Annotated in this window: 51 protein-coding genes, 1 tRNA gene, 2 rRNA genes and 2 pseudogenes (1 of these 56 only partly in view); 32 read left to right on the top strand and 24 right to left on the bottom strand. The window is 60.5% G+C overall.

Annotation, left to right across the window (positions count from 1 at the left end):
- The 5 genes from CFE47_RS27065 to CFE47_RS27085 all read left to right on the top strand — a co-directional run.
- A 23S ribosomal RNA gene (locus tag CFE47_RS27065) occupies window positions 1–297 on the top strand; the annotation flags it as partial.
- A 157-nt stretch (window positions 298–454) separates the two neighbouring features.
- Window positions 455–570: ribosomal RNA gene (gene rrf / locus CFE47_RS27070) — 5S ribosomal RNA — on the top strand.
- A gap of 152 nt (window positions 571–722) precedes the next feature.
- Window positions 723–1,382, top strand: coding sequence for a paraquat-inducible protein A (locus tag CFE47_RS27075; protein WP_185708217.1), 660 nt, complete (start codon window positions 723–725; stop codon window positions 1,380–1,382).
- Window positions 1,369–1,992 carry a paraquat-inducible protein A gene (locus CFE47_RS27080; protein ID WP_185708218.1) on the top strand — a complete coding sequence of 208 codons (624 nt, stop codon included), beginning with the start codon at window positions 1,369–1,371 and terminating at the stop codon, window positions 1,990–1,992. Before CFE47_RS27075 ends, CFE47_RS27080 begins: the two co-directional genes overlap by 14 nt.
- Window positions 1,985–4,288, top strand: coding sequence for a PqiB family protein (locus tag CFE47_RS27085; RefSeq protein ID WP_286841734.1), 2,304 nt, complete (start codon window positions 1,985–1,987; stop codon window positions 4,286–4,288). Before CFE47_RS27080 ends, CFE47_RS27085 begins: the two co-directional genes overlap by 8 nt.
- 168 nt (window positions 4,289–4,456) lie before the next feature.
- Here the strand turns inward: CFE47_RS27085 and mksF are convergent, their stop codons facing one another.
- Genes mksF through mksB form a run of 3 tightly spaced genes read right to left on the bottom strand, consistent with a single transcriptional unit; the run spans window position 4,457 to window position 9,268 of the window.
- Complete coding sequence (gene mksF / locus CFE47_RS27090) at window positions 4,457–7,297, bottom strand: Mks condensin complex protein MksF (protein ID WP_286841736.1); 2,841 nt, start codon at window positions 7,295–7,297, stop codon at window positions 4,457–4,459.
- Window positions 7,294–8,001 (bottom strand): Mks condensin complex protein MksE, encoded by a 708-nt coding sequence (mksE, locus tag CFE47_RS27095; protein WP_286841738.1) that lies wholly within the window; start codon window positions 7,999–8,001, stop codon window positions 7,294–7,296. Before mksE ends, mksF begins: the two co-directional genes overlap by 4 nt.
- Window positions 7,991–9,268, bottom strand: a complete 1,278-nt coding sequence (mksB, locus tag CFE47_RS27100) for an Mks condensin complex protein MksB (RefSeq protein WP_286841740.1) — start codon at window positions 9,266–9,268, stop codon at window positions 7,991–7,993. Before mksB ends, mksE begins: the two co-directional genes overlap by 11 nt.
- Before the next feature lie 187 nt (window positions 9,269–9,455).
- Here mksB and CFE47_RS27105 point away from each other — a divergent pair, with 187 nt between their 5' ends.
- Both CFE47_RS27105 and rimI read left to right on the top strand, forming a co-directional pair.
- Window positions 9,456–10,202: an energy transducer TonB gene (locus tag CFE47_RS27105; protein ID WP_286841831.1), complete on the top strand. Its 747-nt coding sequence runs from the start codon at window positions 9,456–9,458 to the stop codon at window positions 10,200–10,202.
- A complete protein-coding gene (rimI, locus tag CFE47_RS27110; protein WP_005784514.1) occupies window positions 10,195–10,647 on the top strand; it encodes a ribosomal protein S18-alanine N-acetyltransferase in 453 nt (150 codons plus the stop codon). Before CFE47_RS27105 ends, rimI begins: the two co-directional genes overlap by 8 nt.
- Before the next feature lie 133 nt (window positions 10,648–10,780).
- Here rimI and CFE47_RS27115 read toward each other — a convergent pair whose 3' ends face one another.
- On the bottom strand, window positions 10,781–11,185 hold the full coding sequence (locus CFE47_RS27115; protein WP_286841743.1) for a serine kinase/phosphatase: 405 nt from the start codon (window positions 11,183–11,185) through the stop codon (window positions 10,781–10,783).
- A gap of 155 nt (window positions 11,186–11,340) precedes the next feature.
- Here CFE47_RS27115 and can point away from each other — a divergent pair, with 155 nt between their 5' ends.
- Window positions 11,341–11,985 carry a carbonate dehydratase gene (can, locus tag CFE47_RS27120; RefSeq protein WP_025856499.1) on the top strand — a complete coding sequence of 215 codons (645 nt, stop codon included), beginning with the start codon at window positions 11,341–11,343 and terminating at the stop codon, window positions 11,983–11,985.
- Here can and CFE47_RS27125 read toward each other — a convergent pair.
- The 4 genes from CFE47_RS27125 to CFE47_RS27140 all read right to left on the bottom strand — a co-directional run bounded on the left by CFE47_RS27125 (window position 11,982) and on the right by CFE47_RS27140 (window position 16,052).
- Window positions 11,982–12,506, bottom strand: coding sequence for an SET domain-containing protein (locus tag CFE47_RS27125; RefSeq protein ID WP_286841745.1), 525 nt, complete (start codon window positions 12,504–12,506; stop codon window positions 11,982–11,984). The genes can and CFE47_RS27125 overlap by 4 nt on opposite strands.
- A gap of 147 nt (window positions 12,507–12,653) precedes the next feature.
- A complete protein-coding gene (locus CFE47_RS27130) occupies window positions 12,654–13,823 on the bottom strand; it encodes a hypothetical protein (RefSeq protein WP_286841747.1) in 1,170 nt (389 codons plus the stop codon).
- A gap of 122 nt (window positions 13,824–13,945) precedes the next feature.
- Window positions 13,946–15,646, bottom strand: a complete 1,701-nt coding sequence (locus tag CFE47_RS27135; protein ID WP_286841749.1) for an acid phosphatase — start codon at window positions 15,644–15,646, stop codon at window positions 13,946–13,948.
- A gap of 85 nt (window positions 15,647–15,731) precedes the next feature.
- On the bottom strand, window positions 15,732–16,052 hold the full coding sequence (locus CFE47_RS27140) for a hypothetical protein (RefSeq protein ID WP_286841750.1): 321 nt from the start codon (window positions 16,050–16,052) through the stop codon (window positions 15,732–15,734).
- Between the two features lie 257 nt (window positions 16,053–16,309).
- On the opposite strand from CFE47_RS27140, the gene CFE47_RS27145 reads away from it, so the two are divergent.
- Window positions 16,310–16,600, top strand: coding sequence for a nucleotidyltransferase family protein (locus CFE47_RS27145; RefSeq protein WP_286841752.1), 291 nt, complete (start codon window positions 16,310–16,312; stop codon window positions 16,598–16,600).
- A complete protein-coding gene (locus tag CFE47_RS27150; RefSeq protein ID WP_286841754.1) occupies window positions 16,597–16,941 on the top strand; it encodes a HepT-like ribonuclease domain-containing protein in 345 nt (114 codons plus the stop codon). The genes CFE47_RS27145 and CFE47_RS27150 overlap by 4 nt, the downstream gene beginning before the upstream one ends.
- A gap of 36 nt (window positions 16,942–16,977) precedes the next feature.
- Here CFE47_RS27150 and CFE47_RS27155 read toward each other — a convergent pair whose 3' ends face one another.
- Complete coding sequence (locus CFE47_RS27155) at window positions 16,978–18,396, bottom strand: short-chain fatty acid transporter (protein WP_286841756.1); 1,419 nt, start codon at window positions 18,394–18,396, stop codon at window positions 16,978–16,980.
- A gap of 185 nt (window positions 18,397–18,581) precedes the next feature.
- Here CFE47_RS27155 and CFE47_RS27160 point away from each other — a divergent pair, with 185 nt between their 5' ends.
- Window positions 18,582–19,871, top strand: coding sequence for an MFS transporter (locus CFE47_RS27160; RefSeq protein ID WP_286841758.1), 1,290 nt, complete (start codon window positions 18,582–18,584; stop codon window positions 19,869–19,871).
- A gap of 2 nt (window positions 19,872–19,873) precedes the next feature.
- Here the strand turns inward: CFE47_RS27160 and CFE47_RS27165 are convergent, their stop codons facing one another.
- A complete protein-coding gene (locus tag CFE47_RS27165) occupies window positions 19,874–21,244 on the bottom strand; it encodes a GntT/GntP/DsdX family permease (RefSeq protein ID WP_185708231.1) in 1,371 nt (456 codons plus the stop codon).
- Window positions 21,245–21,485: 241 nt separating this feature from the next.
- On the opposite strand from CFE47_RS27165, the gene CFE47_RS27170 reads away from it, so the two are divergent.
- The 3 genes from CFE47_RS27170 to CFE47_RS27180 are packed head-to-tail and all read left to right on the top strand — an operon-like array spanning window position 21,486 to window position 26,996.
- Window positions 21,486–22,706: a TolC family protein gene (locus CFE47_RS27170; RefSeq protein ID WP_286841760.1), complete on the top strand. Its 1,221-nt coding sequence runs from the start codon at window positions 21,486–21,488 to the stop codon at window positions 22,704–22,706.
- Between the two features lie 18 nt (window positions 22,707–22,724).
- Entirely contained in the window at window positions 22,725–23,831 is a 1,107-nt protein-coding gene (locus CFE47_RS27175) for an efflux RND transporter periplasmic adaptor subunit (protein WP_286841762.1), read from the top strand.
- Between the two features lie 18 nt (window positions 23,832–23,849).
- Window positions 23,850–26,996, top strand: coding sequence for a CusA/CzcA family heavy metal efflux RND transporter (locus CFE47_RS27180; protein ID WP_286841764.1), 3,147 nt, complete (start codon window positions 23,850–23,852; stop codon window positions 26,994–26,996).
- Here the strand turns inward: CFE47_RS27180 and CFE47_RS27185 are convergent.
- The 3 genes from CFE47_RS27185 to CFE47_RS27195 form a co-directional block, all read right to left on the bottom strand.
- The gene (locus CFE47_RS27185) at window positions 26,902–28,347 is read right to left on the bottom strand and encodes a heavy metal sensor histidine kinase (protein ID WP_286841766.1); all 1,446 of its coding nucleotides are present in this window, start codon (window positions 28,345–28,347) and stop codon (window positions 26,902–26,904) included. The two genes, CFE47_RS27180 and CFE47_RS27185, sit on opposite strands and share 95 nt — an antisense overlap.
- The gene (locus CFE47_RS27190; protein ID WP_286841768.1) at window positions 28,344–29,018 is read right to left on the bottom strand and encodes a heavy metal response regulator transcription factor; all 675 of its coding nucleotides are present in this window, start codon (window positions 29,016–29,018) and stop codon (window positions 28,344–28,346) included. The genes CFE47_RS27185 and CFE47_RS27190 overlap by 4 nt, the downstream gene beginning before the upstream one ends.
- A 341-nt stretch (window positions 29,019–29,359) precedes the next feature.
- Complete coding sequence (locus CFE47_RS27195; protein ID WP_286841770.1) at window positions 29,360–30,679, bottom strand: OprD family porin; 1,320 nt, start codon at window positions 30,677–30,679, stop codon at window positions 29,360–29,362.
- A gap of 224 nt (window positions 30,680–30,903) precedes the next feature.
- On the opposite strand from CFE47_RS27195, the gene CFE47_RS27200 reads away from it, so the two are divergent.
- From CFE47_RS27200 to CFE47_RS27210, 4 genes and pseudogenes are all read left to right on the top strand, one after another.
- Window positions 30,904–31,236, top strand: coding sequence for a DUF2790 domain-containing protein (locus CFE47_RS27200; RefSeq protein WP_185708238.1), 333 nt, complete (start codon window positions 30,904–30,906; stop codon window positions 31,234–31,236).
- A 195-nt stretch (window positions 31,237–31,431) separates the two neighbouring features.
- Window positions 31,432–32,118 (top strand): annotated as a pseudogene (locus CFE47_RS31905) (PAS domain-containing protein); the annotation flags it as partial.
- Window positions 32,119–32,226: 108 nt separating this feature from the next.
- Window positions 32,227–32,658 (top strand): annotated as a pseudogene (locus CFE47_RS31910) (methyl-accepting chemotaxis protein); the annotation flags it as partial.
- Window positions 32,659–32,710: 52 nt separating this feature from the next.
- Window positions 32,711–33,286: a flavin reductase family protein gene (locus CFE47_RS27210; protein ID WP_286841773.1), complete on the top strand. Its 576-nt coding sequence runs from the start codon at window positions 32,711–32,713 to the stop codon at window positions 33,284–33,286.
- A gap of 3 nt (window positions 33,287–33,289) precedes the next feature.
- On the opposite strand, the gene CFE47_RS27215 is transcribed toward CFE47_RS27210, so the two are convergent.
- Complete coding sequence (locus tag CFE47_RS27215; protein ID WP_286841775.1) at window positions 33,290–34,174, bottom strand: LysR family transcriptional regulator; 885 nt, start codon at window positions 34,172–34,174, stop codon at window positions 33,290–33,292.
- A gap of 121 nt (window positions 34,175–34,295) precedes the next feature.
- Here CFE47_RS27215 and CFE47_RS27220 point away from each other — a divergent pair, with 121 nt between their 5' ends.
- Window positions 34,296–35,639 (top strand): MFS transporter, encoded by a 1,344-nt coding sequence (locus CFE47_RS27220; RefSeq protein ID WP_286841833.1) that lies wholly within the window; start codon window positions 34,296–34,298, stop codon window positions 35,637–35,639.
- A gap of 60 nt (window positions 35,640–35,699) precedes the next feature.
- Here CFE47_RS27220 and CFE47_RS27225 read toward each other — a convergent pair whose 3' ends face one another.
- Window positions 35,700–36,509: an AraC family transcriptional regulator gene (locus tag CFE47_RS27225; protein WP_185708242.1), complete on the bottom strand. Its 810-nt coding sequence runs from the start codon at window positions 36,507–36,509 to the stop codon at window positions 35,700–35,702.
- Window positions 36,510–36,713: 204 nt separating this feature from the next.
- Here CFE47_RS27225 and CFE47_RS27230 point away from each other — a divergent pair, with 204 nt between their 5' ends.
- Together CFE47_RS27230 and ddlA are read left to right on the top strand one after the other, a co-directional pair.
- On the top strand, window positions 36,714–37,286 hold the full coding sequence (locus tag CFE47_RS27230) for a LysE family transporter (RefSeq protein WP_502695526.1): 573 nt from the start codon (window positions 36,714–36,716) through the stop codon (window positions 37,284–37,286).
- A gap of 44 nt (window positions 37,287–37,330) precedes the next feature.
- Window positions 37,331–38,425, top strand: coding sequence for a D-alanine--D-alanine ligase (gene ddlA, locus CFE47_RS27235; protein ID WP_286841780.1), 1,095 nt, complete (start codon window positions 37,331–37,333; stop codon window positions 38,423–38,425).
- Here ddlA and pgeF read toward each other — a convergent pair whose 3' ends face one another.
- From pgeF to CFE47_RS27260, 5 genes are all read right to left on the bottom strand, one after another.
- A complete protein-coding gene (pgeF, locus tag CFE47_RS27240; protein WP_286841781.1) occupies window positions 38,426–39,151 on the bottom strand; it encodes a peptidoglycan editing factor PgeF in 726 nt (241 codons plus the stop codon).
- 25 nt (window positions 39,152–39,176) lie between these two features.
- Window positions 39,177–41,006 (bottom strand): gamma-glutamyltransferase, encoded by a 1,830-nt coding sequence (ggt, locus tag CFE47_RS27245; protein ID WP_286841783.1) that lies wholly within the window; start codon window positions 41,004–41,006, stop codon window positions 39,177–39,179.
- Between the two features lie 35 nt (window positions 41,007–41,041).
- Complete coding sequence (locus CFE47_RS27250) at window positions 41,042–41,821, bottom strand: PhzF family phenazine biosynthesis protein (RefSeq protein ID WP_286841785.1); 780 nt, start codon at window positions 41,819–41,821, stop codon at window positions 41,042–41,044.
- Between the two features lie 342 nt (window positions 41,822–42,163).
- A tRNA-Met gene (locus CFE47_RS27255) sits at window positions 42,164–42,240 on the bottom strand.
- Between the two features lie 191 nt (window positions 42,241–42,431).
- Entirely contained in the window at window positions 42,432–42,983 is a 552-nt protein-coding gene (locus tag CFE47_RS27260; protein ID WP_185708249.1) for an RNA polymerase sigma factor, read from the bottom strand.
- A gap of 261 nt (window positions 42,984–43,244) precedes the next feature.
- Between CFE47_RS27260 and sctW the strand changes: the two genes are divergently transcribed.
- From sctW to sctU, 11 genes are read left to right on the top strand one after another with little or no spacing between them, the layout of a single operon-like run.
- Window positions 43,245–44,318, top strand: coding sequence for a type III secretion system gatekeeper subunit SctW (sctW, locus tag CFE47_RS27265; protein ID WP_286841788.1), 1,074 nt, complete (start codon window positions 43,245–43,247; stop codon window positions 44,316–44,318).
- Window positions 44,315–46,408, top strand: a complete 2,094-nt coding sequence (gene sctV, locus CFE47_RS27270; RefSeq protein WP_286841790.1) for a type III secretion system export apparatus subunit SctV — start codon at window positions 44,315–44,317, stop codon at window positions 46,406–46,408. The genes sctW and sctV overlap by 4 nt, the downstream gene beginning before the upstream one ends.
- 48 nt (window positions 46,409–46,456) lie before the next feature.
- On the top strand, window positions 46,457–47,350 hold the full coding sequence (locus tag CFE47_RS27275; protein WP_286841793.1) for an FHA domain-containing protein: 894 nt from the start codon (window positions 46,457–46,459) through the stop codon (window positions 47,348–47,350).
- Window positions 47,347–48,705 (top strand): FliI/YscN family ATPase, encoded by a 1,359-nt coding sequence (locus CFE47_RS27280; RefSeq protein ID WP_286841795.1) that lies wholly within the window; start codon window positions 47,347–47,349, stop codon window positions 48,703–48,705. The genes CFE47_RS27275 and CFE47_RS27280 overlap by 4 nt, the downstream gene beginning before the upstream one ends.
- Window positions 48,692–49,105 carry a type III secretion protein gene (locus CFE47_RS27285; protein ID WP_286841797.1) on the top strand — a complete coding sequence of 138 codons (414 nt, stop codon included), beginning with the start codon at window positions 48,692–48,694 and terminating at the stop codon, window positions 49,103–49,105. Before CFE47_RS27280 ends, CFE47_RS27285 begins: the two co-directional genes overlap by 14 nt.
- Entirely contained in the window at window positions 49,102–49,554 is a 453-nt protein-coding gene (locus tag CFE47_RS27290; protein ID WP_286841798.1) for a type III secretion system HrpP C-terminal domain-containing protein, read from the top strand. The genes CFE47_RS27285 and CFE47_RS27290 overlap by 4 nt, the downstream gene beginning before the upstream one ends.
- Window positions 49,551–50,582, top strand: coding sequence for a type III secretion system cytoplasmic ring protein SctQ (sctQ, locus tag CFE47_RS27295; protein WP_286841799.1), 1,032 nt, complete (start codon window positions 49,551–49,553; stop codon window positions 50,580–50,582). The genes CFE47_RS27290 and sctQ overlap by 4 nt, the downstream gene beginning before the upstream one ends.
- On the top strand, window positions 50,579–51,232 hold the full coding sequence (gene sctR / locus CFE47_RS27300; protein ID WP_286841801.1) for a type III secretion system export apparatus subunit SctR: 654 nt from the start codon (window positions 50,579–50,581) through the stop codon (window positions 51,230–51,232). Before sctQ ends, sctR begins: the two co-directional genes overlap by 4 nt.
- Window positions 51,233–51,239: 7 nt before the next feature.
- Window positions 51,240–51,503, top strand: coding sequence for a type III secretion system export apparatus subunit SctS (sctS, locus tag CFE47_RS27305; protein ID WP_286841803.1), 264 nt, complete (start codon window positions 51,240–51,242; stop codon window positions 51,501–51,503).
- A 10-nt stretch (window positions 51,504–51,513) separates the two neighbouring features.
- Window positions 51,514–52,302 carry a type III secretion system export apparatus subunit SctT gene (gene sctT / locus CFE47_RS27310; RefSeq protein WP_286841805.1) on the top strand — a complete coding sequence of 263 codons (789 nt, stop codon included), beginning with the start codon at window positions 51,514–51,516 and terminating at the stop codon, window positions 52,300–52,302.
- Window positions 52,299–53,396 (top strand): type III secretion system export apparatus subunit SctU, encoded by a 1,098-nt coding sequence (sctU, locus tag CFE47_RS27315; RefSeq protein WP_286841807.1) that lies wholly within the window; start codon window positions 52,299–52,301, stop codon window positions 53,394–53,396. The genes sctT and sctU overlap by 4 nt, the downstream gene beginning before the upstream one ends.
- 3 nt (window positions 53,397–53,399) lie before the next feature.
- Here the strand turns inward: sctU and CFE47_RS27320 are convergent, their stop codons facing one another.
- The 4 genes in view from CFE47_RS27320 to CFE47_RS27335 are tightly spaced (at most 15 nt apart) and all read right to left on the bottom strand, a layout consistent with a single transcriptional unit that may run on beyond the window.
- Window positions 53,400–53,726: a transcriptional regulator gene (locus tag CFE47_RS27320; RefSeq protein WP_286841809.1), complete on the bottom strand. Its 327-nt coding sequence runs from the start codon at window positions 53,724–53,726 to the stop codon at window positions 53,400–53,402.
- Window positions 53,723–53,926: an HrpT family type III secretion system protein gene (gene hrpT / locus CFE47_RS27325; protein ID WP_286841811.1), complete on the bottom strand. Its 204-nt coding sequence runs from the start codon at window positions 53,924–53,926 to the stop codon at window positions 53,723–53,725. Before hrpT ends, CFE47_RS27320 begins: the two co-directional genes overlap by 4 nt.
- Entirely contained in the window at window positions 53,923–56,070 is a 2,148-nt protein-coding gene (gene sctC, locus CFE47_RS27330) for a type III secretion system outer membrane ring subunit SctC (RefSeq protein ID WP_286841813.1), read from the bottom strand. The genes hrpT and sctC overlap by 4 nt, the downstream gene beginning before the upstream one ends.
- A 15-nt stretch (window positions 56,071–56,085) precedes the next feature.
- On the bottom strand, window positions 56,086–56,421 hold the 3' portion of the coding sequence (locus CFE47_RS27335) for a type III secretion system chaperone (protein ID WP_286841815.1). The gene runs 45 nt beyond the window's last position; only the last 336 of its 381 coding nucleotides appear in the window; the start codon falls outside the window, past its right edge; the stop codon is at window positions 56,086–56,088.

Raw genomic sequence — 56,421 nt, forward strand, 5'->3', positions numbered from 1 at the left:
GTCCCTATCTGCCGTGGACGTTTGAGATTTGAGAGGGGCTGCTCCTAGTACGAGAGGACCGGAGTGGACGAACCTCTGGTGTTCCGGTTGTCACGCCAGTGGCATTGCCGGGTAGCTATGTTCGGAATAGATAACCGCTGAAAGCATCTAAGCGGGAAACTAGCCTCAAGATGAGATCTCACTGGAACCTTGAGTTCCCTGAAGGGCCGTCGAAGACTACGACGTTGATAGGTTGGGTGTGTAAGCGCTGTGAGGCGTTGAGCTAACCAATACTAATTGCCCGTGAGGCTTGACCATATAACACCCAAGCAATTTGCTGACCTGAAAAGGCACCAGATTGCGGTGTGTGAAGACGAAATGAACCGAAAGTTCGACGTTCACAAAACACCGAAAGCTATCACATACCCAATTTGCTGAAGCGAGACCAACAGGTCACGACTCAGTACCCGAATTTCTTGACGACCATAGAGCATTGGAACCACCTGATCCCATCCCGAACTCAGCAGTGAAACGATGCATCGCCGATGGTAGTGTGGGGTTTCCCCATGTGAGAGTAGGTCATCGTCAAGATTAAATTCCAGAACCCCTGATTGCTAACGCAGTCAGGGGTTTTGTTTTGGGCGATCGGAAAGTGGGCTGAGCACCGACAAATTTGCACAGTTATTTCTGAACCAGACCACTAGAATAGGCACCTAATCATTTTTAGAGTCTGAGCCCTATCTATGCCCGATCCGGTTGATGCCATCGAGGTGTCGGATTTACCACTGGATGACCTGGTGGCATGCCATGAGTGCGACTTGCTGATGCGTAAACCAGTGCTCTCCCTAGGCGAAAAAGCCCAATGCCCGCGTTGCGGTTACGAGCTATACGCTCACCGCCACAACGTCGTTGAGCGAAGCCTCGCCTTGGTGCTGGCTGCGCTGCTGTTGTATATCCCTGCGAACTTTTTGCCCATCATGCAGCTCAATCTACTTGGGCAGTCCTCTGAAGACACCGTGTGGAGCGGCGTTGTCGGTCTATTCGATACGGGCATGCAAGGCGTCGCAGCGGTTGTCTTCCTATGCAGTATGGGCATCCCCTTGCTCAAGCTCATCTGCCAATTGGCAGTGCTCCTCAGCATCCGTTGGAACATCGGGCGCAGTTACGGACTGCTGCTGTACCGCATCTACCATCACATGAAGGATTGGGGGATGTTGGAGGTCTACTTGATGGGCGTCTTGGTGGCGATCGTGAAACTCGCTGACATGGCTTCCATCACCATAGGTCTGGGCCTAGTCTGTTTCATCAGCCTCTTAATGGTTCAAGTGTTACTTGAGGTAGTGATGTCACCTCACCAGATCTGGCAAGCGTTGTCAGGGGAGGATGACCATGCGGGCGATTGATGCAGGCATTTTGATTTGTACCGAATGCCATGAGTTGAACAAACAAGATCCCGACAGCGATGAGCAAGTCTGCACGCGTTGCGGCGCATTGATTCATGCCCGCCGCCCCAATAGCCTCACCCGCACTTGGGCGTTGCTGATCACGGCGGCGATTTTGTACATTCCAGCAAACCTGTTACCCATCATGACCATCAACAGCCTTGGCCAGGGTGATCCCAGCACCATCATGGCCGGCGTGATCCAACTGGTGCAGCACGGGATGTACCCCATCGCCGCGGTGGTGTTCATCGCCAGTATCCTGGTGCCGACATTCAAGCTGGTGGGCATTGGTCTGCTACTGTTCTCGGTGCAGCGCCACCAGCCGTTGTCCGCGCAGCAACGCATTGTGATGTACCGCTTTATCGAATTCATTGGCCGCTGGTCCATGCTGGATATCTTCGTGATCGCCATCCTGGTGGCGGTTGTAAACTTTGGGCGACTTGCCAGCGTCGAGGCCAATCTCGGCGCTGCAGCGTTCGCCAGTGTGGTGATCTTGACGATGCTTGCCGCAGTAACTTTCGATCCCCGACTGATTTGGGATAACACGGAGTCGGACGACGACCATGAGTGATTTGCCTAAAGCTAAAACCCGCCCGGCCTCCAATTGGTCGGCCATTTGGGTATTGCCCCTGATTGCCCTGATTATCGGCGGCTGGTTGGGATGGCGCGCCTATACCCAGCAAGGTATCGAGATCCAGGTGCGCTTTGAAAGTGGTGAGGGTATCCAGGTCAACAAGACCGAAGTGGTCTACAAAGGCATGACCGTGGGCAAGGTCAAGGCGCTGGCGTTGGACGACGAAGGCAGTAATCGCGGGGTGATCGCCACCATCGAGATGAACAAGGACGTCGATCAATACCTCAAGACCAACACACGCTTCTGGTTGGTCAAGCCCAGCGTAAGCCTGGCCGGTATCACTGGTCTGGAGACGCTGGTCTCGGGTAACTACATCGCCGCCAGCCCCGGCGATGGCGAGCCCACGCGCAAATTCAAGGCGCTCTCTGAAGAACCACCGTTATCCGACGCCAAGCCCGGCCTGCACCTGACCATCAAGGCCGACCGCCTAGGCTCGCTCAACCGTGGCAGTCCGGTGTTCTACAAACAAATTCAAGTCGGCCAAGTTAAAAGCTACCTGCTCTCCGAAGACCAGAGCACTGTCGAGATCAAGGTCTATATCGAACCGACCTACGCCAGCCTGGTGCGCAAACACACGCGCTTTTGGAACGCTAGCGGCATCAGCATCGACGCCAACCTCTCCGGCGTGAAGGTGCGCAGCGAATCCCTTTCCAGCATTGTCGCCGGTGGTATCGCCTTCGCCACGCCCGAGAACCGCAAGGACAGCCCGCCGACTGACCCGAGCCTGCCTTTCCGCCTCTATGAGGACTTCGATGCCGCGGCGGCCGGCATCAAGGTCAAGGTCAAACTGACTGATTTCGAAGGCCTGCAAGCCGGGCGCACGCCTGTGATGTACAAAGGCATCCAGGTCGGCAGCTTGAAAACCCTGAAGATCGATCCGGACCTGTCCAGCGCCAACGCCGAACTGACGCTCGACCCATTGGCGGAAGACTACCTGGTGCAAGACACCCAGTTCTGGGTGGTCAAACCGTCCATCTCCCTCGCCGGCATCACCGGCCTGGAAGCCTTGGTCAAAGGTAACTACATCGCCATCCGCCCTGGTGACAAAGGCAGTGCGCCCCAACGCGAATTCGTCGCCCGAGCCAAGGCGCCACCGCTGGACCTGCGCTCCCCGGGTCTGCACATGGTGTTGTTCACCGACAACCTCGGCTCCCTGGATGTGGGCAGCCCGATCCTCTACAAACAGGTCAAGGTCGGCTCGGTGCAGAGCTACCAGTTCTCGCGCAAGAACAAGCAACTGGTGATCGGCGTGCACATCGAGAAGGAATACGAAAACCTGGTCAACGGCTCGACGCGCTTCTGGAATGCCAGTGGCGTCACCCTCACGGGTGGCCTCACCGGGGGCATTCAGGTGAAGAGTGAATCCCTGGCCAGCTTGATGGCCGGCGGTATCGCTTTCGAAACGCCTGAGCCAAACGTACCGCTGAAAAAACGCATCCCACGCTTCCGTTTGTTCACCGACCGCGAAGCGGCCAACCAACATGGCACCCTGGTGACCATCAAGGTTGATCGTGCCGACGGCATGCGCCCCGGCACGCCAGTGCGTTTCAAAGGGCTGGACGTGGGCAAGATTGAAAGTGTCGACCTCAGTGCCGATATGCAATCAGTGCTGCTCAGCGCCCGCATCACCCAAGTGGCGGACCGCATTGCACGCGTCGGCAGCCAGTTCTGGGTGGTCAAGCCGGAGCTGGGCCTGATGAAAACCTCGAACCTGGAAACCCTGGTCACCGGCCAGTACATCGAAGTGCAGCCAGCGGTGAAAAACGCCGGTCCGCAAAAGAGCTTCGTGGCACTGGATGAGCCGCCGAAGGCCGTTCATCAGGAGGAAGGCCTGAGCCTGACACTCAGCGCTGCACGCCGCGGCTCGTTGAAGGAAGGTGTGCCGGTGACTTATCGTGAAGTCACCGTCGGTAAAGTCACCGGCTACGAGCTGGGCCAGACGGCTGACCGTGTGCTTATCCACATCCTGATCGAGCCTAAATACGCGCCGCTGGTACGTAGTGGCAGCCGATTCTGGAACACCAGCGGTTTTGGTCTCGACTTCGGCCTGTTCAAAGGCGCGACGGTGCGAACTGAATCCCTGGAGACGTTGGTCGCCGGTGGTATTGCCTTCGCTACCCCCGACGGTGAGCGCATGGGTAATGCCGCACGGCCGCAGCAGACGTTCCCACTGTTTGACAAGTTTGAAGATGAGTGGCTGACCTGGGCGCCCAAGATTCCACTGGGTAAGTAAACCGAGTCGCGCCGTTCGCGAGCAAGCCCGCTCCCACATTAGTCCGCGTATATCCTGGGGAATGCGGTCAAATGTGGGAGCGGGCTTGCTCGCGAAGAGGCCGGAACAGGCAACAAAAAAGGCCCCTGGATTCTCATCCAGGGGCCTTTTGCATTTCAGCCGAAAAAATCAGACCTCATCCAACTCCGGCTCATCCGCCTGCACATTCACCGTCGCCTTCACCACATCATGACGACGAATGTACTTCCAATCCGCCTCATCGATGTAGATCCCGTTCGGCCCGCTGCCGCCTTCCAGGTCGATCGCCACTTGGGCAGACACCTGCGGCTTCACGCTGGCCAGGATCGGCACAAAACCCAGCTGCAAACTGGTTTCCAGCAACGCCGCCTGGTTCTTCTCGTCGATGTCCGCTGCCTCGTCGAGGTAGTACGGCAAACGCACACGCCCGGCTTGGTCGCGGTCCATCAAGTGCAGCAACAAGTACATGTTGGTCAGCGCTTTGATGGTCATAGTGGTGCCGTTGGACGCGGCGCCGTCGATGTCGGTGTGAATCACCGGCTGGCCGTGCACCTTGGTGATCTCGAACGCCAGCTCGAACAAGTCCTTGAGGCCCAACTGGTTATGGTTGGCGGCCACGAGGCGGGCCAGGTATTCCTTGGCCTCTTCGTTCTTGTTGTCCTGTTCGGCGCTTTGGCTGAGGTCGAACACCGACAGGGTTTCGCCTTCTTCATACTGACCGGCACTGTGGATGATCTGGTCGATATGCTTGAGGGCTTCCTTGTTCGGCGCGAGCACGATGCGAAAGCTCTGCAGGTTGGACACCTGGCGCTTGTTGATCTCGCGGTTGAACAAGGCCAGCTGATGCTCAAGGCTGTCGTAGTCGCTGCGGATGTTGCGCAGGGTGCGCGCAATATCGGTCACCGCCGCACGCCGCGCCTTGCCCAAGGTCAGCGCTTCATCGGTACGGTGCGCGTAGGCGTTGATCAGCAGTTGCAGGCGACGCTCAACGTCATCCTCGCTGTCGAACTTGGCCACGCCCTTGAGGCGCACCTGGGCATACAGCGCTTCGATCTGGCCATCAGCGCGCAACAACCCTTGCCAGCTGTCCTGATAGTCATTGAGCAGCGGTAGCAGGTTGTCCATGGAGTCATCGACCGGGTCCATGAACGGCGTGCCGAACGGCAAGTCCGCCGGCAGCAGCTGGCGACGGCGCAGTGCGTCATCCAGCGTGCGTTGCTTGGCTTCCATATCGCCGATCTGACGGCCCACCAGTTGCAGCTTGGCTGACAGCTGCTGGACGCGTTCAGTAAACGCATCACTGGAGCGTTTCAACTCATCCTGGGCCGCTTCCATCTGTGCCAGGTTTTCCAGCTTCTCGCCTTCTTCCGCACTCAGGGTTTGCGCACGACGGAAGTCTTCCAGCGCCTTTTGCGCGTCCAGCACTTGCTGGTACAGCGCTTCGGTCTGGGTCTTGCTCGCCGCACGGTCAGAGGCTACGGCCTGCTGAGTCTTGAGCTGCTTGAGTTCTTTTTCCAGGCGCTCTTTCTGGTCGCGCAATGCTGCGCGATCCGCCAAGGCCTGCAATGCCGGCGGTTCGATGTGGGAGATGTCGATGGACAGCCCTGGCACTTCAAAACGCTCGCCCTTGAAGCCATCGAGGATCTGCTCCAGGGATTTAACCCACTGGCCATCTTCGTCCAGCGTGATGCCATGCTCGCCCAATGGCAGGCTGAACAACGAACTGTTGAACAGACGCATCAGACGCTCGACATCCTGCTGTGAGAATTCTTCCCGCAGTTTGGCGTAGCTGTTGTTATCCGCGTGATCAAGTTGCTGCTTGACCGACTTCAAACGTTTTTCCAGGTCGCGCAAGCGCTCGTCCAAGTCTTCGGCGCTGAACTGTCGCGACTGCGCCAGGGCGCCCGCCAGTTCATCGTGCGCGTCCTTGGCGGCCAGCAGTTGCTGCTCCAGAACCTTCACGTCATCCACCAACGCAAAGCGATGCTTGAGTACCGACAACTCGCCCAACCAACGTTGAATGCCGCTGATTTCCCGCTCCAGGCGCATCAGCTCCTGGGTGCCGCCACGCTGATCGTTCTGCAGTGCGTCCTGCTCATTGCGGTAGTGCTCGGCCTGGATGGTCAGCTCTTCCTTGCGTGCACTGGCGTAGTCCGACCAAGTGCCCAGCAACGAATCGAGCAACGGCGACAGGCGATGCAACTTGCCGCGCAATACGTCGCGCAAACGCACGCCATTGGCCAGCGCTTCAACCAGCGGGCCAGCGGCGACCAGCGAGTTGTAGTCCTGCTCCATGCGTCGTACGTCACGGAAAGCTTCTTCACACGCCGCGATGTAATCCACGCTACCGGAACGCAGGCTGTGTTCGAACGCGTCGAGGAACAACTGCTTGAGTTTGGCCGCGGTGATTTCGCGCATGTGCAGCAGGTTGATAAACAGCGCGCGGAAGGTCTTCAGGCTCTGCTCGCTGGTGGAGCGCAGCGGGATCAACGTCAGGTCCAGCGGGATCGACGTGTGGCCGCCCACCAGCAAACGACGCAGTTCATCCGGCTTGAGTTCGTAGGCTTTCAGGCCTTCGCGCTCCAAGTTGGTGAACAGCTCTTTCTGGCGCAGGCAGGTGTCGTTCTTCTGGTAGTGGGCCAGGTCGAGCTTGCCGGCGTAGGCAAAGAACTGGTGGCCAAAGCCGCCGCCCGGGCCGCGACCAACCACGCCGATCACGTGCGGGCCGTGGGGCAGGGACACTTCCACGAGGATGTAGCTGGTGTCGGTGGCAAAGTAGAAGCGACGCGACTGTTCCAGGGTGTACTTGCCGAAACTCATGTCCGACATGCGCGCCAGAATCGGGAACTGCAAGGCGTTGATCGACGCGGACTTGCCCAGGTTGTTCGCGCCATATACCGACAGCGGCTCTTCCAGCGGGAACAATCCCAGGCTGTAGCCAGCAGTGTTCAATAGGGCGAAGCGGCGGATGCCGTAGCGTTCCTTGCTCATGCGTCGGTCTCCTGTTCTTCGGCAATGGCACGGGCCAGGGCGTCTTCTTCGCTTTCGTCTTCAAAGTCGCTCAAGTCCAGCGGGTCATCGGTCTTCAGCAATTTCTCATCGCTGTCTTCGTCGATGATCACCGGTGCCGGCAGTGGCAACACGCTGTGCACGCTGGCGGCCAAATCGCGGTCCTGCTGTACCGACAGGCACACATCGAGGAAGCGGTGCATGGGCGGCAGGAAGCGGTACACGCCGTTGTCCTCGCTGGCAAAACCCAGTTGGGTCATGCGGCGCATGATCTTTTCTTCGAGTTCTTCCTGGGTCTGCACTTCGGCCTGGATAAATAGGTCGCGGTACTTCTCCAGCAGTGATGGCAGTTCATCGCGGCCCAGGCTACCGCCGTCAAGCACGGCAATCGGGTCGCGGCCTTGATCGGCCAAGTGCTCAACGATGATGAAGGTGAACAACGCCAGGCGCTGGGCCGTCTTGTTCACTTGCGCTGCGGCCACGGCGGTGTCCGGTACGAAGTAGTAGAAGCCCCGCGTATCGCACACCAGTTCAAAACCCAAGGCTTTGAACAATGTGCGGTACTGGTCCTGGAGATTCGACAATTGCGCGTACAGCTCAGGGTCGCGACGGCTGACGTGATAACCCTTGAACAGCTCGCGAAAGATCGGCGCCAGCTGGGACAGTTCGGATAGATCAAGATGCATGAGGGATGCTCGCAGAATTCTCGGCCGCGTCGGAGCTGGCAGGGAGCAGGGCGAAGGAGCGCAGGCTGACCTGATGCTCGTGTGTGTGGTAGTCGCGACGTTCCAGGCGTTCACGCTTGAAGCGTTTTTCGCGGGACAAGCGCGAAAACCAGTACAGCAATTCGTCGGTGGCGCCGTCCGGCTCCTGCTCCAGCAGCCAAGTCATGAGGTCCGGCATCGGCAGCGCATCTTCGCAGCGTTCGAGCATCTCCTTGACCGTGCGCGGCGCACGCTGGGCTTCGCCTTTGTGGGATTTGTGCGCCTTGGGGAAACGTGCCGGTTTCGGCTCGAAATTCGCCAATGCATACACATAAGCTTCCACTTGGCTGGCACTGCCGAGGAAGGTGCTTTGCGGACGGGTAAACATCGGCATTGCGGCCTGTGGCACCGCGTCCAGGCCTTTGCGGCGGATTGCCGACAGGGCCAGCGCCGCGCCACGGGTCACGGCGTTATGCCGGCGCGCTTCTTCACGCAACGGCAACAGCAGTTCGCGGGCATGGCGCAGGGTCAGCTGGGCGCTGGTCTGCATCTCGAGGATGCGCGCGTGGGTGCGCAGCAGCATGTCGTCGTCCACCAGGTGGCCGAGGCGCTGTTGCTCGGTGAGCAGGCGCAGCAGCACGTTTTCCACCTTGCGCACGCCTTGTTCGAAGGCGCCGTCGGCGTTCACCAGTTGGATCATCGGTTCGACGTATTCGTCCCAGGTTGCCAGTACTTCGGCATAACGCTGGCGCAACGGGATCTGCCGGTCGCTGGTCTTGGCGCGGTCGGCCACGGCAGCGAGGGCTTGCTCGTCGTTGGCGAGTTTTTTCAGCACGTCCCGCACGCGCATATCCAGCAGGCGCAGTTGGCGGGCCAGGTCGTGGCCATCACGGATGTCGAAGGCGTCCTGGATATACCCGGCCAGGCGCTCAAGGTGGCGCAGGTAGGCTTCGATTTCCAGGCACAGGCCAAGCCGGTGCTCCTTGCGAAGATAGGCCAGGAAGTCGTGGATCTGTGCGTTGAGCTCGAAACGGTTCGGGCTCTTGGCGACAGGCACCAGGATATCCAGGCGAATCCACACGTCCAACAGGCTGGTGATGTCCTGTGGCGTGCTGTCCAGTTGTTGGGCGGCCAGTTGTGCGCGCAGTTCGCCGAGGCTCAAGGTGCCTTGGTCGAAGTGTTCGCACAGTGGCTCAAGTAAGGCCCAGTGTTCGGCGAGGGCGCGTAGCACGCGCTTGGGTTCGATCATGGGAATGGCCGGTTGGTTGGCGATGAAAAGTCGCGATTGTACTGCATCAGGCGCGGGATTTATCCACAGCCGGTCAGTGCGCAGTGGGCGATTGTTACCGAACAGCGGTAGAATCCCCGCTCTTTAGTTATCCACAAGTGGCCGAGCTGTGCTTATCGAGTCCCGACGTCGCGCTTACTTGACCGCCATGCAGGTGGTCAACTGGCTGCCCCGCACCGAACTGCCGTTTGCCGCACCGTCGCGGCCTGAGCTGCTGGACGCGCTTGAGCCCTATGATGCGTTCGAGCCTTCGGGCGAGGAAGCGGCGGCGCCGGTGGCAGTGGTCAAGACCGAAGCGCCCGTGCGCCCTGTGGTAGAGCGCGCCAAGATCGAAGTGCCGCGCCCGTCGCCGGTGGCCAAGGCTGCCGTGGTTGCCAAAGAGGCGGCCCCGGAGGTCAAAGCCCCGGTCGTCCCGCCGCCGCGCTTTGCCCTGCAGTTGCTGCGTGCCGGGCGCTGCCTGCTGCTGGTGGAATTGCCCACCGGCGAGCGTTTCCAGACCCGCGACCCCGCCTACCTGCTGCTCAAGGACATGCTGCGCGCCGCCGGCCTGCCCGACAGCCCGCAGATCATCGGCGACCCAGTGCGCTGGCCGTTGCTAGTGCGTGGCAACATGGACCAGGGCCCCGAAGCCGCGCGTGATTTTGTGCAAGGTTTTGTCTCGGCGCGCCTGGAAGACGAACCCTGTGTGTGCCTGTGGCTGATCGGCTTGCCCGCCGTGCGTTTTGCCGGCGAAGCCAACGCCGAAGCCTGGTACCGCGAGCTGCAGGTCGAAGGCCTGGGCTCGGTATGGGCCCTGCCGGGCCTGGAATTATTAATGGAAGAGCCACAGCGTAAGGCTGATGTCTGGCAAGCCATGCGCCGGCTGATGGCGCGCTGGAAAACAACTGATGAGTGAGGCTTTATCCTTTCGCCCGATGACCGAGGCCGACCTCGACGCCGTGCTGAAAATCGAATACGCGGCGTTCAGCCACCCTTGGACCCGTGGGATTTTTCTCGATGGGCTGGGCAAGTACCAGATCTGGTTGATGTTCGAGGGCGAGCAACAGGTTGGGCACGGCGTAGTGCAGATCATCCTGGATGAAGCGCACTTGCTGAACATCACCGTCAAGCCGGAAAACCAGGGTCGTGGCTTGGGTCTGGCGCTGCTGGAACACCTGATGTCCCGCGCCTACGCCGCCAGTGCGCGGGAATGCTTCCTGGAAGTGCGTGACAGCAATACCGGTGCGTTTCGCCTGTATGAGCGTTATGGCTTCAATGAAATTGGCCGTCGCCGTGACTACTACCCAGCGGTGGGTGGTCGCGAAGATGCGGTCGTCATGGCCTGCACGCTAGTCGATTGAACACACAGCGCAATGTGAACGCCGATCCCTGTGGGAGCCGGGCTTGCCCGCGATGACGGTGTGTCATTCACCACCGCCATCGCAGGCAAGCCAGCTCCCACAGGGGCAATTTCACAATGCGTTGTGTGGTGTGTCAGCGGTTGCCATCTAACGGGTCAATATCGGCCAATTCCGCCTCATCCAACCCATTCCCGCCGCCAATTTCATCCTCATCAACAATGCTGAGATCATAATCCGCCGGATTATCTTCGCCTTCTTCCCGCGCATCGCGCGCGCCGTCTTCATGGATCAGCGTTTCCGGGCTCAAGTCATCATCAGTCGACTCGTGATCATCCGTCGAAGCGCCGGTGAGCCCTGCTTCACGCACCCGTTCGTCGGGCATCAGATGCTCTCGCTCGCGACGCGGGATCTCATCGCCAATCTCGGCCGTCGGCTCCTGCTCGTCAAAATCCAGCTCGCGCATCGAACCCATGCGGTCTTCGTTGTCATCAATGGGCTCGGGTTCTGTCGCACCATAGGGACGTCGTGATTCAGTCATGGCCAATCCTCATACTGTGGGGCTTATAGTGTGTGGACCGGCTGCGTACCCCAAAGATTCAAGCTAATTAATGCTTGTCTATTCGCAGGCTGGGCGTGACCCGGACGGGCGGTTGTCAGTCACAAAACTGCGCATCATTCCTGAGGCTTTCCCTGATGAACGAATTACAAGACCTGCTAGATAACAACGAACGCTGGGCGGATGCGATCAAACAGGAAGATCCCGAATTCTTCGCCAAGCTCGCCCGCCAGCAAACCCCCGAGTACCTGTGGATCGGCTGCTCCGATGCCCGCGTACCGGCCAACGAGATCGTCGGCATGCTGCCGGGTGATCTGTTCGTGCACCGCAACGTGGCCAACGTGGTGCTGCACACCGACCTCAATTGCCTGTCGGTGATCCAGTACGCGGTGGACGTGCTCAAGGTCAAACACATCCTGGTCACCGGCCACTATGGCTGCGGCGGCGTACGCGCCTCGATGCAGGATCGCCAGTTCGGCCTGATTGACGGCTGGCTGCGCACCATCCGTGACCTTTATTACGAAAACCGCGATGTACTGGCCCAATTGCCGACTGAAGAAGAGCGCGTTGACCGCCTGTGCGAGCTGAACGTGATTCAACAGGTGGCCAACGTCGGCCATACCAGCATTGTGCAAAACGCCTGGCACCGCGGGCAGAGCCTGTCGATCCATGGTTGCATCTATGGCATCAAGGACGGCCGCTGGAAAAGCTTGAACACCACCATCAGTGGCTTCGAGCAATTGCCGCCGCAATACCGCCTGCGTCCGCTGGGCGAAGCTTAACGGTCGTGGTACAGGTGCCACTGGTCCAGGTAGCGCAGGCCCTCTGCGTTTATCTGTTCCAATCGGCCTTTGATCCAGCCCCGGCAATTGCGCGTGCGACATTCGCAGGCAAATTGGCGGGGCAGCACATCCGCTGTGGCGGCGTGATCGATCGTCAATAAAGAGCCCGCCGGGATGCGACACAACGACCACAATTCCAGGTAATCGGCATCCAACAGGGTGTTGGGCTCGCACGAATGACTGATCAGGCCGCAAAACCAACAGTCGAATAAGTGGATGTGCGACGAGATCTGAAAGGTGTGCTGGCGCTGGCTTCTGGTCGCAAAGCCAGACACCTTGCTGATGCGCGTCCTGCTGTCGAACGGCAAGCGCGAGCGAATGCCTGTCGCGCGCCCGCTTTGATCATAGACCGCCTGGAAATCAACGGTTGATGGGTAACCGCGATCAATCGACGTCGTGGCAAAAGGGTAAACACAGACCGCAGCGTCGTGGTTAGCCTTATCCATGGCCTGAGTTTTCATCACTCGTCCTGGTTGGGCTGCATCGACTTGTCGATAGTGTCTTACTGCCAGTCTTGCAGCGGATGGGCCCGTCTAAAGACTCGCTGATGTCAAAACCGATTGCTACTGTCAACTATGACAGTAGCAATCGGTTTTTTTTCGTGGGCGTCAAAGCGCCGGTTCGCTGAGCGAAGCTTCTGGGGCGGGGTTCTTCAGTTGTTTGAGCTGCGTTTTGATGGCCGGCATGGCGCATTTGGCGTTTGCCTGTTCCGGGGTCAGGCTGCGCACCGAGGTGTAGAACAACTCACAAGTCTGTTCCTTGCGCGTGACCTGCCAGGTATTCATGCACGCCTTGAGCAATACATTTGGATCGCTTGCGGGTTTCTGCCCCATCCCGGCCTGCCAGCAGGCGGCGCTCAAGTCCTGGCTCATCACTTTTAAACCGGCCTCATCGGCTTTCTGTTCATTACCGTCGTAGGTTGCGGGGTCAGCGGCGTACCAGATGTAACTCGGGTGGTTGGCGCCCAACACCGAAACAGTCTTGCCATCTTCCGGGCTGATTTGTGCCAGGCCGAGTATGCCAACGGTCTGCCCATAGTGTTGTTTGATCCAACTGCGCACCGGCGCGCCGAACGCAACCATCGGCAATGAACCTTTGGGGTGCAGGCTCAGCTCCTTGACCATGCGTGTCTGGTAGTCGGTGAAGTAGCCGTAGACGTTCTCCAGGTCCTTGCCAGCGTTGGAAGGCGCGGCGATGGGAGCGATATCGATGATGGTCTGGAAGGCCGGTGTTTCGGTGGCCGGAATGCCATTGTCGGTCAGCAGGCTGGCCCAGCGGTCGGTGGTAGCCGATTCCAGGTAATCCTGGGCCTGGGTCAGCGAATAATCCGGCGGGAAGTGCAGCAATTCGATGCTTTTACGGTTCTCCAGCGCCATGCCCAGCGGCAGGAACAGGTACCAGTTATAGGCCCACTTGCCGTCACTGTTGAGTTTGCTCGCGCCTTGGTAGGCCAGGTCGGCGGTGTTCAGCAGCGTGGTCAGCGGCTGGCCATAGCTGTCGGGGACGCCGGTGAAGGTTGCCGTGACCTCGCCATCGTGGCTCTTCACGCTGACCTTGGCACGACTGTAGCCGTCACGTTGCAGGCTCTGGTTCAGATAATGCTCGGCGGTCTGCTCCAGCGTCCATGCTCGAAAGCAGATCACGTTGCAATTATTGGGGAAAGCGAACAACTGGGTGACACGTTGCGTGCTACCCAGGGGGACCTCGATATTGGCCTGTACGACCGCACTGGCCAAAAGTGCGGCCAGGGTGAAGGACAACCTGGTCGGTATAAACATGCTTGGTTCCTTGTCAGCGAAAGCCCGTCTGCGCGGGGTGAAAGCCCACCCCTTCACAGTAGCGTCTGACCAGCGAACCCGCGTGCTAAATCGCCCGGCGTGTCGCTATTGGATAAGAAAACCTACACGTCGAACTGCAAGGCATTGCTCAAGTCGCCCATGGGTTTCTGGCCGCGGGCGGTCATGGCGTCGTCACGCTGCTTGAGACCCTCGAGCTTTTCAAGCTGGAACACGCGGGTGATCAAGCGCAGGATCGACGCGGTGTCGTAGACCGTATGGTCCACTGTCCCTTTGCGCGCAAACGGCGACACCACCAGCGCCGGAATCCGCGTGCCAGGGCCCCAGCGGTCGCCTTTTGGAGGTGCCACATGGTCCCACCAGCCGCCGTTTTCATCGACGGTCACGACCACCACCATGTTTTTCCACTGCGGGCTTTCCTGCAGCACCTTCAAGGCGCGAGCGATATGGCGGTCACCCGAGGCCACGTCGGCATAACCGGCGTGCATGTTCAGGTTGCCCTGCGGTTTGTAGAAGCTCACCGCAGGCAGCTTGCCAGCCTGGGCATTGGCGAAGAATTTATTGGTGCTTGCCTCATCACCCAAGCCGCCATCACGCAGGCGCTTGTCACGCTCAGCGCGGTTCTCCGGGCCCTGTTGTTTGAAATAATTGAACGGCTGGTGGTGGTACTGGAAGTTCGGGATCTTCGGAATACCGCCCGAATCCTTGAACTGGTCCAGGGTGGCCTGCCAAGCGCCAGCGTACCAAGCCCAGTCGACGTTCTTTTTCGACAGCTTGTCGCCGATATGTTCGTGGGTTTGCGGCACCAGCACGTTTGGCAGATCGGGCTTTGAGTAGTCCGGGTTTTCCGGGTCGCGGATCCAGGTCGGCCAGTAGGGCGGGGCCAGGGTGTTCACGCCGTAGCCATCCGGGGTCAGCGCACTGGGGCCGAACTGTGGCGCGCCCGTCATGGCGCTGGCCGGGGATTTTTCCAGTGGTTTGAGGCGTGGGTCGGTAGGGTCATCGCTTTGCAGCGTGGCGATCTGCGCCTTGGCCACCGACTGCGCGGCATTCGGGTAAAACGGCGCGGTGGCGCTGATCAGGTACTGGTGGTTGAGAAACGAGCCACCGAAGGCACCCTGGAAGAAGTTATCGCAGAGCACAAATTCCTTGGCCACATCCCACAGGCGCAGGGAATAACGGCTCTGGGCGTAATAGCCCATCACCAGGCCACCCGAATCCGCCCAGGCCACAAAGTTGTCGTTCTTGCCGCCGTTGATCTGCATCTGGTTCTGATAGAACACGTGCCACAAGTCGCGGGTGACCAGGCTCAAGGGCAGGTCCTCGGCGTTTGGGCCCTTGAGGGCGAACGGCGCGTTGGGCAGGTTTTCCTGGAATTGCACTTCGCTGGGGTACGTCACCCCGTCCACGCTTTGCGGGCCGACTTGCAATACACCGCCCCAGGCCGGAGGCAGGGTGGTCAACAGGCTGCCGTCGCGGTCACGTTGCTGGGCGTCTGCTGCGGAAAGGGCCGACAGCGGTTTCTCAACACCAGGGAAATCCGCGAATAGGTTGTTGAAACTGCGGTTCTCGGCGTAGATCACCACCACGGTTTTGACCTGGTCGTGCAGGGCCTTGTCCAGCTCTTGGGGCGTGAGCGGCCGCGCCACCGGTTTGCCCGGTGTCTCATTGGCATTGCCGCAGGCACTCAAGGTCGCGCCGACCCCCAGCACCGCCGCGCCTCCCAGGAAACGCCGACGGCTGGTATCTACTGGCGCTTGGGCTGCGGAATCGGGAGAAGGGCGGTCTTCGTGCTCATCGGTCATTGCGGGGAGTCCCTGGCGAGGTGTTGCAAGATATTTCGCAGGACGGTAGCAATGCAATGTGACGGAACGAAGACAGCTGTTTGATCTAGAGCAGACGCAGTGCCAAGTGACTGCCTGCACGCAGGTACTCCACCTGGGCCGTGAGGGCATCTTTGACGATTGCCTCGCCCGTATCGGTCAGCTCGGCTTTTTTCGCGTCGATGACGCTGGTCTGCAACAACTGCATGGCGACATCCATCGCTTTTTGGAACGCCTTCACGTTGTTATGCAGGCCAAACTCCTTGATAACGGCGGCCATGCGGCGGTCGGCATCGTCTCGCAACGTGCTGTACTCCACGAACGAGACACGGTCGTCCTTGTAAATGTCAGTGAGCATGTCTTCCAGTGATTTGGACAGGGGCGTCATCGGATCTTCCTCGGTGTGCTGTGGATGGCAATCCGAGTCAGGTTAATCAAAGGTGTTGGTGGGGGGAGTCAGGGGTTGTCGTTGTTTGTGATGAGATAAGCCCACGCGCTCGATCAGAATGAGTGCTTTCACCGGGTCGGCATTTCACATACTCAGATGTTGTAGAAGATCAGGCCGGTGAAGCGATGAGCCACATGTGTCTACAGGCGGCCAGCGCTGCTAGACTGCTTCGATAATGGATATCGCTGAGGTGAACCGTGAAACCCTCGACTGCCCTTGATTTACAACGAACAGCTGTCAGAGAAATCGTGGCTCGTTTTCGAATCTCAAATCCTAGAGTTTTTGGATCTGTCCTGCTGGGTACCGATCAAGAAGGCAGTGATCTGGACCTCTTGGTTGATGCTCCTCCGGGGACGACTCTTTTTGATTTGGGTGGGCTTCAGATCGAGCTTGAGGATTTGCTCGGCGTCAACGTCGACTTACTGACTCCCGCCGATTTACCGTTGAAGTTTCGCGCAAATGTACTGGCAGAGGCTCGGCCTGTATGACGTTGAGCCGGCTCGGGGATTATCTGGATCACATCAGACAGGCTGCCAGTGACGCGATCAGCTTTGTCGAAGGGCTGAGCAAAGATGAGTTTTTGGAAGACAGGCGCACTCAGCAAGCGGTTGTGATGAGTCTGATCATTATTGGTGAAGCATCGACCAAAATCATGGACCTGCACCCGGATTTCACCGCGGTTCATGTTCAGATACCCTGGCGCAGCATGCGTGGGATGCGCAATCGGATCGCACATGGTTACTTTGATATCAACCTCGACGTAGTTTGGGACACCATTCAAAGTGCATTACCCGATTTGCTGAAACGCCTTCCTGATTCTCCTGCATGACGCATCTGCTGTAACAACAGATGCGTCATTTTTTGATTACGGCATCACCGGCGGCAAATACTTCAACGTCGTCCCCAACGCCCACAGCAGGAACAACACCAGCGGCGTGTGCACTAGCAACTGCACAAACGAAAAGCCGATCAAGTCCCGCGCCTTCAACCCCAGTACCCCCAGCAACGGCAGCATATAGAACGGGTTGATCAGGTTCGGCAACGCTTCAGCGGCGTTGTAGATCTGCACCGCCCAGCCCAGGTGGTATTGCAGGTCATTGGCCACTTGCATCACGTACGGCGCTTCGATGATCCACTTACCGCCGCCCGATGGAATAAAGAAGCCCAGCACCGCCGAGTACACGCCCATCAACAGCGCATAAGTGTCGTGGGAGGCGATGGAGGTAAAGAAGGTTGAGATATGGTGCGCCAGCGTCTGGCCGTCGCCGCCCTTGACCACGGTCATCAGCGCGGCAATCGAGCCGTACAGCGGGAACTGGATCAGCACGCCGGTGGTGGTTGGCACCGCACGGGCCACCGCATCGAGGAAGCTGCGCGGGCGCCAGTGCAGCAATGCGCCGACCATGATGAACAGGAAGTTATAGGTGTTCAGCCCCGAGATGGCGCTGATCGCCGGTTTGGTCGAGAACTCGTGGAACAACCAACCGGCCGCCAGCAATGCCAGCAAAATCGTCAGCAGCGGGCTGTGCTCCAGCCATTCACCAGGACGAGTCGGCGCATGGATCTTGGGCAAGTTGAACGCCGGGTCGACGCCACATGCCTTGGCATCACGCGCGCTGTTCGGGCCGGGCGCGGTGGCGTAGGCGATGATCAGCGACACCACAATCAGTGCCAGCAACAGCACGCCCGATTGCCACAGGAAGATCGTGTCGGTGAACGGGATCACCCCGGTGATCGACAGGATCGACGGCGGCAGGCTGGCCGGGTTGGCCTGCAACTGCGCGGCCGACGATGACAACCCCAAGGCCCACACCGCACCGAGGCCCAAATAGGCTGCGGCACCGGCAGCGCGGTAATCCATGCGCAGATCCGTACGACGCGCCAACGCGCGCACCAGCAAACCGCCGAACACCAACGACAGGCCCCAGTTCAGCAAGGAGGCGACCATGGAGATCAACGCCACCCACGCCACGGCGGAGCGGCCGTTCTTGGGGATACGCGCCAGGCGATCAATCAGTTTCACCGCAGGCGGCGAGCTGGCGACCACATAACCGCCGATCACCACAAAGGCCATCTGCATGGTGAACGGGATCAAGCTCCAGAACCCATCACCAAAAGCCTTGGCGGCCTCGGTCGGTGCTGCGCCCATGCCCAGGGTCGCCACGGCGACAATGATCACGGCGAGGGCGGCAAACACCCAGGAGTCAGGAAACCAGCGTTCGGCGAAGTTGGAGCAGCGCAGGGCAAAGCGGGCATAGCGGCTTTCTTCGATAGCATCGGCCACGAGTCATTCCTCTTATAGTTATTAGGGGGCAGGCAGTTTTCCGGCATGTTCCGCTACGCTCCTTGATATGGGAATGCAGTTATCTTCATCGATCCATGAGGAAAACAAATATATCTGTCGCGATTGCCATCATCCTGCTCAGCTCATAACCTGCACGCCATTTTGTTTGTCTGCCGAGCCTCACCATGACTGCCACCTTTTCCCCACAGGCGCAGCGTTTTTCCCGCTCCGACTACAAAACCCTGGGCCTGGCCGCCCTGGGCGGCGCGCTGGAAATCTACGACTTCATCATCTTCGTATTCTTTGCGCTGACCCTCAGCCAACTGTTTTTCCCTCCGGAAATGCCCGAGTGGCTGCGCTTGCTGCAAAGCTTCGGCATCTTCGTCACCGGTTATCTGGCACGCCCATTGGGCGGCATCCTGATGGCGCACTTCGCCGATCACCTTGGGCGCAAGCGCGTATTCAGCCTGAGCATCCTGATGATGGCGTTGCCCTGCCTGCTGATCGGGATCATGCCCACCTACGCGCAAATCGGTTATTTCGCACCGCTGATCCTGCTGGTGCTGCGTGTATTGCAAGGTGCCGCCGTGGGCGGCGAAGTGCCCAGCGCCTGGACCTTCGTCGCCGAGCACGCGCCAAGGAGCCATCGCGGTTACGCGCTGGGTTTCCTACAGGCGGGGCTGACTTTCGGCTACCTGCTCGGCGCAGTGACCGCCACGCTGCTGGCGCAAGTCTTTACGCCTGCCGAGATTCTCGACTACGCCTGGCGCTTGCCTTTCCTGCTGGGCGGCGTGTTCGGCGTGATCGGCGTATGGCTGCGGCGCTGGCTCAGCGAAACCCCGGTGTTCCTCGAAATGCAGGCCCGCCGCCAAGCCGCCGCCGAAATGCCACTGCGCACCGTATTGCGCGACCACCGCGCCGTGCTGCTACCGGCGATGATCCTCACCTGCGTACTCACCTCCGCCGTGGTGGTGCTCGTGGTCATCACCCCGACCATGATGCAAAAAACCTTCGGCATGAGCCCCAGCCACACCTTCGCCTTGAGTGCGCTGGGTATTGTGTTCCTGAATATCGGCTGCGTTCTTGCCGGCCTGCTGGTGGATCGCATCGGTGCTTGGCGCGCAGTGTTGGTCTACAGCCTGTTGCTGCCAGTGGGAATTGCGGTGTTGTACGCCAGCCTGATCAGCGGTGGTATCTGGCTGGGCGCGGCGTATGCCGTGGCGGGCTTGAGTTGTGGGGTGGTGGGCGCGGTGCCGTCGGTGATGGTCGGGTTGTTTCCGGCGCCGGTGCGGGTGTCGGGAATTTCCTTTACCTACAACATTGCGTACGCGCTGTGGGCGAGTACCACGCCACTGCTGTTGATTGCGCTGATGCCGACCAGCCCGTGGATTTGCGTGGGCTATTGCCTGGTGATGGGGGCGGTGGGGGTGATGAGTGTGGCGCTGTTTGGTAAGCGCCACACCTTGGCAGCCTAGGTTTACGTCAGGAAGTGCCAGAGCAGCAGCGTACCCACCAAGCCGACCACTGAAACGATGGTCTGCAGCACCGACCACACCCAGATCGTCTGCTTCAGCTGCAGGCCAAAGTACTCACGCACCATCCAGAAGCCGGCGTCGTTGACGTGGCAGAAGAACACCGAGCCTGCGCCAATGGCCAGCGCTACCAATGAACTTTGGGTGGCGGCCAGCCCCATCATCATTGGCGCGAGGATGCCCGCGGTCGTGGTGGTGGCGACGGTGGCCGAGCCGGTGGCCTGGCGCAGGGCGACGGCGATCAGCCACGCCAGCAGCAGGTACGGCATGTGCGCGCCTTCGGCGACTTTGCTGATGGTTTGACTCACGCCCGCGTCCAGCAGGGTTTGCTTGAGTCCGCCGCCGGCGCCGATGGTCAGCAGCAACACGGCGATGGGGGCGAGGGCTTTGCGCAGGGTGTTGCCAACGTCGCTACGCGGCATGCCGGCGGCCCAGCCCAGGCAGATCACGGCAGCGATCACGGCCAGGCCGAGGGCGATCAGCGGTTCACCAAGGAATTTCAAGGTCAGCGCCACTGGGCTTTCCGGCGACATGGCGACTTTGGCCAAGGTGCTGCCGAGCATCAAAATCACCGGCAGCAAGATGATCAGCAACGACACCGCAAAACTCGGCTGGCGCGGTGCCTTGGGCGGTGCGCTGAACAGCGCGCCGATGTCGGCTGGTTCATCTACGTGCAGGCGCTTGGACAGCCAGTTGCCGTAGATCGGGCCCGCCAGTATCACTGCCGGCACCGCCAGGCAGAAGCCCAGCAACATGGTCAGGCCCAGGTCGGCGTGCAACGCGCCCACCGCAATCAACGGCCCTGGGTGCGGAGGCATCAGGGCGTGCAGCGTGGTCATGCCGGCCAGTGCGGGAATGGCGATTTTCAGCAGCGGTTGGTTCGAGCGCTTGGCCATCACAAAGATGATCGGCACCATCATCACCAGGCCCACTTCGAAGAACAGCGGCAGGCCGATCACCATCGCCACCAGCGCCATCACCCACGGCAAGGACTTGCCCTTGCCCAGCCCGAGCAACGTGGTGGCGATGCGGTCGGCAGCACCGGACTCTGCCATCAGCGCGCCAAGCATCGAGCCCAGGGCAATGATGATCCCGGCCTCGCCGAGGATCGCCCCCGCGCCTTTGCTGAAGGCCTTGGCCACTTCTTCCGGTGGCAGCCCGGCGCCGACGCCGGCGATGAAGGTGCCGATCAGGATCGACAGAAATGGCGGTAATTTGGTCGCGCTGATCAGCACGATGATGCTGGCGATGGCCAGCAACACGCAAAACATGAGACGGGTGTCGTGAACCATCCACGCGGCAGTCGATAACTCCAAAGCGGGACTCCTTATCGAACAGGTAGGGGAATTTGTTTCTTTTTGTTTCCTGCTCGAAAAGCATACCTGATCCCGCACTGGCCAAGTGCCGGTGTACCGTTTTGGTGCGATCAGCGGTAGTCGTCGCCAACGCCCGCCGCAGAGCCATTGCTGTCGTATTTGTAATCTTCCCTCCACCGCCCTGATAAGTCGCGAACGCTACATTGCCCCGGCTTCGACTTCATGGCCTGGAACTCTCGTTATGGCAATTTCCGTTAGAAACCTCCTTGTGGCGACGCTGCTCTGGGTGACCGCCAGTGCCGTTCAGGCACAAACACTGACCCTCGATACAGCCCTGCAAAACGCATTTGCCAACAACCCCGAGCTGGCCGCAGCCCGCTGGGAAATCGATATCGCTGAGGGCGGTCGCCAGCAGGCCGGTTTGATCCCCAACCCGGTGGTCTCCTGGGATGCCGAAGACACTCGCCGTGATAGCCGCACTACCACGATCAAACTCAGCCAAACGCTTGAACTGGGCGGCAAACGGGGGGCTCGCATCGACGTGGCCACACGCGCCCAGGATGCCGCCGCATTGACCCTGGAGCAGCGCCGCAATGGCTTGCGCGCCGACGTAATCGACAGTTATTACGCGGCCCTGCGTGCCCAGGAACGGCTTGATCTGGCGCAGCGCTCCCTGGCGTTGGCCGAGCGCGGCCTAGTCGTTGCCAACGGTCGCGTCAGCGCAGGTAAGTCATCGCCCGTAGAGGCCACACGCGCTCAGGTGCAACTCTCGGAAATACGCCTGGAACTGAACCGTGCGCAGATTGGCCTCACCGATGCCTATCGTCGCCTGGCCGCCAGCACCGGCAGCGCCACGCCGGACTTCCAGGCAGTCGCGTCACAACGTGAGTCCACTCCAGTCCTGCCAGCGGCGGCGCTACTGTTGGCGCGCCTTGAACAAACTGCCGAGTTGCGCCTGGCCGAACTGCAGGTCTTGCAGAACGAGGCCAGCGTAGGCCTGGAAAAAGCCCAGCGCATTCCCGATCTCGATGTGTCTATCGGCAGCCAATACGACGCCAGCGTGCGTGAGCGGGTGAACGTGGTGGGCGTGTCGATGCCCATCCCGTTGTTCAACCGCAACCAGGGCAACGTGCTCGCCGCCAGCCGTCGCGCCGACCAGGCGCGCGACCTGCGCAATGCCGCCGAGCTGCGCCTGCGTACCGAAACCCGACAAGCACTGGACCTGTGGCAAACCGCCAATACCGAGGTGCGTGCGTTCAACCAGCAGATCCTGCCGGCGGCACAAAACGCAGTCGACAGCGCTACCCGTGGCTTCGAAATGGGCAAGTTCAACTTCCTCGACGTGCTCGACGCCCAGCGCACCCTGATCGCGGCCCGCACCCAATACCTCACGGCGACCGCCCAGGCCACCGACGCCTGGGTGCGCATCGAACGGATCTACGGCGACCTCGCCCGGTTTTGATTTCTCCAGGAGTGACCCATGAATAAACCACACGGCGTGGCGCTTGCCATCGCCTTGAGCCTGATGCTGTCTGGCTTTGCAAAGGCCGATGAAGATGAAGGCGAACTCGAGCTCACCGAACAGCAGATCCAGGCCGCCGGCATTCAACTGGCCCAGGCCCAACCGCGCACGCTCAGCACGATGCTGACGCTGCCGGGAGAGGTGCGGTTCGACGAAGACCGCACCTCGCACATCGTGCCCCGTGCGGCCGGTGTGGTGGAGGCGGTGAAGGTCAATCTCGGCCAGTCGGTAAAGAAAGGTGAGCTGTTGGCGGTGATCGCCAGCCAGCAGATTTCCGACCAGCGCAGTGAGTTGGCCGCCAGCGAACGCCGGGTCGAACTGGCGCGCACCACCTTCCAGCGTGAGCGTCAGTTGTGGCAGGACAAGATCTCCGCCGAGCAGGATTACCTGCTGGCGCGCCAAACCCTGCAAGAAGCCGAAATCGCCTTGAACAACGCGCGCCAGAAAATGAGCGCCCTCAGCGGTAGTGCCGTCTTGGTCGGCGGCAATCGCTATGAACTGCGCGCGCCGTTCGCCGGTGTCGTGGTGGAAAAACACCTGGGCGTCGGCGAAGTGGTCAGCGAAACCAGCAACGCCTTCACCCTCTCCGACCTGTCCCAGGTGTGGGTCACCTTTGGCGTGTTCCCCAAAGACTTGAACAAAGTGCGCGTCGGTAAAACCGTGAAAGTCACTTCCACCGAAATGGGCACCGACGTGCGTGGCAGCGTGGCCTACGTCGGCAGCCTGCTGGGTGAACAGACGCGGACCGCCACGGTGCGCGTGACGGTGCCCAACCCCGATGACGCCTGGCGCCCCGGCTTGTTTGTCAGCGTGCAACTGGCCACCGACACCTACCAGGCCAAGGTCACCGTGCCCCAGGCCGCGATCCAGACCATCGAGGACAAACCCTCGGTGTTCGAGCGTACCGAGCACGGTTTTGTCACGCGCCACCTTGAGTTAGGCGTGAGCGAGGACGGCTACGTCGAAGTGCGCCAGGGCCTCGACGCCGGCGCGCAGGTGGCCACGGTTGGCAGCTTCATCCTCAAGTCCGAACTGGGTAAAGGCTCGGCCGAGCACGCCCATTGATCCTGCGAGTGATTCCCCATGTTTGAGCGCCTTATCCAATTCGCCATCGAGCAGCGCATCATCGTGCTGCTGGCGGTGCTGTTGATGGCCGGAGTCGGCATTGCCAGCTATCAAAAGTTGCCCATCGACGCGGTGCCCGACATTACCAATGTGCAGGTGCAGATCAACTCGGCAGCGGCCGGTTTTTCGCCGCTGGAAACCGAGCAGCGCATCACCTTTCCCATCGAGACCGCGATGGCCGGGTTACCGGGGTTACAGCAAACCCGTTCCCTGTCGCGCTCGGGTTTGTCCCAGGTCACGGTGATCTTCAAGGACGGCACCGACCTGTTCTTCGCCCGTCAATTGGTCAACGAACGCCTGCAAGTGGCCCGCGAACAATTGCCGCCGGGTATCGAAACCGCGATGGGACCGATTTCCACTGGTCTCGGGGAAATTTTCCTGTGGACCGTCGAAGCCGAAGACGGCGCGCTCAAGGAGGATGGCACGCCCTATACGCCGACCGACCTGCGCGTAATCCAGGACTGGATCATCAAACCGCAGCTGCGCAACGTGCCCGGTGTGGCTGAGATCAACACCATCGGTGGCTTCGCCAAGGAATACCAGATTGCCCCTGACCCCAAGCGTCTGGCGGCCTACAAGCTGACCTTGAATGATCTGGTCACGGCGCTTGAGCGCAACAACGCCAACGTCGGCGCCGGGTATATCGAGCGTAGCGGTGAACAGTTGTTGATCCGTGCACCAGGGCAGGTGGCGTCTATCGATGACATCGCCAATATCGTCATCACCTCCTCGGACGGCACGCCGATTCGCGTGCGCAATGTGGCCCACGTCGAGATCGGTCGTGAACTGCGGACCGGCGCGGCCACCGAGAACGGTCGTGAGGTGGTGCTGGGAACGGTGTTCATGTTGATCGGTGAAAACAGCCGAAGCGTGTCCCAGGCGGTGGCAAAAAAACTTGAAGAGATCAACCGTTCGCTGCCAGAGGGTGTGGTGGCGGTCACGGTTTACGACCGTACCAACCTGGTGGAAAAAGCCATCGCCACGGTGAAGAAAAACCTCTTCGAAGGCGCTCTGCTGGTGGTCGCGGTGCTGTTCCTGTTCCTCGGCAATATCCGCGCCGCGTTGATCACGGCAATGGTGATTCCGCTGGCGATGCTGTTCACCTTTACCGGCATGTTCACCAACAAAGTCAGCGCCAACCTGATGAGTCTCGGCGCGCTGGACTTCGGCATTATCGTCGACGGTGCGGTGGTCATCGTCGAGAACGCCATTCGCCGGCTGGCCCATGCGCAACAGCGTCACGGCCGATTATTGACCCGCAGCGAGCGCCTGCACGAAGTGTTTTCGGCGGCCAAGGAAGCGCGCCGCGCACTGATCTTCGGGCAACTGATCATCATGGTGGTGTACCTGCCGATCTTCGCCCTCACCGGGGTGGCCGGGAAGATGTTCCACCCGATGGCGTTCACCGTGGTGATCGCCTTGCTGGGGGCGATGATCCTGTCGGTGACCTTCGTGCCGGCGGCGATTGCGCTGTTCGTCACTGGCAAAGTCAAGGAAGGAGAAAACCTGGTGATGCGCACCGCGCGTCGCGCCTATGCGCCGGTGCTGGATTGGGTGATGGCGCGCCGACCGCTGGTGTTTGGCTTGGCGGTGTTGACCATCGTCGGCTCGGGTTTGGTCGCCAGCCGCATGGGCAGTGAGTTTATCCCCAGCCTCAGTGAAGGCGACTTCGCCCAACAGGCGTTGCGCGTGCCCGGCACCAGCCTGACGCAATCGGTGCAGATGCAGCAGCAGCTGGAAAAAACCTTGATGGCCCAGGTACCGGAAATTCAGCGGGTGTTCGCGCGTACCGGCACGGCGGAAATTGCGTCCGACCCCATGCCGCCGAATATTTCCGACAGCTACGTGATGCTCAAGCCGAAGGACCAGTGGCCCGATCCGAAAAAGTCCCGTGAGACGTTGATCGCCGATATCCAGCGCGCCAGTGCGATTGTGCCGGGCAGCACGTATGAACTGTCGCAACCGATCCAGCTGCGCTTCAACGAGTTGATTTCCGGTGTACGCAGCGATGTGGCGGTGAAGGTGTTTGGCGATGACATGGCGGTGCTGAACAAGACAGCGGGAGAGATCGCCGAAACGTTGCAAAAGCTCAACGGCGCATCGGAAGTGAAGGTGGAGCAAACGTCCGGCCTGCCGGTACTGACGATCAATATTGACCGTGACAAGGCCGCACGGTTTGGCCTGAATGTCGGCGATGTGCAGGACACCATTGCCGTCGCGGTCGGTGGCCGTCAGGCCGGTACGTTGTACGAAGGTGACCGGCGTTTCGATATGGTCGTGCGGTTGTCCGACGCGTTGCGTACCGACATCGACGGGCTGTCACGCCTGTTGATCCCGGTGCCCGGTAATGCGTCCGGCGAGTTGGGCTTTATCGCCTTGTCGCAAGTGGCCAGCCTGGATCTGGTGCTCGGCCCGAACCAGATCAGCCGCGAAAACGGCAAGCGCTTGGTCATTGTCAGCGCTAACGTGCGCGGGCGTGATATCGGCTCGTTCGTGGACGAGGCCGAGGCTGCCATCATCGCGCAAGTGAACGTGCCGGCCGGTTACTGGACCACCTGGGGCGGTCAGTTCGAACAGTTGAAGGACGCCTCCGAGCGCCTGCGCATCGTGGTGCCGGTGGCGTTGCTGCTGGTGTTTGGGCTGTTGTTCATGATGTTCAACAACCTCAAGGACGGGTTGCTGGTGTTCACCGGCATTCCGTTCGCGTTGACCGGTGGGATCATGGCGCTGTGGCTGCGGGATATTCCGCTGTCGATCTCGGCGGGGGTGGGGTTTATTGCGTTGTCCGGCGTAGCCGTACTCAACGGGCTGGTGATGATCGCGTTTATCCGCAACCTGCGTGAGGAGGGGCGTTCGTTGACGGTGGCAATCAACGAAGGCGCGCTGACCCGGCTGCGTCCGGTGTTGATGACGGCGCTGGTGGCCTCCCTCGGGTTTATCCCCATGGCGCTCGCTACCGGCACCGGCGCCGAAGTGCAACGGCCGCTGGCGACGGTGGTGATCGGTGGGATTATTTCCTCGACGCTGCTGACCTTGCTGGTGCTGCCGGCGCTATACCAGTGGGCGCATCGCAAGGAAGAGGAAACACCAACCGAAACAACGTAAACCCACCGGGCAGGCTGCGTACTTCGGCCTGCCCCTGGTGCAGGATCATGATCGAACGCACGATGGCCAGCCCCAGGCCGGTGCCGCCTTCGGTGCGGGCGCGGCTGCTGTCGACGCGGTAGAAGCGCTCGAACAGGTGCGGCAGGTGGTGCGCTTCGATGCCGGCGCCGGGGTTGCTGACCGATATCGAGGCGTGGCCGTCATAGGCTTCCACCAGCAGCGAAATATGCGCGCCCTGCGGGCTGTGGCGGATGGCATTGGACAGCAGGTTGGAGAGAGCGCGCTGGATCATCAGGCGGTCACCGTGCACCTGGGCATCGCCACTGAGGGTCAGGCTCAGTTGTTTGTCCTCGGCGCTCAGGGCGAACAGTTCCATCACCCGCTGCGCTTCATCTGCCAGCGACACAGGCATGAACGAAGCCCGTGCCGCCGGGTGGCTGACCTGGGCCAGGAACAACATGTCGGAGACGATGCGCGCCAGGCGCTCCAGCTCCTCGGTGTTGGACTCCAGCACGGCCTTGTATTCATCGGGCGGCCGCTGGCGCGAAAGCGTCACCTGCGCCTTGCCCATCAGGTTGGTCAGGGGCGCGCGCAATTCGTGGGCGAGGTCGTCGGAAAACTGCGAAAGCTGCTGCACCCCCGCGTCCAGGCGCTTGAGCATTACGTTGAAACCTTGCGCCAATTCGCCCAGTTCAAAGGGCAGGTTATCAACCGCCAAGCGATGGGTCAGGTCCTGGGTGGTGACTTTGGCCGCCACTTGGCTGAACTGCTTCAACGGCGCCAAGCCGCGCTGCACCAACCACCAGGCGCCCATGCCGATCAGGATCAACAGCATCGGCAAGGCGATCACCGTGGCGCGCAGGTAGGCACTGAGCAAAGCCTGGTCGTCCATGCGGTCGAGGGACAGCAACACGCGCACCCGCTCGCCACTGGCCAGGCGCATCAGGCTGGAGGCGCTGAGCACCTGATTGCCGAAACTGTCTTCCCAATTGAGGTAACCCAGGGTTTCCCGGTGGGCATAAGTGGTGAGCAACGGCTCTTGTGGTTTAGCGCCAACGCTCAGCAACACCCTGTCATCGGGCGCAGTGGCGACGATGGTCAGGTAGAAGTTGTCGTGGCCCATCACCAGGTCCATCAGCGCATGCGGGCGCGCACGAATGGCGCGGGTGTCGAGGCCTTGCGCCAAGCTGTGCTGGATCTGCTCCATTTTGCTTTCCAGGCCCTTGCGCGCGAGTTTTTCCAGCTCAAAGGTCAGGGCCAGATAGGCCAGGGTCGCCAGCAACACCACCAGGCCGGCGCCCATCAGGCTGACGGTCAGCCCCAGGCGCATCGACAAGCTGCTGGTCTTCATGGGCGCGCCTCCAGCACGTAGCCTACGCCGCGAATGGTGTGGATCAACTTGACCTCGCTCTGGTCATCCACCTTGGCCCGCAGGCGGCTGATGGAGACTTCCACCACATTGGTGTCGCAATCGAAATTCATGTCCCACACCAGGGAGATGATCTGCGTGCGGGTCATCACTTCGCCGGTCTGGCGCATCAACACCTGGAGCAGGGCGAATTCCTTGGTGGTCAGGTCGATCCGCCGGCTGCCGCGATAGGCGCGATGGCGGCGCGGGTCCAGTTCCAGGTCCGAGACACGGAACACATCCGGCTGCGGAATATGTTCACTGCGGCGCAACAGGGTGCGCACCCGAGCCAGCAGTTCGGGAAACTCGAAGGGCTTGACCAGGTAATCATCGGCGCCCATGTCCAGGCCCTTGATCTTGTCGTCCAGTCGGCCGCGTGCCGTGAGCATCATCACGCGTTGGCTGCCGGTGCGGCGCAAGTGGTCCAGCACTTCCCAGCCATCCTTGCCGGGCAGGTTGACGTCAAGGATCACCAGTTCGTAGGCGTGTTGCCCGGCCAGGTGCAGGCCGTCGATACCGTTGGCAGCGCAGTCGACCACATAGCCGCTTTCACTGAGGCCTTGTTGCAGGTAGGCCGCGGTTTTTTGCTCGTCCTCGACCACAAGGATACGCATGGGGGATTTACCTTTTTCGAAAAGAGAAGGGGGGATCCATTTCCTTATGGAAGGTGTTGTTGGGGGAGTCGGGAAAGTCTGAACCGTGAAGTGACTTCAAGGTCAACTGCGACCATCGGTCGCAACTAAGCGAGCACAAAAAAAACGCCCCAATGGGGCGTTAAAAATCCATCTCTTTCCAAAGGAGCTACACAAAAGCTTCAGAGATGAATGTGCTCGGTGTTGCAAGTTGAAGCCAGTGTACGAAGTTCAACTTAACGAGAAGGTGAGGCCAATATTACAGTTTTGATAACAGGCTATTTGTGAACAGATGTTAGTTAAACGCGACCGAATGTAATGACTCACAAAACTGCCAGCGGGTATTCGGCAATCAGGCGTACTTCTTCCAGGTCTGACTCAAACGCGCTGGAGCGCACCGTGGCCTGGCGCAAGCGCAGGGACAAATCCTTCAAGTGGCCACTTTGCACCACATATTTGGCCTCGATATCGCGCTCCCAGCGACGTTGATCGGTGAGCGGGTCGCCCGCCGCATCGCGGCGCATATACACCGCATTTGCGTTGCTGTAATCCGCGCCGGTGCCCTTGCCGTAGCGGGTCATGAACGACAGACCGGGAATGCCGAACGGCTGCATGTCCAAGTCGTAGCGCACCATCCAGGAACGCTCCTTGGGCGAGTTGAAGTCGCTGTATTGGATCGAGTTGTTGAGGAAGATCGAGTCCGACTGGCGCAAGTAGTCGAAGTCATCATCGCCATTGTTGCGCTGGTGCGACACGGCCACGCTGTGGGCGCCGACCTTGACGCCGAAGCGGGCGCTCCAGATGTTGTTGTCGAACTCGCCGAGCAGTTTTTTGCCTTCGTCCACGGCCTTGTAATAGTTGAAATCGCCGAACAGCGAGACGTCGTCGTTCAGCGGGTAGCTGGCGGCGCTGCCGAAGTAATACTGATCCCACGCATCCTTCAAACGGCTGCTGTAGAGGCTCACGCTGAGGTGTTTGTTTACCGTGTAGTCGCCGCCGAAATAGCCGATCCAGGGCGAGTCGACCTTGCCGGCGTAAAACGTCGCAAACCCTTTGTTCATGCCGCTTTCGGTGGGCTGGCTCATGCCGCTCAGGCGCCCGCCTTGCAGGCTCAACCCTTCCAGGCTGGTGTTTTGCGCGGTCACACCACGAAAGCTTTCCGGCAACAGGCGCGAGTCACCGTAGGCCACCACAGGCGTCAGTGGGAATACGTCGCCCGCCTTGACGACGGTGTCGAGCACGCGCAGTTTCGCGGCGCCGCCGATTTTGCTGTAGCTGCTTTCGGGGTGGTTGTCGCTGTCCACCGGCAGTACGCCGAACGAACCCTTGCCGCCGCTGCGGCCGGTGCCAGAGTCGAGTTTCAGGCCGTACATGGCAAACGCATCCAGGCCAAAACCGACGGTGCCCTGGGTGAAGCCGGATTCGAACCTGCCGATCAGCCCCTGCGCCCAGGCTTCGGAATAGCCGTTGCCGGTAGGGCTGGACTGGCCTTTGCGGTCATCGCGGTTGAAATAGAAATTGCGCGTCAGCAGGTTCACGCTGCTGCCTTCGATAAACCCTTTGGGCTTGTCTTCCAGCGCGGCGGCGGCCAGTGGCAGTGCGGCAATCAATGAAAAGGGAAGGGTGTAATAAACAGTGTGCATGTTGCGCTCCTCGGTATTGGCAGTGATCAGCTTCTTATGAGGTGGGCGTTCTTATTGATATGGCCCGGGCCGATAGTTGCAAATGGCAGGTAACGCGTTCGTTGCACGAACATTACAATTCTGGAACGTTGTGCCCACCTAACAAATAAGTAATGTTCTGGTGAACATCGCGTCAGGGTTCGCTGGTTACTCTCGGCACTGAACTTTCAGTCGAGGAACCTGTGATGAACTTTTATAAACTTAGCCTGGGTGTATTAACGGCCGTCTTGTCATTCGGTGCGTTGGCCGAGGGCGGTGGCGATCGCACGTTTGCGCAGATGATGGAGCGCAATCAGCGAGCGATGGAGGCGTATGCCGAAAAGAACGGGCGGCCTGCGCCGGTGGTCCAGACCTATCGCTACGGCATGAAGCTGGACATTGCCAAGGTGGTCAACGTCACCCCGCCGATTCGCTCGTGCAATCCGGTGCCGTCGCGCATGACGTATGAAGACTCCAACGGCAAGCTCAATACCCTGGAGTATCAAGTGATGGGTGTATGCCGAAACAACGGGGGTTGATGGATCCAAAAAAAGAGTTGGGCGCAGCGCTAAAGTGCTCTTCAGAAAACGCCCGCAGGGCCGATGCAGGTCAGATCACTCTGCCTAATTGACCATCGGTGCCCAATGTTCAACACCCGTTTGAAGCAGGAGCTGTCGGCTCTTCGCGAAGAATTGTCCAGCATGCAACAGGTGAAGGAGAGCCTGGAAAGCGAAATGCTGTGCCTGACGCTGGATGCCGAAGGCCGTGTTGAATGGGCCAACAGCAATTTCCTGCAGGAGTTGGCCTACCAGAGCACTCAACTGCTGGGGCGCCCTATCGAAGACCTGGCGCCGGCTCATGTGCGCAAGGATGAGTTCCAGCAGCGCTTCAAGAACGCCTTGGTGCGCGGTGAACACTTTGCCGGGACCGTGCGCCTGATGCGCGGCAATGGTCAGGAAGCCTGGCTGCGCTCCATCGTGCAGCCGGTGCGCGGTTCCGATGGGCGCATCAAGCAGTTTTCGATTTTCTCCAGTGACCTCACCCGCACGATTGAAGCCTCGCGTGAGCATGAAAACCTGATCACGGCACTGGTGCGTTCCACGGCGGTGATCGAGTTTGACCTGGCGGGGCATGTGCTTACCGCCAACGACCGCTTTTTGAGTGGCATGGGTTACAGCCTGGCGCAGATCCAAGGCAAACATCACCGCATGTTCTGTGACCCGCAAGAGTCCAACAGCACCGAGTACCAGGAGTTCTGGAAACGGTTGAATAACGGCGAGTTTGTGGCCGCTCGCTTCAAGCGCGTGGATAGCCACGGCCGCGTGGTGTGGTTGGAGGCGACGTATAACCCGGTACTGGACGCCACGGATCGCCTGTACAAAGTGGTCAAGTTCGCCACCGTGATCACCGACCAGGTCAACCAGGAGCAAGCCGTCGCCGAAGCCGCGAACATTGCCTACAGCACCTCGCTGCAAACCGATAACTGCGCCCAGCGCGGCACCACCGTGGTGACGCAGGCGGTGGATGTGATGCGCGACCTGGCCAAGCACATGCAACAGGCCGGTGAAGGCATTGAGGCACTGAATGCTCAATCCCAAGTGATCGGCACCATCGTCAAGACCATCAGCGGGATTGCCGAGCAGACCAACTTGCTGGCGCTCAACGCCGCCATCGAGGCCGCGCGTGCCGGTGAGCAGGGCCGAGGTTTTGCGGTGGTGGCCGATGAGGTTCGCCAACTGGCCTCACGGACCAGCAAGGCGACCGAGGAGATTGTTGGCGTGGTGCGTCAGAACCAGGACATGGCGCGCGATGCGGTCACCCTGATGACCGACGGGCGTCTGCAAGCCGAGCAAGGCCTGGCCCTGGCGGCCGAGGCGGGCACGGTCATTGTGGAGATCCAGGACGGCGCGCAAAAAGTCGTCAGCGCTGTCGGTCAGTTCGCCAATCAACTGTCGAGCTGAGCGTAGGGCTCAGGTATCGTAGGTTTTTTCTCGCTTGAAGAGCCGACTGTCCATGAGCCCTACCCACCGTCGCCCCGTTCCACTGTCCAAGGCCTACCGTTTGCTCAATCACGGCCCGACCGTGCTGGTGAGCGCTGCGCACAATGGCCGGCGCAATATCATGGCCGCCGCCTGGGCCATGCCGCTGGATTTCGAACCGCCGAAAGTCGCGGTGGTGCTGGACAAGGCCACCTGGACCCGCCAACTGCTGGAAGGCGCTGGCACCTTTGTGCTTCAAGTGCCGTGCGTAGCCCAGGCCGACCTGGTGCAAACGGTGGGCAACACCAGCGGTGCCGAGACGGACAAATTCGCCACTTATGGCCTACAGACGTTCAACGGCGAGCACACCGAAGCACCGCTACTGGAAGGTTGCGTCGCTTGGCTGGAGTGCCGTCTGCTGCCCGAGCCCCACAACCAGCAAACCTATGACCTGTTCCTCGGCGAAGTGGTCGCGGCCTATGCCGACGAACGCGTGTTCAGCGAAGGGCATTGGCACTTCGAGGGCCACGATCAATTGCGCACCTTGCATCACATCGCGGGCGGCAACTTCCTGACCATCGGCGAGCCGATTACCGGGCGCCAGTTGTAAGCCTTACCAGCGGGCGTTTGCCAGTGCGTCGGCAAACGCCATCAGTTTTGGCGAGTACTGCCGCGACGGCGGATACACCAACGAGATCGTTCGGCTGCGCCCGGCGAAGGCTTCCAGCACCGGCACCAGCCGTCCGGTCTCCAGATCGTCGCGCACCGCAAAATCCATCACTTGGGCGATACCAAACCCGCCCACGGCGCCGTCCACCAGCGCGTCGCCGATATCAAAGATCAGCCGTCCTTCGACGCTCACGTCTTGCACCTTGCCTTCCAGCATGAACTGCCAATCCACCATGCGCCCGCTGCGCAAGTTACGCACGGTGAGGCAGTTGTGGTTCTTCAGGTCATCGACGCTGTGCGGGGTGCCGAAGCGGGCGAGGTAGGCAGGGGCGGCGACGGTGACCCAGCGCAGCGGCGTCAGGGAGCGAGCGATCAGGCGTTGGTCCTGAATCTCGCCGGTGCGCAGCAGGGCGTCGAAGCCCTCGTCGACGATATCTACCAGGCGGTCGGTCATCACCGCTTCAATGCGCAACTCGGGGTAGCGCAACGTCAGCTCGCCGATGACTGGCATCACCACTTTGCGCCCGAACAGTGACGGCGTGCTGATCTTCAACAGGCCTGACGGGGTGCTGCGTCGATCAAGCATGAGCTTTTCGGCTTCGGCCAGTTCCGCCAGCAATGGCGCACTGCGCTCGTAGAGCATCTGCCCGTCGGGCGTGAGGCTGACGCTGCGGGTATTGCGTTGCAGCAGGCGCACACCCAGTTCGCTTTCCAGGCGGGAAATAGCGCGGGACAGTCCGGATTGGGTCAGCCCAAGGTCTCCTGCAGCGCGCGTGAAGCTGCGGGTTTCGGCGACGCGGACGAGCAAACGAACAGCATTCAGATCCATGATTAAAGTCATTACTGAAAGAGTGATATGGCTATTTATCATCTGCTGGGCATGAAAGACACTGGCGCCCTTCATTTTCGGACAGGACGCTGTGATGTCTCCCTCTCGACCCTCTGGCCTGATGCTGTTGCTGCTGGCCACTGCGCAACTGATCATCGCCCTCGATGCGACCATCGTGTTTGTCGCCTTGCCGCAGATCGGCAGCCACCTGGATTTTTCCGCCCAGCAACTGCAGTGGGTGGTCAGCGCCTACAGCGTGGCGTTTGGCGGTTTCCTGTTATTGGGTGGAAGGGCCACGGACCTGCTCGGAAAGCGTCGGCTGTACCGGGTGGGCCAGTCGCTGTATGCGCTGTCGTCCCTGGCAGCGGTGCTCGGTGGCAGCGCGATGTTGCTGGTGCTGGCGCGGGCGGTGCAGGGCGTGGGTGGGGCGTTGTTGTTTCCGGCAACCTTGGCATTGATCAACACCCACTACGCCGAAGGGCCAGAGCGTAACCGTGCATTTGCGGTGTGGAGCGCCGCGTCGGCGGCAGGCTTGGCATTGGGCGCGCTGCTCGGCGGTGTGCTGACGCAGGTGTGGGGGTGGGAAGCGGTGTTCCTGGTGAACGTGCCGCTGGCCGGTGGTTGTGCGTGGGCGGCGCGTTATTGGATTCCGGCCGATGGCGAACGGGCCAAGGGGCGCAACTTTGATATCAGCGGCGCGTTGACCGTGACCGTCGGTGGCACCTTGCTGGTGTTCTCCTTGGTGCAAGGCCCGGAGTGGGGCTGGGTGGCCCCGCGAACCCTGGGGTGCATCGCCTCTGCCGCAGCATTGCTGGGGCTGTTCGCCTGGATCGAACATCGCGGGCGCGACCCGCTGATGCCGTTGCGGTTGTTCGCCTACCGCGAGCTGCGCATGGCCATGGTGCTGACGGCGGTGTTCATGAGCAGCTTTGGCGTGCAGTACTACTTCCTTGCCTTGTATTACCAGCAGGTCTACGGCTACAGCGTGTTGCAGGCAGGCCTGGCGTTTTTGCCGGCGACGCTGGTGTGCACCTTCGGGATCTGGCTGGCCGAGCGTTCGTTGGCCAGGATTGGCCTGCGTCATACGCTGGTCAGCGGGCAACTGGCGGGCGCGGTGGGTATTGCGCTGGTGTGCTGGGCGTTGCCGACTGGGGTGGGTTTTTGGTCGTTGCTGCCGGGGATATTCATCTTGAGCATCGGCCAAGGCATGACGTGGACAGCAATGTGGGTAGCGGCGGGCCTGGGTATTCGGCCTGGAGAGCAGGGGGTGGCGGCAGGGATGGCGTCCACCAGCCAGCAGATTGGTGGCGCGCTGGGGCTGGCGGTGCTGGTGTCGGTGGCCAATGCCGGAGGGATTGAGCTGGCGTTGTGGTGGAGCGCGGGGATTGCGTTGGTGGGGGCTATCTTGGCGCTAAGGCTTAAGGGAAGCAGTCTTAAGCCGGCCACGTTTCTGGAAACAACCTAGGTCAATGTGGGAGCAGGCAAGCCAGCTCCCACATTGACCGCATTTCAAAGCAGGTCATTTTCAGCGACCCAGCATCTTCACCCAACGCGACGGCGGCATGCCGTAGGTGCTGCGAAACTGCCGGGTCATGTGGCTCTGGTCGGTGAAACCGGCGGTCATCGCGGCGTCTACCAGCGATGTGCCTTGGGCCAGCAGGCTGCGTACCAGGTCCAGGCGGCGCATCGTCAGGTAGCGGTAGGGGCTGGTGCCGAACAACAAGCGAAAATCTCGCGACAACGCCCAGCGGTCACGCCCGGCGTGGTCGGCCATTTCATCCAAAGTAATGCTGCGGCCCAGGGCGCTGTGGATAAATTCCCGCGCACGTTCGGCGGCGACGTAGTCGAAGGTCTTGCGGCTGACGATGACGCCCGAGGCTTCGCTCAGCGCTTGGGCAACGTCGTACATCGCATCCTGTTCTTGCAACGGATCAATCGGGCAATCCAGGTTCTGCAACAGCACTTCACTCGCGCGAAACAGGCGCGGGTCGGTGGTATGGCCATTGGGAATGAACGGTAAAGGCTTGCCGCCGAGGATCTGCTGGATAAGCGCCGGCTCCACGTAGATCATGCGATACCGGAAGCCCTCCACACTGCTGGCGCGACCGTCATGGGTCTCGTCAGGATGAATCACCATGGTGGTGCCGGGCAGGCTGTGAGTCATGCAGCCGCGATAATGAAAACTCTGCACGCCGAACAACGTACGGCCAATGGCGTAGGTGTCATGGCGATGCGGGTCGAACGCGAAGCCGGCAAAGTACGCCTCGATGCGGTCCATGCCGCTGGCGTGTGGGGCGCGGTGCATCCAATCGAGGGGCGAGGTGGGATGGCCCATGGTGGCTTGTCACAAATTGAGGTGGAAATACGGTAACCCAGTCTTGCATTCCCTGTCTGCCGGTGTCTTGTACGATTGTGCAGCTCAGTGGCGGGGCCTATGATCGCCATTCGTGCCCTGCGCTGATGGAGTTGCCCCCATGGATTTTCTCAACCCCGCCTAACGGCGCCACTGGTATCACTGGCCCTGCTGTGGACCGTGGCGGTGGTGACACCCGGCCCCAACTTCTTCAACACGGCGCAATTGGCCGCCAGTTGTTCGCGTCGCCATGGCGTAGTGGCGTCGGCCGGCGTAGCCACCGGTACTGTCCTGTGGGGGCTGGCGGGCGGCCTGGGGATCAAGTCGCTGTTTACTGCCGCGCCGATGCTGTACCTGGCCTTCAAGATCATCGGTGGCTGTTACCTCATCTACCTCGGGCTGAAACTGTTCAAACGCTCCGCGCCGGCCATGGGCCAGAACCTGCTGCCGGACGAACCTCGCCGCTCACTGTTCTCTGCGTGGCGCCTGGGGTTGCTGGGTAACCTGTCCAACCCCAAGGCCGCGCTGTTCGTGGCCACTATCTTTGCCTCCACCATGCCACCTTCGCCGTCGCCGATGCTGCTGACCTTGGCGGTGATCACCATGGCCACCTTGTCTTTCAGTTGGTACTCCAGCGTAGCCCTGGTGTTTTCCAGCGAGCGCATGGCCAACCTCTACAGCCGTTCGCGCAAGTGGCTCGACCGCTTTGCGGGTGGTTGCTATGTGCTGTTCGGCGCACATCTGGTAGCGAATCGCTGACGGCCCGTGGTAAGAAGCCTTACTTTCAACAGTGAGGCCGGGTCATGAGCAAAGTGCGTGTAGGGATTATTTTTGGTGGCCGTTCGGCTGAGCACGAAGTCTCGTTGCAGTCGGCGCGCAATATCGTCGATGCCCTCGACCGCACACGCTTCGAGCCCGTGCTGATCGGCATCGACAAGGCCGGCCACTGGCACCTCAACGACACGTCGAACTTCCTGATCAACCAGGAAAACCCGGCCCTGATCGCGCTCAACCAATCCAACCGCGAACTGGCGGTCGTGCCCGGTAAGGCCAGCCAGCAAGTGGTCGAAACCGCCGGCAGCGGCCTGCTGGAACACATCGACGTGATCTTTCCGATCGTCCACGGCACCCTCGGCGAAGACGGCTGCCTGCAAGGCTTGCTGCGCATGGCCGACTTGCCCTTCGTCGGCTCCGATGTCCTCGGCTCGGCGGTGTGCATGGACAAGGACATCAGCAAGCGCCTGCTGCGCGATGCGGGCATTGGCGTCACACCGTTTATCACCCTGACCCGCCGCAATGCTGCACGCACCACCTTTGAGGTGGCGGTGAACACGCTCGGCTTGCCGATGTTCGTCAAACCCGCCAACCAGGGTTCATCGGTGGGCGTGAGCAAAGTCGCCGATGAAGCCGAGTACCACGCCGCCGTCGAACTGGCCTTGGGCTTTGATGAAAAGGTGCTGGTGGAATCTGCCGTTCGGGGCCGTGAAATCGAATGCGCCGTGTTGGGCAACGACAACCCTATCGCCAGCGGCTGCGGTGAAATCGTCGTGAGCAGTGGCTTTTATTCCTACGACAGCAAATACATCGACGGCCAGGCTGCCCAGGTGGTGGTGCCGGCGGATATCAGCAGCGAGGCCAGCGAGCGTATCCGTCGCCTGGCCATCGAAGCGTTTGAGGTGTTGGGTTGCGCGGGCTTGGCGCGAGTCGACGTGTTCCTCACCGACGACGGCGAAGTGCTGATCAACGAGATCAACTCACTGCCCGGCTTCACCCGTATCAGCATGTACCCCAAGCTGTGGCAGGCGGCGGGGATGAGTTACAGCGAGTTGGTCAGCCGCTTGATCGAACTGGCGCTGGAGCGGCATGCCGCGCGCAAGGGCTTGAAGATCAGCCGCTGACTACAAGTGCTTGGTCGCAATCCACGAATAGATCAACGTCCTCGCTTCCTGCGGGTTATGCGTCCTTCGGCGATAGCTCGCAAATGCCGACGAGGTGCAGTAAGTACATACCTCACTCACCTCAATCTGCTCACGCGAAACGCCGGCCGCCTGCAGCAAGATCAACCCATACCCACTCAAGTCAAACCACGCGCTCCCTGCCTGCCGCGCATGGGGCGGTGCGATCTGCGGCGCCAGCAATGGCGCCGGTTGCACAGCGCTCCACGGCGCCCTCCCGTCCAGCCACAAGTGCCCCTGGTTCGCCTGGAACTGGGCGATGAACTCATCGCTCACTTCATAGCAGCATGGTTTGACCGATGGCCCGATTGCCACCCGCAGTTGGTCGACGGCAATCCCCGCGTCAGCAAAACGCTGCACGGCATTGGCGATGATGCCACCTTGCAAACCCTTCCAGCCGCCATGCACCGCCGCGACTTTCTCGCCGTTTTTTGCGGCGATAAGAATGGGCAAGCAGTCAGCCGTGATCACCGCGATCGGCTGATGCTCATCGGTAAAAACGCCGTCGGCCGGTATTGTGTTGGTCTGCTGGCCCGCTTGCCAATCAATGACTGAAGCACTGTGCACCTGCTTGGCAATGAATACATCAGCCGGGCACAGTGGATCATTGATCGTGCAAAAACCGTGTTCGACGCCGGGAATGGCGCCGAGATTGTCTGCCTGCTGCACAGGGCTTTCTCCGTTGATCAAAAGGTCAGTCGCCGACGGCTTCGCCTTCGCGCCGAGGGTCTGCGCCGCCGTTCAGCGACACCTTACCGTTGGCATCACGCGTGCGGACGATGGCTTGGATGCCGCTGGTCATGTCGATCTCGTTGAGCACGTGGCCTTTGTCTTTCAGGGCTTGTTTCAAGGCCGGGCTGAACAGCCCTTGTTCCAGCTCGGTCGCACCATTGCGACTGCCGAAGTTGGGCAGGCTGATGGCGGCTTGCGGGTCGAGGTTCCAGTCGAGCATCGCCACCAGTGACTTGCTCACGTACTCGATGATTTGCGAACCGCCGGGCGAGCCCACCGTGGCCAGCAGCTCGCCGCTGTGGCGGTCGAACACCAGTGTCGGCGCCATGGCCGAGCGTGGGCGTTTGCCGGGCTCGACACGATTGGCCACAGGCTGCCCGTGTTCTTCGGGGATGAACGAAAAGTCGGTCATCTGGTTGTTGAGCAAAAAGCCCTGAACCATCACATGGGCGCCGAACGCCGCTTCCACCGTGGTGGTCATCGATACCGCGCCGCCCCAGTCATCCACCGCCACCACTTGCGAGGTGGAAATACGCAGTGGCGAGCGGTCCGGTGCGTACGCCACCTGGATACCCGCAGGGGTGCCCGGCCTGGCGGTGCCCATGCTGCGTTCACCGATCAAGGCTGCACGCTTGGCCAGGTAGTCGGGGGCGACAAGACCTGCCACCGGTACCGGCACGAAGTCGGCGTCGGCGACGTACAGCCCGCGATCGGCAAAGGCCAGGCGGCCGGCTTCGGCGAGCAGGTGTACCGCTTCGGGAGTGGGTTCAAGGCCGGCGGGTGAGGTGCTCTTCACTGGCGGCATTGATGCGATGGCCAATTGAGGGTTGCGGGCCTCCAGCGCCTGCAATGTCCCCAGGATCTGCGCGATGGCAATCCCGCCTGACGACGGTGGCGGCATGCCGCACACCTTCCATTGCTTATAGTCGGTGCACAGCGGAGCACGCTCCTTGGCGGTGTAGCCCTGAAGGTCGGCCTGGGACAGGCTGCCTGGATTGCGATTGCCCTGGACCTTGCGCACGATCTCGTCGGCAATCGGCCCGTGATACAGCGCGTCCGGTCCCTCCATGGCGATACGTTTGAACACGGCGGCCAGCGCCGGGTTTTTCAGCAGCGTGCCGGTGGCCTTGGCGGTGCCATCGGCATTCAAGAAGTACGCCGCCATTTCTGGTGACTTTGGGATATAACGGTCGGCGGCGATCAGCGCGTGCAGGCGCGGGGAAATCGCGAAGCCCTGTTCCGATAAGCGAATAGCCGGTTCAAACAGCTTGGCCCATTGCAGGTGCCCAGTCTTCTTGTGCGCCATCTCCAGCGCGCGCAATACGCCCGGCGTGCCGACCGAGCGCCCGCCGATCTGCGCTTCGGGAAACGTCATCGGTGTGCCGTCGGCCCGCAAGAACAACCGCTCGGTCGCACCGGCGGGCGCCGTTTCACGGCCGTCATAGGCGTGCACGTTTTTCCCGTCCCACAGCATGATGAACGCGCCGCCGCCAATACCGGACGATTGCGGTTCCACCAGGGTCAGCACGGCTTGCATCGCAATCGCTGCGTCAATCGCCGAACCGCCCTGGCGCAACATCTCACGCCCGGCTTCGGCCGCCAGCGGGTTGGCGGCAGCGGCCATATGGCGCTCGGCGTGGCGGGTGCTGAGGTCGGTGCGATAGCCCGAGCCCAACTCCGGTGCCGGCGGTTGTTCGTTGATCGGGGTATGGCACGCCGCCAGGGTGAGGGCTGCCGCAATCACCGACAACCGTCGGCGGGAAATCAAAAGCACGCGCTGAACTCCGTTCATTGTGAAAATGATCTGTTGTCCTTGGGCCGTACTTTTTACAGGTAAATCGTGCCTTGAAGATAGAGCACGGCATGCCCGGAGATGATCACGCGGTCGCCCTTGAGCTCGCAACGCAACTGGCCACGGCGCTCGCCGCCTTGTTCGGCGGTCAATTGCGACTTGCCCAGGCGTTCGGCCCAGAACGGTGCCAGCGATGTGTGCGCCGAGCCGGTGACCGGGTCTTCATTGACGCCCACGTTCGGGCCGAACCAGCGGGAAACAAAGTCGAAGCGCGTGCTCTTGGCGGTGACGGCGATCCCGCGCTTGGGCAGGCCCTTGAGGCGTGCGAAGTCGGGTTTCAACGCAGCGATCTGCGCTTCATCGTCTACCAGCACGATGTAATCGTCGGTGCCATATACGTCGGCGCGTTCGATGCCCAAGGCGGCCAACATTCCCGCCGGCGGCTCGCAACGCTCGGGTTGCTTGGCCGGGAAGTCCATCGCCAGTTCGTCGCCGTTGCGGGTCACCCGAAGCTCACCGCTGCGGGTAGCAAAGCGCAGCACCTGTGGCGCATCCGCAAGCTTGTGGATCAACACCCAGGCGGCTGCCAACGTCGCATGGCCGCACAGGTCCACTTCGACTTCCGGAGTAAACCAACGCAATTCATAAATGTCGTCACGGCGCACGAAAAATGCGGTTTCCGAGAGGTTATTTTCGGCGGCGATGCGCTGCAATTGCTCGGCGGGCAGCCACTCGGTGAGTGGGCAGACGGCAGCCGCGTTGCCACCGAAAACGTGTTGGCTGAAAGCGTCGACTTGATAGATGTCCAGTTTCATCAGGGGCACTCCGTGTGGGGGATGCAGGACACTAACAGTGGGGTAGGGGAGCGTCGCGATACAGATGGCAGTTTTTTTTGAGCGCATATGCACTGCTCGGCTTAGCGGGGTTGCCCCGCGCGTTGATCAGCGCCAGGATCAGGCTCTTTTTCTGTCCCTCGGACAGTAGAAACTCGCTGCTGGCCGCCGCTTTTGACTACCGCGTTCCTGGTGGCGTGGCGTGCAGCGCCGAACATGATGATTGCGAGTTCCTGTAGGGGCTGAACCGCAGGAAGTATGCCTCAGCACTTTTCTACAGGCATAAAAAAACGGCCTACCTTTCGGTAAGCCGTTTTTAGTACTTGGTGGCTACACAGGGACTTGAACCCCGGACCCCAGCATTATGAATGCTATGCTCTAACCAACTGAGCTATGTAGCCAAGTGGCGCGCATTATTCGCCTGGAACGGCAATGCGTCAAGCATTTTTATCGAAATTTTTTCTACGCTTTCAACTGTTTAAGGAAATACAGGCGATTGGGCGACGAGTGGCGGGGTGGGCGAGGGGGTTGCGACGGCTTCATCAAGTTGGGCAGATATCCCTGCCGCCCAACAATGGCCGGTTGGCCTGGCTTACGGATGCAACGGGTTGTGGGTGGCGCGCTTGAGTTGTTCGCGCGCCCGCGACAGGCGTGAGCGCACGGTACCAATGGGGATGTCCAACACGTCGGCAGTGTCCTGGTAGCTGCCGTCGGTCTCAAGCGATGCGTACAACGTTTTGCGCATTTCCACTGGCAGGCCCTTGATAGCGATCAGGGTTTTTTCCAGTCGGCGGTTGATCTCGAACTCCCAATCCAAGTTGTTGTTTTCCTCCTGGCCATGCCACAGGGCCTCATCGAATTCGCAGTGCACCGGTTTGGCATACAGCCGCCGGAAGTGGTTGCGAATCAGGTTCTGTGCAATGCCGCACATCCACGTGCTGAGCGTCGCCTGGCCGCTGAAGCGATCTCTGCTGCGCCAGGCTTCCAGGTAGGTCAGTTGCAGGATGTCGTCGGCATCCTCGGGGTTGAGTACGCGTTTATGGATAAAACGTCGGAGTTTTTTCTGATGGTCGTCCGTCAGGTGGAGCATGAATTGAGGCGAGCCGCCAACAAGGTGAGCTAAAGCACCAATAGGGATATCCATGATTTTTTCCTCAGGGTAGACGCTATCGAAATGGTGTCGACGCAAAGCCCTTTAGCACTGGTTGTGCCAAGCGGAAAAAACACATAACTATCTGATTTATATAATTAAATATCTTGAAATGGGTGCTTTTTGTGCAGCGGCTTGCACGCAGCCGTCTGAAGCCGTGCCGGTCTTTTCAATATTTCAGGCAATGTTGTTATTCATGGAACCGAACCGGGAAGGCTTGCCACACAAGCACACACTTCCTGTCCTGGCCCGCCCATGAAAGTTGAATCCACTCCCGATGTGCAAACGCTGCAAAGCCTGGATCAGCCTGTCGTTGGTGGTACGACCCGCTCTCAAGTGCAGGTAGCGGCGCCGGTTGTCGATGACCTTGCCAATCTTTTCAGCCAGGAAGTGGCGTTTAACAGTAAGGCCCTGAGCCAGCGTTCGATGGGCGTGCGCATCACCCCGGTCGAGCAGCTATCGCAACTCTATGATCAATTGGGGCACCCGGCCCAGGCGAGTCTGGCGGCTATCTCTCGTCGCGTACGCCTGCAACTGTTGCAGCAGCCCGGCGTCGACAAACTCCTGGAAATCACCGGCAACGATCCGGCTCGTACCTACGTGATACTCCGGCAGGTGACAGCCCAGGCCGAAGCCGAAGTGCGCAAGACCGAAGCGGCGCTGGCGCGCGATGCACTGGCCAAGCTCGAGGTGCGCTACAGGCGGGAGATCCAGGCTGGGCTGAACATCGCCATGGCGCTGCAGTCTGCTACGGATGACCCTCAAGAGCGCCAGGCAATGCGTGCTTTGTACTACGCCAGCGTGGTGGTACGCCAATCCCTGGCGACCATGATGCAGGCCCTGCTGGGGGTGTACGGTGGGGAGCAATTTGCAGCCGGGCTCAATGTGATGCGTCGGGCCCTGGCAGATGATATTGCGGCGCAGGCCTCATCGATTCCTGGCGCCAAGTTGCGCACGTTGCTGCTGGGGCTGCAAAGCTGCGGGCATTTGAGCGGGGTGTTGAGCAGTTGTGAGTCGTTGATTCAGCGCCTCAAGGTTGAGCACGACGCAGTGGTGCTGTTGCAACGTTTGCTGGGGTATGCCGGTGGAGGCATTGCGTGTGCCGAAGTCCAGCGGTTGGCCGGTGACTTGAGCCATGAGTCGTCCGCAGGTCAGTTGGTCTCGCTCAACGGGATTTACCCGATGCTCAAAGGTTTGCCGTTGGCGTTGTGGCGCGATAATCGTGGGCGTCAGGAAGGGCTGCATAACGTTCTGTTGGTGATGGATGAGCTCACTCGCCAGGAGAAACTCCCCGCACGCCCTGGTGATGATTCGAGGGCCGAGGTGTGACCGCGCTGGCGACCGCCAACCGCGTGCTGCTCAAAGTGGCGCAACGCGCCGAAGTGCTGGGCGCGGTAGTGGTCCTGGCCATCGTGTTCATGTTTATCGTGCCGCTGCCCACCTGGTTGGTGGACATTCTGATCGCGCTCAACATCTGCATTTCCTGCCTGTTGATCGTGCTGGCGCTGTATTTGCCGGGGCCGTTGGCCTTCTCGTCGTTCCCGTCGATCTTGTTGCTGACCACCATGTTCCGCCTGGCGCTGTCGATTGCTACCACGCGTTTGATCCTGCTGGAACAGGACGCCGGCGATATCGTCGAGGCGTTCGGTAATTTCGTGGTGGGCGGCAACCTGGCGGTGGGTCTGGTGATCTTCATGATCCTCACCATCGTCAACTTCCTGGTGATCACCAAGGGTTCGGAAAGGGTCGCGGAAGTGGCTGCGCGTTTCAGCCTGGACGCGATGCCCGGCAAGCAGATGTCCATCGACAGCGATTTGCGTGCCGGCTTGATCGACGGCGCGCAGGCACGAGACAAGCGCGAGCAGTTGTCCCGCGAGAGCCAGTTGTTCGGCGCCATGGATGGGGCGATGAAGTTCGTCAAGGGCGATGCAATTGCTGGCTTGGTGATCGTGATGATCAACCTGCTGGGCGGCTTCTCCACCGGTATGTTCCAGCACGGCATGAGCGCCGCCGACTCCATGGCGTTGTACTCGGTACTGACCATCGGTGACGGCCTGATCGCACAGATTCCGGCCCTGCTGATCTCTTTGACCGCCGGCATGATCATCACCCGCGTCGCACCGGATGCTCGTCGGGGCGTTACTAACATGGGTGCTGAGATCGCCCGGCAAATGACCAGCGAACCCAAGAGCTGGATGATTGCCTCGGTGGGCATGCTGGCGTTCGCTGCGCTGCCGGGGATGCCTACGCTGGTGTTTATTTTCATTGCGCTGGTAACCGGTTCGCTGGGCTATTACCTGGCGCAGGCGCGTAAAAAACAGGACATGCCTGAAGGGCAGGACACCAACGCCGTGGCGCCGCAAGATAATGGCGATGAAGACCTGCGTGCCTTTGACCCTTCGCGACCTTACCTGCTGCAATTCCCTACACGGTTACACGGCAGTCGCGTCGTAACGGAGTTGGTGCAACGTATTCGCCAGACCCGCAACGGGCTGGTGACCAACCTGGGCTTGACCCTCCCGGCGTTTGAAATCGAGTTCTTGCCCACGCTTGAGGACGATGAATTGCGCTTTTGTGTGCATGAAATTCCGGTCCTCAAGGCGACGATCGGACCTTGGGTGGCGGTGGCGCATGCTGCCCTGACTGCGCAAATAGAAGAGGGCACTCGGGGGCAGGTATCACGGGAGGAAGACGAGTGGACCTGGTTGGCACCGGACCACCCCTTGCTTGATGACGAACAGCTAGAGCGGTTCACCGCACAGGCCTTGATCCTTGAACGCATGAGCCGGGCGATGATGCTCAGCGGCCCGCAATTTTTGGGCGTGCAGGAAAGCAAGTCGGTCCTCAGTTGGCTGGAGTCAACCCAGCCTGAGTTGGTGCAGGAACTGCAGCGCATCATGCCGCTGTCGCGCTTTTCGTCTGTGCTGCAACGCCTTGCAAGTGAGGGCGTGCCACTGCGTGCAGTGCGCTTGATTGTCGAGTCACTGGTCGAGTACGGCCAGCATGAGCGCGAGCCGGAAGCGCTGGCGGATTACGCCAGAATTGCCCTCAAGGCCCATATCTTTCATCAGCACAGCGAAGCCGATGGCTTGCATGCCTGGTTGCTGTCACCCCAGGCCGAAAACACCCTGCGCGAAGCCTTGCGCCAGACCCAGACCGGGGTGTTCTTTGCTCTCGACAACGACAGCAGTGCGGTACTTGTCGGCCTGCTCAAACAAGCTTTCCCCCTGCGTGCCAAAAGCAAGACTGTGCTGCTAGTGGCGCAGGACCTGCGCAGCCCGTTGCGGACCCTTTTACTGGAAGAGTTCAACCACGTACCTGTGTTGTCTTTTGCCGAGTTGGGCAGTGCTTCCAAAGTCAAAGTGCTGGGGCGTTTTGACTTGGACGGCGACGGCCACCTGCACGAGGCAGTGGCATGAGTGCGTGGCGAAAAGTCGATCGTTTTTCAGCGGCGATGAGGACTGGCGATGTTTGAGTTGCGTGTGCTCAACGGTTCGCAACAGGGTGCGGCCTTGCCGCTGTTTGGCGAGCAATGGTGTATCGGTAGCAGTGCCGAGGCTGACCTGGTGCTTTATGACCCGGCGATTGCGGGCCGCCACGTGTGGTTGCGCCGAATAGTCGAGCGATGGTGCGTGCAGGCCGAGGAAGGGCTGGTGCAAGACGACTCGGGGCAGTTGCTCGCGCAGATTGCCGACCTGTCTGCGGACCTGCCATTTTCCATCAGTGGTATTCGGCTCTGTGTGTCACTTGCCGATCAACCATGGCCGCTTGAGCCTGAACCCGTGGTGCTGGAGACGTCTCCTGGGACATCGCCGGAACTGCCATTGAGCACGATGCCGAAGGTGACACAAAAACGCTGGATGGGAGGGTTGCTGGTGGTCGCCATTCTGGTCACGGCAGCGGGCTTGATGAACACCGACGATCATCAGCCCCAAGCCTCGCTGATGCAGGCGGCCTCGCCAAAAATAGATCTGGCCACCGCCCCCGAAGTCCGCCAGCAGTTGCTCAAGATGCTTAACGAACGAGACCTGGCGCAGCGGGTCAAGTTGGAGATGATCAACGGGCAGGTTTCGCTCAATGGTGAGGTGACCCAGGAGCAGATGGCGCTGCTGTCGCGCATGCTCGTCCGGTTTGGCGAGCAGTTCGAGAGCCCGGTGCCGGTCATGAGCCGGGTGCGCGAGGGCAGCAGCCAGCCGCCATTCAAGATCACGCAGATCGTCGGCGGAGCGAATGGGCATGTAGTCCTGGAAGGTGGCCAGCGCTTGTTTCTGGGGGACGAGGTGGAGGGGTTGCGCCTGGTCTCCATTGACAACGGCCGGCTGATCTTCGACGGCCGGCAGCGCTATGAGGTGCGTTGGTGACCCAGGATTTGCAGGGCCGCCTCGACGCTTGGCAATTGCGCCAAGCCAGTCACCTGGCCGCATTTGCGCCGGTGGCGGTGCGGGGCCGTATCCAGCGCGTCAACGGTATGTTGCTGCAATGCCGGTTACCCCAGGCGCGCATTGGCGACCTGTGCAAGGTGGATAAAACCGGCGGTGACAGCATGCTTGCCGAGATCATCGGCTTCGACCATCAGGATGCCGTGCTCAGTGCCTTGGGCAATCTTGAAGGGGTGCAGGTGGGGGCTAGCGTGGAGCGCCTGGGCGTGCCTCATCGCGTGCGTGTGGGGGATGATTTACTGGGGCAGGTGCTGGATGGTTTCGGGCGCCCGATTGCGGGTGACGGCCCTGGCGCGTTTGTCGATGCTGACACACAGGCGGCGACCAACGTGCTGTGTGAAGCGCCGCTGCCCACCGAGCGTCCCCGCATCAGCCGGGCACTGGCCACGGGGGTGCGTTCGATTGATGGCTTGCTGACCTTGGGCGAAGGCCAGCGGGTTGGTCTATTTGCCGGCGCCGGCTGCGGCAAGACCACCTTGCTGGCCGAGATCGCCCGCAACGTGGAGTGCGATGTGATCGTATTCGGCCTGATTGGTGAGCGGGGGCGTGAACTGCGTGAGTTTCTGGACCATGAACTCGACGACCAACTGCGTGCCAAGGCCGTGCTGGTGTGCGCTACATCCGATCGCTCCAGCATGGAGCGGGCACGTGCCGCGTTTACAGCCACGGCCCTTGCCGAAGGGTTTCGTCGCAAGGGGCAGCGCGTGCTGCTGCTGATCGATTCCCTGACTCGCTTTGCACGTGCCCAGCGTGAAATCGGCCTGGCGGCGGGTGAACCGTTGGGCCGGGGTGGGTTGCCGCCCTCGGTCTACAGCTTGTTGCCACGGCTGGTGGAGCGCGCCGGTGTGACCCGGGAGGGCGTGATCACCGCGATCTACACCGTGCTGATCGAACAAGACTCCATGAGCGACCCGGTGGCCGATGAAGTGCGCTCGCTGCTCGACGGTCACATCGTGTTGTCGCGCAAGCTCGCCGAGCGTGGGCACTACCCGGCCGTGGATATCCTGGCCAGCCTCTCGCGGATCCTGAGCAATGTGGCCGAGCCCGGGCATATACAGGCGGGTACCGCGCTGCGACGGCTGTTGTCGGCTTACCAGCAGATAGAACTGATGCTCAAGCTGGGGGAATACCAGGCGGGCAACGACGCCCTTACCGACAGGGCCGTGGAGAGCCGGCAGGCCGTCGACAATTTCCTGCGCCAGGACTTGCGTGAGCCCTCGCCACTGGCCTCCACCCTCGAACAACTGACGGAGCTGACGGCTTATGTCCCTTTCTGAACTGGAGACCCTGCGACGGTTGCGCAGGCACCGTGCCGACCGTGCCGAGCGCGCGTTGCGTGAGGCCAAGCGCGAGCAGCAAGCGCTATTGGCACACATCGATCACGCCCAGGCCGCGCTGGAGCAGACGCGCCAACAGCAAGTCCTACAAAGCGCGCAGTTACTGAGCGAGCACCAGGGGCAAGTGGTCACGCTGCAGGTACTCAAATCCTGGACCGCCAAGGAGCACACCCTGTCTGCAGATACGCGTCGAGAGGAAGACGGTTTGCAGGCGCTGCATGAGCAGACGCAGGCGCAGGTAATCGAGGTGCAATACGCGCAAAAGCAAGCCAGCCAATGCTTGCGCCAAGTGGAAAAGCTGCAGGAGTTGTCGGTCCTGCTGGCGCAGGAAGTGCCATGACTCAGGTCCCGTCCAGCAAACCTGAACGCTCGCGCTCGTTGCGTGACGAGCGCGAGTCGACGCCAGGCACCGTGCTGCCGTGGGAGCAGGGACGGTTTTTTTCGCAACTGTTTAGTGGCGAGGGCGACGGGGAGGGCTTCAGCAGCTCCTTGGGCGCATCAATGACGCAGGCCGACCAGGCACTGGTCGAGGCCTTCGCTGAGCAACTGGTACCCCGTCTCAACGCTGTCAGCCAATGGCCGTTGCAGGCGGCTTTTTTCCTGCCGCGCCTTGGCCGGGTTGACGTCAGCGCGCGGCGCGAGCAAGGGGCCTGGCACGTTGAACTGGATGCCGAGGAAGAGCGCACGCGCGCGTGGCTTGGCGACGTGCGCCAGCGCTGCCAGGACCGTTTGAGTACCGACCTGAGGCAGCCTGTTTACCTGTCGCTGGCTGCATCGGACTGCGCATGATGATTTCACCGCTCACATTGCCTGTGCTCGACAGCGCGACGGTAGCCGCCTCTCGTCGGCTGGGACGTGGCCTGCGCATGCCGTTCCAAGCCGCCGGCCAGCGCGGCGAACTGATCGTTGAACCAGGTAATGCGCCTATCGGGCAAAGCGCCTTGGGCTTCGAAACCGCGTGTGGCGTGCTGACGTTCGCAGAGCCCGGGCCGGTGCTCAGTTTGCTCGGCGATTGCCCGGTGACGCTGGCGGCACAGGGCAATGCCGCCGATGCCTGGTTCTGGGCATTGTTTCAGCATCAACTCAGTCCTCAAGTGCAATCGTTGCTTGGCTTCTTGCGATTGCAAGAAGGTATGCGGCCAGCCCCGTTCAGTTGTCGGCTGACGGTAACGCTGGGGCAATCGCGGGTCGTCGATTGCCTGAGGATGACTCCGGAGACGTTCCTGGCGCTCTGTGCTGCGGGCCCCTGGCAACCGCTGGCGCAGCCGCTGCCCTCGTCGTTACCGCTGTCGGTGTCGCTGCTGCTTGGGCGTTCGCAGTTGTCCATCAGCAAGGTGAGCAGCATACGGCCCGGTGACGTGTTGATGCTGGAACAGCCGATGTTCAATCCCGGTGGTGACGGTCACGTGTGTTTGGGGCGCCATCACCTGCGAGGGCGTCTTGACGATAACAACGGCACTTTGCGTTTTACTGTTTTTTCTATCGAGGACCTACGTGTGGATGACGCGTCAACAGACCAGAGCCAGGGCTACGATTGGGTTGAGCCTTCACCTTCTGATGAGCAGGCCCCGGTCGATGTATTCGGGCATGAACCGTTTGACGAATTGGCGATGGGGCTGAGCGTTCGTTGCGGCACCTTGCAGTTATCCCTTGGGGAACTGCGCCAGCTCGCTCCCGGCGCGGTGGTGGGGGTGTCGGGATACGCGCCGGGGATGGCTGGCCTGTATTACGGTGACCGCCCTATTGGCCATGGAAAACTGGTGGATGTGGATGGGCGATTGGGCTTGCAACTGTCCCGAGTGATTTTTTCTCGATGAGTTTCCAAGGTATCGACCCTTTCCTGCTAGCGCTGTTTCTCGGTGGCGTGTCGTTGATGCCGATGCTATTGATCGTGTGCACCGCGTTCCTGAAAATCGTCATCGTGCTGATGATTACGCGCAATGCCCTCGGCGTACAGCAGGTGCCGCCGAGCATGGCGATCAATGGTATTGCCCTGGCGGCCACGCTCTTCATCATGGCACCGGTGGGGTATGAGATCGCGCAGGCTGTCAAGGTGACCCCGGTGGACATGAGCAGCGTGCAAGCGTTTCAGGACACCAGCAGCCACGCGATCCAACCGCTGCGGGCCTTTATGGGGCGCAATACCGACCCTGACATCCTGACGCACCTGGTGGAAAACAGTGTGCGCATGTGGCCCCCGGAAATGTCCCAGTCCACCCACCGTGACGACCTGATCCTGCTGGTCCCCGCCTACGTGCTATCACAGCTGCAATCGGGGTTCGAGATCGGGTTCCTGATCTACATTCCGTTTATCGTGATCGACCTGATTGTCTCCAACCTGCTGCTGGCGTTGGGCATGCAGATGGTCTCGCCCATGACGATTTCGCTGCCTCTCAAGCTCCTCTTGTTTGTGCTGGTTTCCGGGTGGTCGCGGTTGCTCGACAGCCTGTTCCTGTCTTACCTCTGAGGCGCCTATGGACCCGATCGTGCTGTTCAAGCAGGGCATGTTGCTGGTAGTCGTGCTGTCGGCGCCGCCGTTGATCGTGGCGGTGATCGTTGGCGTGCTGACCTCCCTGGTGCAGGCCTTGATGCAGATCCAGGACCAGACCCTGCCCTTCGGCATCAAGCTGGTGGCGGTGGGCATCACGTTGGTGATGACGGGGCGCTGGATTGGCGTTGAGTTGATCCAATTGATCAATCTGACCTTTGACATGATTGCCCGTTCGGCATCGACCTGAGGTAACGCGCTTGCAGGTCTATCTTGAGTATCTGCCCAGCCTGGTGATCGGCATGGCGCGTATCTATCCCTGCGCGATCCTCGTGCCGGCGTTCTGCTTCCAACATATTCGCGGCATGCCCCGGCATGTCATCGTAATGGTCATGGCATTGATGCCGATGCCGGGTATTCATGCGGCTTTGCAAGCCGAGGAGCATTCGGCATTGATGATCGTCGGTTTGGTGCTGAAGGAGACCGCCCTGGGTGTTCTGCTCGGCGTATTACTGTCCATGCCGTTCTGGTTGTTCGAGTCGGTAGGGGCATTGCTGGATAACCAACGTGGGGCGTTGACGGGCGGTCAGATCAACCCTTCCCTCGGCCCGGATGCAACCCCCATCGGCCACATGTTCAAGCAGTTGGCGATTTTCCTGTTGATGGTGACCTTGGGGCTGGGTGTCCTGACCCAGGTGATTTGGGACAGCTACCTGATCTGGCCTGCCACGACCTGGCTGCCCCTGCCGGCGGCGGACGGCTTCAGCGTGTTCCTGGGGCTGGTGGGCGATACCTTCACCCATATGATGCTGTACGCGGCGCCCTTTATCGCGGTGTTGCTGTTGCTGGAATTCGGCGTGGCGCTGCTGAGCTTGTACAGCCCGCAATTACAGGTGTCGTCGTTGGCGATGCCGGTGAAGTGTCTGGCCGGCTTGGCGTTTTTACTGCTGTACATGCCGTTGCTGCAAGACCTGATCGTCGGCCGCATGAGCTTGCTGGGTGACCTTAAGCATTCCCTCGGCATGATGTTTCGAGGGATGGGAGCGTGAGTGATTCCGGCGAGAAAAAACACGCGGCCACGCCCAAGAAGCTGCGTGATCAACGCAAGAAAGGCCAGGTTGCGCAGAGCCAGGACGTTGGCAAGCTACTGGTGCTGACCGCCCTGAGCGAGATCGCGCTATTCACTGCCGAACCCAGCATGCAGCGTTTTCAACAACTGTTGGTGCTGCCAATGAGCCGCATGGACCAACCGTTTGTGCGCGCGTTGGAGGAAGTCTTGCTGGAAAGCCTGCTGGTTTTCTTCTCCTTTGCGTTGTTGATGGCCGGGGTGGCGATTGCCGTCAAACTGATCAGCAGCTGGCTGCAGTTCGGGTTGCTGTTCGCCCCGGAAACCTTGAAGCCTGATCTCAATCGGCTCAACCCGTTGAAGCAGGCCAAGCAGATGCTCTCTGGCCAATCCTTGATGACCCTGCTGATGGGGTTGGCCAAGGCGGTGTTGCTGAGCCTGATTCTGTACGCAGTGATAGGGCCGGAGTTAGGGGTGTTGGTCAGCCTTGCAAGCAGCGATCTACAGAGCTACATCCTGGCCTTGATCGCGTTGTTTCGACACTTGCTGCACGTGTGCCTTGGGCTATTGCTGGTGTTGGCACTGATCGACCTGGCGCTGCAAAAATACTTCTTTGCCAAGCGCATGCGCATGACTCAGGTGGAAGTGGTCAAGGAGTACAAGGACATGGAGGGCGACCCTCACGTCAAGGGTCAGCGCCGCCAACTGGCTTACGAGATGGCGAATGAGGAACCCAAGGTCAAGTTGCCCAAGTTGGAAGAGTCCGACATGTTGGTGGTCAACCCGACCCACTTTGCGGTCGCCTTGTACTACCGCCCAGGCAAGACACCACTGCCCATGTTGGTGGAGAAGGGCACTGACGCCCAGGCTCGGAAATTAATCGACCGGGCCAAGGCTGCAGACATCCCAGTGATCCAGTGCGTGTGGTTGGCGCGCACGCTCTACACACATAAGCTGGGCGCGAATATTCCTCGCGATACATTGCAGGCGGTTGCATTTATCTACCGCACCTTGCGTGAGCTGGATGATGAGTCAAAGCGCGAAACCCTGGAGTTGCCTGAACTGGATCAACGTTGAGATTTATAGACGATGCAACGCATCAAGCCCCGCCAGCGACAGCAAGCGGTTTAGGACGTCCTCCAGTGGCCTGTCGCCCGGCACAACGCTATGCCAGAGCACCAGCGCGCCGTCGGCATTGGCAAACACGTAACAACCGTCGTACACCAATGCCTGTTCAAAACGGCGTTCCAGCACACGCTCTACTTGCCTGGGTTGCAGCGCCCCACGGTTGATCTGCAACGCCAGGCCACGTTGTGCTCCTGCCGTCATTGTGAGCACATCAACCCCTTTCGACAGGGCCACGTGAGTGGTGGCGCCACTCACTAGGTCGTCCAGGTTATAGGTCATCGTTCCAGTGAAATGGTCTGGTGATCTGAACGTTCTCCGGAGGGACCGGGCTGCGTGCGCATGTGCTCGGGCCACCAGATCACCATCTTGTCGGCGCTCGATTGTGGGCGTGAGCAGGAGTCGCCCCGGCAGGTGGCTGTACAGCCGGCCACCGCCAGCAGCAGGCTTATCAGGGTGACGCTCGACAGTACGCGGGTCATTCTGGTTGCTTCCCGGTGGGTGCGATCAAGGAGGGGCGTGAGACGCCGATGTGTTCGTCTTTCACCAACGGCCGCATGGCGATCAGTACTTCCGCTTCTTCACCCGGCTTGAGCCAGGCGCGTGGCCAGGCAGTCACCGCCAGGGTTTGTGAGTTGCTGCACTCTTTTTCATCGATACGCACATGACGGTTGTACTGGTTGCGCAGCACGACGACCGCGACGTTGAATTGAGGACCGGCGTACCACTGGCTACGTTCGGTGTTAAGCGCAAGCAGGTCACGGGTTGTACACAGGGTGTCCAGGCCCAGGGGCATCGGGCCTGGTTTAAAGGCCGTCGGCACTTGCCCGCTGACCAGGGTGGCCAACGCGTGGATCAGGTCGTTGCGTTTGATTTCGGGCGCGTGAGGCGCCACGCGGCGGGCCAGGGGCTTGAGGGCCGCCTGCAGTTCTGCCTGGTCGGCCTGCGGCAAGTAGCGCGAAGGATCGGCCTGATCGCCAATAACGCGGGGGGTGATGATGAACAGGCGCTCGCGGCGATTGTTCTTGCGTTCGGTTGACGAAAACAGTGCCTTGCCCAGCAAGGGAATATCACCCAGAAGGGGGATCTTGTTGAGGGTGTCCGCGTTTTCCGTCACATGGAAGCCGCCCACGACAAGCGAGCGTTTTTCCGCCATCACGGCTTGAGTGCTGACCGCGCCCTTGCGTACATCGGGCCCGATGCGGTTAGGGTTGGATTCATCGAAATTACCGTCTTCGATATCGATCGCCAGGTGGATCTGATGACTGCCCCGCGAGGTGATCACCCGTGGAATCACTTGGAAGCTGGTACCGACGGTGATCGGCAAAATCGTTGCGACCTCGGTACCGGCAGTGAGGTATTGCGTGCGGTTGAAGTCAATCACCGCCGGTTGGTTTTCCAGGGTCAGTACCGTAGGGTTCGATACCAGGGTTGCCAGGCCGCGCCGCTCCAGCGCCCGCACATCGGCAAAAAAACCGTCCCGGTTGGAAATGGACAATTGCGATGAAGTCCCCGGCGCAATGTTATTGACCCCACCCCGGAAATTGCCGTTCTGGAAGCCCCAGTTAACGCCAAACTCGCGCAGCTGGGTACGCTCTATATCAAGGATGATGGCGTCGATTTCCACCAGTTTGCGTGCCACGTCGAGTTGGGTGATCAGGTCGCGGTACATGCCGTGGCGCTCCGGCAAGTCATAGATCATTACCGCGTTGTTGCGCACATCGGCTTCAACCCGAATGCGCCCCGCCGACACCGGCGCGCGGGGCGTCAGCGACATTCCGTTGTTGAGTGGCGCCTGGCTGCTGGGTGGGGCGAGCATCTGGCCCAGCAGCGGGTTGCCAAGGCGGGGAAAACCCTGGGCCATGGGTGAAATCACCGCTGCACCTGATGAAGGCGCCTGAGTAGCCTGTGCGGTGGCCGAAGGCGAGCGAGGTTCGAGCAGCCCGCGCAGCATGCTGGTAACCCCGGGGATGATCATTTTTTCACCCCGGTAATCGATCTGGCGATCGGCTGCGTTCGCGAATTTCAGGGGGTACGTCAGTATGCTTTGCTTTTCGTCGACCGAGCGGCGCTGGCTGCTGAACTGCTTGATCTGCTCGATGTAGCGCTTGGGGCCGGAGACCAGCACCACGCCGTCCTCGGGTAATTCTCCCCAGCCGAAGCGGCTGTCGAGCAGCCCGATGTCGGTGAGCGCCTGCTTGAGGTCCGCCACGGTTTCGCTCGACACTTCCAGGCGTGCGGACTCTTGTTGGTCCAGGGCGCTGATGTAGAGCGTGTTGTTGTACAGGAACCACTGGAAGCGGTGTTCCATGCCCAGGCGGTCGAGCAGCGACTGCGGGGTGTTTGCGCGGATTTTGCCGTGGACGTTGCCGTCCAGCAGGCCTTCGATCTGCAACTGGGTACCAAAGGTCTGGGCGAAATCGTCGAGGACTTCCCGCAGCGGTTTGTGTTCGGCCTCATAGGCGTAGGCGGTGTTTTTCCATTCGGCAGGAATGGCAGCGAGGCTGCTATGCAGCGGTAACAACAATAGGGGCAGAGCGATCAGGCTGTACCAATTAGCGCATTTTGTAACCTTAACGGACGAGCTTGAATGCAAGCCAGAACGCTTGTGGATTTTGTTATGCATGGCAGATTCTCTGTTTCAGTACAGGGGCTTACGTAACGGTATGGCCTGGAACTTGCGCCCAGGCCTTGCCAAACGAGCGACGACGCGGCGCCAGGTGTCGCGCTGGTTGAGAAGTGCTTCGAGAGCGCTCAGCAGATGCTCCTGGCTAATGTCCCGCGCCAGGCTTTGCACCAGCCAGAGATGGCCGGTTACGGGGGAAAGCGCCAGTGCGCCCGTGAAGTGCGCCAAGCTGGCTTGCCCGAGTCGTTGCCAGGCCTGAAGGGGGTAGGTTTCGAGGCCGGGGTGAGTCAATTGAACACGCAGCACTACCTGATGCTCATGGCAATGCAGGCTAATCTCGTCATCCTGTTC

This window comes from Pseudomonas sp. PGPPP1 (genome assembly GCF_002255865.1).
GTDB classification, from domain to species: domain Bacteria; phylum Pseudomonadota; class Gammaproteobacteria; order Pseudomonadales; family Pseudomonadaceae; genus Aquipseudomonas; species Aquipseudomonas cremoris.

Excerpts from the sequence above, each read along its gene's own strand:
- CFE47_RS27185 (WP_286841766.1), bottom strand. The coding sequence starts at position 28,347 with ATGAAGACCAGCAGCTTGTCGATGCGCCTGGGGCTGACCGTCAGCCTG.
- CFE47_RS27200 (WP_185708238.1), top strand. The coding sequence starts at position 30,904 with ATGAACTTTTATAAACTTAGCCTGGGTGTATTAACGGCCGTCTTGTCA.
- CFE47_RS27220 (WP_286841833.1), top strand. The coding sequence starts at position 34,296 with ATGCTGTTGCTGCTGGCCACTGCGCAACTGATCATCGCCCTCGATGCG.
- CFE47_RS27160 (WP_286841758.1), top strand. The coding sequence starts at position 18,582 with ATGACTGCCACCTTTTCCCCACAGGCGCAGCGTTTTTCCCGCTCCGAC.
- CFE47_RS27170 (WP_286841760.1), top strand. The coding sequence starts at position 21,486 with ATGGCAATTTCCGTTAGAAACCTCCTTGTGGCGACGCTGCTCTGGGTG.
- CFE47_RS27125 (WP_286841745.1), bottom strand. The coding sequence starts at position 12,506 with ATGAAAACTCAGGCCATGGATAAGGCTAACCACGACGCTGCGGTCTGT.
- mksF (WP_286841736.1), bottom strand. The coding sequence starts at position 7,297 with ATGAGCAAGGAACGCTACGGCATCCGCCGCTTCGCCCTATTGAACACT.
- hrpT (WP_286841811.1), bottom strand. The coding sequence starts at position 53,926 with ATGACCCGCGTACTGTCGAGCGTCACCCTGATAAGCCTGCTGCTGGCG.
- CFE47_RS27190 (WP_286841768.1), bottom strand. The coding sequence starts at position 29,018 with ATGCGTATCCTTGTGGTCGAGGACGAGCAAAAAACCGCGGCCTACCTG.
- CFE47_RS27115 (WP_286841743.1), bottom strand. The coding sequence starts at position 11,185 with ATGACTGAATCACGACGTCCCTATGGTGCGACAGAACCCGAGCCCATT.
- sctC (WP_286841813.1), bottom strand. The coding sequence starts at position 56,070 with ATGCATAACAAAATCCACAAGCGTTCTGGCTTGCATTCAAGCTCGTCC.
- sctW (WP_286841788.1), top strand. The coding sequence starts at position 43,245 with ATGAAAGTTGAATCCACTCCCGATGTGCAAACGCTGCAAAGCCTGGAT.
- mksE (WP_286841738.1), bottom strand. The coding sequence starts at position 8,001 with ATGCATCTTGATCTATCCGAACTGTCCCAGCTGGCGCCGATCTTTCGC.
- CFE47_RS27215 (WP_286841775.1), bottom strand. The coding sequence starts at position 34,174 with ATGGATCTGAATGCTGTTCGTTTGCTCGTCCGCGTCGCCGAAACCCGC.
- CFE47_RS27260 (WP_185708249.1), bottom strand. The coding sequence starts at position 42,983 with ATGGATATCCCTATTGGTGCTTTAGCTCACCTTGTTGGCGGCTCGCCT.
- CFE47_RS27250 (WP_286841785.1), bottom strand. The coding sequence starts at position 41,821 with ATGAAACTGGACATCTATCAAGTCGACGCTTTCAGCCAACACGTTTTC.
- CFE47_RS27285 (WP_286841797.1), top strand. The coding sequence starts at position 48,692 with ATGTCCCTTTCTGAACTGGAGACCCTGCGACGGTTGCGCAGGCACCGT.
- sctS (WP_286841803.1), top strand. The coding sequence starts at position 51,240 with ATGGACCCGATCGTGCTGTTCAAGCAGGGCATGTTGCTGGTAGTCGTG.
- sctQ (WP_286841799.1), top strand. The coding sequence starts at position 49,551 with ATGATGATTTCACCGCTCACATTGCCTGTGCTCGACAGCGCGACGGTA.
- can (WP_025856499.1), top strand. The coding sequence starts at position 11,341 with ATGAACGAATTACAAGACCTGCTAGATAACAACGAACGCTGGGCGGAT.
- CFE47_RS27080 (WP_185708218.1), top strand. The coding sequence starts at position 1,369 with ATGCGGGCGATTGATGCAGGCATTTTGATTTGTACCGAATGCCATGAG.
- CFE47_RS27225 (WP_185708242.1), bottom strand. The coding sequence starts at position 36,509 with ATGGGCCATCCCACCTCGCCCCTCGATTGGATGCACCGCGCCCCACAC.
- CFE47_RS27140 (WP_286841750.1), bottom strand. The coding sequence starts at position 16,052 with ATGACGCCCCTGTCCAAATCACTGGAAGACATGCTCACTGACATTTAC.
- CFE47_RS27180 (WP_286841764.1), top strand. The coding sequence starts at position 23,850 with ATGTTTGAGCGCCTTATCCAATTCGCCATCGAGCAGCGCATCATCGTG.
- CFE47_RS27085 (WP_286841734.1), top strand. The coding sequence starts at position 1,985 with ATGAGTGATTTGCCTAAAGCTAAAACCCGCCCGGCCTCCAATTGGTCG.
- CFE47_RS27135 (WP_286841749.1), bottom strand. The coding sequence starts at position 15,646 with ATGACCGATGAGCACGAAGACCGCCCTTCTCCCGATTCCGCAGCCCAA.
- CFE47_RS27130 (WP_286841747.1), bottom strand. The coding sequence starts at position 13,823 with ATGTTTATACCGACCAGGTTGTCCTTCACCCTGGCCGCACTTTTGGCC.
- CFE47_RS27290 (WP_286841798.1), top strand. The coding sequence starts at position 49,102 with ATGACTCAGGTCCCGTCCAGCAAACCTGAACGCTCGCGCTCGTTGCGT.
- ddlA (WP_286841780.1), top strand. The coding sequence starts at position 37,331 with ATGAGCAAAGTGCGTGTAGGGATTATTTTTGGTGGCCGTTCGGCTGAG.
- CFE47_RS27075 (WP_185708217.1), top strand. The coding sequence starts at position 723 with ATGCCCGATCCGGTTGATGCCATCGAGGTGTCGGATTTACCACTGGAT.
- sctR (WP_286841801.1), top strand. The coding sequence starts at position 50,579 with ATGAGTTTCCAAGGTATCGACCCTTTCCTGCTAGCGCTGTTTCTCGGT.
- CFE47_RS27105 (WP_286841831.1), top strand. The coding sequence starts at position 9,456 with ATGCAGGTGGTCAACTGGCTGCCCCGCACCGAACTGCCGTTTGCCGCA.
- CFE47_RS27175 (WP_286841762.1), top strand. The coding sequence starts at position 22,725 with ATGAATAAACCACACGGCGTGGCGCTTGCCATCGCCTTGAGCCTGATG.
- CFE47_RS27275 (WP_286841793.1), top strand. The coding sequence starts at position 46,457 with ATGTTTGAGTTGCGTGTGCTCAACGGTTCGCAACAGGGTGCGGCCTTG.
- CFE47_RS27195 (WP_286841770.1), bottom strand. The coding sequence starts at position 30,679 with ATGCACACTGTTTATTACACCCTTCCCTTTTCATTGATTGCCGCACTG.
- mksB (WP_286841740.1), bottom strand. The coding sequence starts at position 9,268 with ATGATCGAACCCAAGCGCGTGCTACGCGCCCTCGCCGAACACTGGGCC.
- ggt (WP_286841783.1), bottom strand. The coding sequence starts at position 41,006 with ATGAACGGAGTTCAGCGCGTGCTTTTGATTTCCCGCCGACGGTTGTCG.
- CFE47_RS27150 (WP_286841754.1), top strand. The coding sequence starts at position 16,597 with ATGACGTTGAGCCGGCTCGGGGATTATCTGGATCACATCAGACAGGCT.
- CFE47_RS27320 (WP_286841809.1), bottom strand. The coding sequence starts at position 53,726 with ATGACCTATAACCTGGACGACCTAGTGAGTGGCGCCACCACTCACGTG.
- CFE47_RS27210 (WP_286841773.1), top strand. The coding sequence starts at position 32,711 with ATGAGCCCTACCCACCGTCGCCCCGTTCCACTGTCCAAGGCCTACCGT.
- rimI (WP_005784514.1), top strand. The coding sequence starts at position 10,195 with ATGAGTGAGGCTTTATCCTTTCGCCCGATGACCGAGGCCGACCTCGAC.